This window comes from Hyalangium gracile (assembly GCF_020103725.1).
Taxonomy (GTDB): Bacteria; Myxococcota; Myxococcia; order Myxococcales; family Myxococcaceae; genus Hyalangium; species Hyalangium gracile.
Genome location: NZ_JAHXBG010000016.1, coordinates 1 through 57,671 on the forward strand (window position 1 = coordinate 1; position 57,671 = coordinate 57,671).

The window sequence follows — 57,671 nt, forward strand, 5'->3', positions numbered from 1 at the left end:
ATGTTCAGCCCAAGCGCCTGCGCAAGCACCCACGAGGGCCCAAGAAGAAGACGAAGAAGGGTTACGTCTCAGGACGGGCTGCACGCCAGCACGTCTCCACCGCTCGTGTTCTGGCCTCCGGACGCATCGATCCAACATCTTGAAAGGGGTGGCCCTCAAGGCGCACCGCCACCTTCGAGGCCCCTTCGTCTTCTGCGATGGTGGCGGGACGTACCTCAAGAACGATGCCTGCCGGAACGCCCTCCTCCGGGCCTGCAAGCGGGCGGGGCTGCGGCCCGTCGGCTGGCACACCCTGCGGCACACGTTCGCCAGTCACTTGGTGATGCGCGGGGTACCCCTCAAGGCCATCCAGGAGCTTTTGGGGCACGCCACCATCGAGATGACGATGCGGTACGCCCACCTGAGCCCGGACGTGAAGAAGGACGCCGTCCGAGCGCTCGAGGGGTAGAGTCGACGGGAGGCGCGGTGCCGCTCGGGTTCGTCGGCGCCTGCTGCGAGGGTCTGCTTTCGCTCGCCCTCTCGCCGAGTCTCACCCACGGTCCGTTTCCTCCACGCCGCTCATCGAACCGGACGTGCAGTTTTCCTGCATCCGGCTCTCGGACAGGTTTCACGCGACGCGTGTCGGCGCGGAGGTGCTCGCGGCTCCTTCTGCGTGCACCTCCTGGCTCCACCTTGGCCTTCGCGTACAGTTCCGCTCAGAGATCTTCGAGCTTTGTAAGGGTTGTAGGCTCACGCCAATCTCCCGCTGCGTTCTCTCCTTGCGAAGCATCCTGAACCAGGGCCCCTTCCCTCCACGGTCGTTACCCGCTTCCTCGGTACTGTAGGCCCCTCCGACTCCTGGCCCTCGCCACGCGCCAAGAGCGTGTTCGGGTCGCCATCCCGCTTGGACCAGGCCTCCCGTGTTGCGCACCTCACCGTGTTCATGCATGCCGCGCCCACTACCCCGGTGGAACGCCCAGCGATGCTCTGTCGACCTTCTCGCTGGGCCCATGGCCTTCCCTGTATGTGAGCCAGGTCGGCTTCCACGATTGCCCTTTCGAGGCCTGCTCGGGCTTCACTCATGTTGCGGCCTGCACGCTTGCTCGACCTCCTTTCGAGGCCTTCTGTCTCTGGGCTTCGAGTCCGAGGGTCGCCCCTCGTCCCCGCCAGATAGCTACCGAGGGGGTCGACTTCCTCCTCGGGCGGGACTTCCACCCGCTGGTCAGGTGCACCTTTCACGGCGCACTCACACTGGGGGCACACGGACCGGGCTGGGCGGAATTTCCCAATAAAGTCCGTGGGTTAAGAGTGCACGAGCCGGGGATCGAACCCGGACGGCCCTTTCGGGCCAGCGGATTTTAAGTCCGCTGCGTCTGCCAGTTTCGCCACTCGTGCCCGAGGGCTCCTCAGGAGTCGGGACCTTCTCTCAACTGCCGGACGGCCGCAATGCGCGCAACGGTCGATTCTGGCCCGCCCTTGTTATAAAGCGCCCGCCATGCTCGAGACCGTCACCAAGGGCTTCCGTGCCGCCAAGAACCGCCTCGCCGGCAAGAGCGAGCTCACGCAGGACGTCGTGGACGAGTCCCTCCGCGACATCCGCGTCTCGCTGCTCGAGGCCGACGTCGCCTTCGATGTGGTGAAGAAGTTCGTCGCCCGTGTTCGCGAGAAGACGGTGGGCGAGGTGGTCCAGACGACGATCACGGACAAGTCCGGCCAGAAGCGGAAGGTGAGCCCGGCCGACTACTTCGTGAAGATCTGCCATGACGAGCTCGAGGCCCTGATGGGGCCGGTGGACACCAGCCTGAAGCTCAAGCCCAAGGGGCAGCTGAGCGGCATCATGATGGTGGGTCTGCAGGGTTCAGGCAAGACGACGACCACGGGCAAGCTGGCCAGCAGGCTCCTCCAGGAGGGGCGCAAGCCGCTGCTCGTGGCGGCGGACATCTACCGTCCGGCCGCCGTGGATCAGCTGAAGGTGCTCGGCGAGCGGTTGAAGGTGCCGGTGTACTTCGAGCCCAACGTGCCGCCGCCGGAGCTGGCGACGCGAGGGTATGCCGCGGCGCGGGAGCAGAAGTGCGACGTGGTGCTCATCGACACGGCGGGTCGGCTCGCCATCGACGAGGCGCTGATGGCGGAGCTGGAGTCCATCAAGGGCCAGGTGCACCCGGACAACATCCTGCTGGTCTGCGACGCGATGATCGGCCAGGACGCGGTGCGCACGGCGGCCGAGTTCGATCGGCGGCTGACGCTGGACGGCTTCATCCTGACGAAGCTGGACGGTGACGCGCGTGGTGGCGCGGCGCTGTCCATCAAGGAAGTGACGGGCAAGCCCATCAAGTTCCTCGGCATGGGCGAGGGGATGGACAAGCTGGAGGAGTTCCGTCCGGACGGGCTCGCGGGCCGCATCCTGGGCTTCGGCGACATCGTCGGCCTGATGAAGGACTTCGAGAAGGTCGTCGACGAGAAGAAGGCCGAGGAGGACGCGCGCAAGCTCCTGTCGGGCAACTTCTCGATGAAGGACTTCGTCGAGCAGATCCGGATGGTGCGGCGGATGGGGCCGCTGAAGGATCTGCTGGAGAAGTTCCCGCTGTTTGGCGATCTGACGGATCAGCTGAACCCGGATGAGAAGGAGCTCACGAAGATCGAGGCGATGTACGACTCGATGACGGAGAAGGAGCGCCTGCGTCCGGACCTGATCAACCAGAGTCGGCTGGAGCGCATCGCGAAGGGCAGCGGGCGGAAGGTGGATGATGTCCGTGAGCTGCTGCAGAAGTTCGGGATGATGCAGCAGGTGATGGGGACGATTGGCCAGAATCCGGGCCTGCTGGGGAAGATCCCTGGGTTCAAGCAGCTGGGGCAGCTGTCGCAGCTGAAGAACATGGACCTGTCGAGCATCATGGGGAAGGACAAGATGATGCAGCAGGCGCTGGGAAGCATGGGTGGAGGGCTGCCCATGCAGATGCCGCAGATCGCCCCAGGCTACACGCCGCCCATGAGCCAGGCGGCGATGGCCAAGGCCCGGCTGATGGGCTACACGCCGCCTTCCGCGAGTGGAAAGTCCGAGGATCGGGACGCCATCAAGGAGCGCCGCAAGCGCGAGAAGGCCAACAAGAAGAAGAACCGGAAGAAGAAGTAGCCCTCCCCTCCCCTCACACCGTCTCGCCGCACGGACGGCCCAGTCCGCGCACGGAGACGGTGCGCGTGCGAGCCGTTGCCGCAAACCTCTGGCGCTCGAAGGCGGAACCGTCTTTTCTGCCTCTCTTGGAGCGTCATGACGAGCAGGGAGCATCCACGAAGGTCTGTGGAATGCATCTTGCTCTGGAGGAGCGGCATGCCCCTTTTCAATCGTGCAGTCCCCCTGGTTCTGGCAGCCCTGCTGTCGGCGTGCATCAATGTCCCCGAGATCGAGGCCCCCGAATCACCCGATGCCGGCCTGCCAGATGCCGGCCCCAAGCCCGACTCCGGCGTTCCGGCCGACACCACGTCCCCTACCATCACCGCGACGACGCCCTCTCACGGGTCCACCAACGTCGCCACGAGTACGCAGCTGGTCCTCACGTTCTCCGAGCCGATGAACGTGAGCACGGTGCAGGTCAGCATCGCCCCCACGGTGGAGTTCAGTGAGACCACCTGGGCGAACGGGAACACCCTGCTCACGCTGCAGCCGACAGTGCCTCTGGCCCAGAACACCGGCTACACCCTCGTGGTGGATGGCAAGGACGTGGCTGGAAACGCGCTGACGGACCGGAAGGCGTTCTCCTTCAGCACGACAGGGCCAGCCCCGGACACCACGCCGCCGACGGTCCTCGCCATCAGCCCCGCGCACGGGACCATCGGGGTGGCACGGGATGCGTCCATCACCGTGACGTTCTCCGAACCCATGGACAAGGTGTCTGCTCAGGCCGCCTTCAACATCACCTCGCCACCCGGCTTCAACTCGGGAGTCTTCGACTGGAATGAGGCGGGCACCGTGATGACCTTCAATCCGGACACCGACTTCCCCCATGGCACTGACGTCATCTGGCGCGTCTCCACGACCGCCAAGGATCCGTCCGCCAACACGCTGGAGAACAACGTCTCAGGCACGTTCCGTGTCATTCGCGTCAACACGGTCACAATCAACTACGACCCTCCAACGACTGGTGCCGCAGTTAGCCCTTCCTATGACAAGCAAACATACCTTTTCTTAGGTGCCCTCGTAGGAGACACAGGCAACGCAACTCAGGCTCGGCTCTTTCTAGGCTTCAAGTTGGACGCGCTTCCCGAAAATCTCTCCCGCCTCACCTCGGCCAAGCTAATCTGGTACACGACCAATCAGACCGGAGACCCGCTCGCAAGCCTGGGCAGCCTTCTACTAGAGAGAGTTTACATCGGAGAAGAAATTGCTCTTTCAAATGCTACATGGACAAACCCAGTCGCCAAAACCCAATACGAGTCTCCTGCGCTCAACACTCCCATCAGCGTGTCCGTCGGCCCTTTGATACCTGCTGTCCAGTTCAACACCACGTCATTCGTGGCATCGGACTGGCTGGATCGCACCAATCGAGGCACTAAACGGTCTCAGTTCAGGCTTCGCTTCGAGGTTCCCAGCGACAATGACGCCGAGAACGACTCCATCCACACACATGAAGACGTTTCGACGCCAGCGGAGCTTGAGGTGACTTATGAGTACCCGTAAATAGACACGCAGCAAGCGGGTCCAACTCAGGCGCGAAAAATGGGGGTGCTGCTTCGGCTCACCCCTTGCGTTTGGGAACAACGAGTCCCCGTGCCAGACGGCGCAGCACACGCCGTTTCTGCCGGCGCTTGTAAAGCTTATGGGCATTCTCTCCCTCCTCATTCGCGCGGGCCGTCGCTTCGTCCATGATCTGGAACTCCACGAGCGTGAAGACGATGCGGCTCTTGCGGGGACGCAGATCCTCTTCGGGAGGAGGGAGGTACGCATCCATCCGCAGAGGCATGTCGACGATGAAGTTGAGAGCTCGATAGGTGCTTCCAGAAAACTGATTGCTGCCGTGCTCCTCGCGGTCCTCGTAATCGCGATCCAGATGAAGCTGCGCGGCGAATTGTTCGAAGTGTGGATACTCAGCCAGCACCGACTTGAATTGAATCAACGAGTTTTCTGTCTGCCCTGGCACCACGAAGTTGAATGGGAACAGCCGCTGGCTGAGAAAGTAGAGCGTCGGAAGGATGTCCGCGCGGTTCTTCGTAATGATACGGAACCGCGTGCGATCATAGACCTGAGCGGCCACCGTCTCCTTCTTCGCTATCAGCTTGGTGATCAGGGAATCCCGCGTCTTGATCGAATGCGCAAACTCGACGATGGGCCCGCCCTTGGCCTCGAGCTCCTGGGCCACCGCCAGCACCTTGGCGGTGACCAGCTCGGCCAGATCCGCCTCTGAAACGGGAAGCCGGAAGAGCAAGTCCCGCCCTTCGATGTGCTGGATGACATGCATCACCTTCAGCACGATGCACGCGATACGGCGGTACTTGGGCAGGCCCTTGGCGCCAGAAGCGAAGAGGAAAAGGTCGTGAATCTCCGTTGGCGAAGCCACTGCATCCGCGACCCGGTAGTCGAACGTCTTCCGGAGATACTCCACCGCGTCCGCGAGAACCAAGCGCGCCCACGCCTCGTCGTAGGGCCGAGAGGTATCGAGCTGGCAGAGCCGTAGGAAGTGGTCGACCTCCTCACGGGACTGGAAGTGCATCCGCCGCCAGTCGATGACCGACCCACCTCGAAGGATGAGCCGGAGGCGCTCCAGCTCGCGGAGCCCCATCTCCGTCACCGTGCGGATGGGGAGGTCGGGCAGTTGTGGGATGAGGGAGACGGCCTTCACAGCGGCGCTTCTAGCTGAGCCTGCACATGAAGGGAACTCCCCGAAAAGTAGAAGGCCCTCCCCCACTTGGGGAAGGGCCTACATGCTCGTTGCCTGGGCAGACGAGTTACTTGTTGGCCACGGGCTTGCCGTTCTCGAAGCGCTGCTCCCTGACCAGGTTGCCACCACGGTACTCGGCCTCCGCGACCTTCTTCCCATCCTCAGAGTAGGTCGTGGAAGCCCCTTCACGATTGCCGTGGACCCAGCGCTCCTCGAGCTTCACCTTGCCCGACGGGAAGTACTGCACATGGCGTCCATTGTAGTGGTGGGCCGTGTACTCGATCTCCTCGATCTTGCGTCCATTCTCGTCAAAGTACGTCCAGAGGCCAGTCTGCATGCCGTCGGTGTTCTGGCCCTCGGCCCGCTTCTGACCGTTCGGATGGAAGCTCACGAAAGGACCGTGGGCGCTGCTATTGCGATCCTTGGCGTTGGTCTTCGCACACATCCAAGCCCCCTTCTCCGCCGCAGCCCGCTGCTGGGTCCCAGCCGGGCAGTTCAGCTTGACCTCGCCAGCCAGTGCGGCCGAGGCGCTGAAGGCGAGAGTGAGGGCAACGACGCGAGCAGAAGTCTTCTTGAACATGGCTCTTCCTTTTCTGGGAAACCTGTGGCGTCCCATACGCCGCTATAATTGACGCCCTGTGCGCAGGATAATTCATCCTCCGCAGGCACAGAGCCAGCGCTCTCTCAACCAGAGCAGGGCGCATGAAAAGGCCCTGCCCCCATGGGGGAGCAGGGCCCAGAGCAGACTCAGAAACCGCCTACGCTCTTAGCGAGAGAACGAGGCGCAGTAGCCGTTACCATTCGTGAAATAGAACCCCATGGTAACGTTCTGGACGTCCGGGATGCAGAGGAAGACGCTGACAGAAGCGCTCTTCTGGTCCGCAGCCTTGGTGTAGTTGAACAGGTTGCCAGAGCCGAGCGGAACCTCACCCTTGTCCGTGCGCACGTAGAAGAACCCCTGGAAGCTGCTCTGGTCCGCCGGAACCGTCCCGCTCTTCACGTAGAACGAAACGCGCGGAACCACCTTGATGGGGTTAGTAGCGCCCGGGCAGCCGGCAGGATCTGCGGCGAACGAGACCTTCTCCACGCTGTAGATGATGTTGCCGGTGCTGGTGGTCGCGCCCGGATCGAAGCTGGCGGCCGGCTTGCCCTCGAGGTTGCCGCAGGTGGGCTTCGGCGCGTCCGCGCACTTGCCCCCGCTGCAGAACTGACCGTAGGTGCAGGAGCTCTGAGCGTCGCCGGAGCAGGTCGCGGCGGCCTCGCACTTGTCCGTGGTCGCGTTGCAGACCTCACCCGCGGCGCAGGAGCCGTAGGTGCAGGTGGTGCCCGTGTTGCCGCCCGCCTTGCACTGACCCGTCGCCGTGTCGCAGGTCCGCCCCGTGCCGCAGGACGCGTCCGTGGTGCACTTCGGCGCGCAGACCTTGTCCAGATCCGAGCAGATGACGTCCGCGCCGTACTCGTTGCTGCACAGGGTCGACAGCGTGCACTTGCAGATCTTGCGCGAATCCGTCGCGCTCACCGCCGTGCACTCCGACTTCGCGGAGTCCGGACACTCGCCCGCCGCGTCGCACGTCTGAGCACAGACCTTCGCGGTCGGGTGGCAGATTTCACCGTCGAGGCAGTCCCCGTCGATCGAGCACGTGATGCTGCTCTCCTCGTCACCAGGACAACCCGTCATCACCACGCTCAGCGCGCTCAGCGCGGTGAGCATCATCATCGTCTTCCGAAGCTGCATGCTGGAACTCCTCCTATGGGTGCCTCGCATGGGGCTTCCGGCCTCACAAGCCCCCTCCATCCTTGCGAGCGGGGCTGGCTTTAGCCCTGCTCGTCCGGACGTGTCAACGAATGTCGACGCATCCTGGACGAACGACCCATTGCGGAATTCAGCACGTGCACAAACGGACAGCGTCGCAGCGCTTCTTCACTGTCCGTTTGGACCTCAGCGTCAGAACTTGAACGGAAAATCGATGGGATCTCCCTGCTTCCGGTGCTTCGGGAAAGACCAGCCCTTGATGAGCCCCGAGATGCAGCTCGCCATATAGGTCTTCTTGAACTCATCCGACTTCACCAGCACGCCCGACGTCTTGCCGGTGGTCTGGATCGTCCAGCGCATCACCAACGTGCCAGAGATGTCCGGATCGCGCTTCTTCTGCTCGTTCACGCACTTCAGGATGGCCGGCTTGTTGTTCAGCACCACCGCCATGATCTCCGACTGACCGAGCCGCTCGGGAACACTCCCGCCGCCAGGCTCGGGCGGAACGTAGACGGACGACGACCCCGACGCGCCGCCGCTCGGCTTCTTCTCCGGCTTCTTCGACCCGAAGAGATCATCGAAGTCATCACCCAGGCCGTCATCCTGCTTCCCGGATTTCGGAGCCGTGGACGCCGAGCTCACGGCCTCGGGCTGCCTCTCGGGCCGGGAGTTGTTCACCCGCGGCGTGCTCGTGCGATCAGGACGCGAGCCCGGATTGGTCTTCGTCGCGGCTTCGGCCGATGCAGGAGGCGCAGGCGGCGGCGTGGCGGGAGGCGTCGTCGGAGGTGCCGCCGTCGGCGCAGGCGTCCCAGCCGCAGCCACGGCCTGGCCCGGCGCAGGCGCGGCAGGCGTGCCCGGAGCGGGCGTAGCAGTCGTACCCGGCGCAGGCGTGGTGGGCGCGGCCGTATTCGCCGCCGCCACGGGCGGCGTCTTCACCTCAGGCGCAGGCGGAGTCGGCTCGGCCGGCTTCGTCGGCTGAGGCGTGGGCTGCGCCTCCGCCACGAGCACGGGCTGAGGAGGCTGAGGCTGCGGCGAGGAGCGTCCGAACGCGAGGTATCCCCCAACGCCCAGCAGCGCCACTGCCGCTACCGCGATGCTCGCGAACATGACCGTCTTGTTGCCGCCACCCTGCGACCCAGGAGCCGCCGGCGGCGGATAACCCGGGTACGCAGGCTGCGGGTAGCCTCCCGCGGAAGCGTAGGCCGGCTGCCCGTACGCGGGCGCCGGCTGCGCATACGCGGGCGCGGGCGCCACGGGTGCATACGGCATCGGCGCGGGCTGCGGTGCACGCATCGGCTCGACGGCGGACAGCATCGGCGCCGCACGCGCGGCCGGAGCCATCGCAGGCTCCGGAGGCGGCAGATCGAGCAGCCCCGGCGCCTGCTTCTCCTCGGCCGCGGGCTTCGGCGGCGGCTTGGACAGCGCCTCGTTCTCCTCCTTCACCAGCGAGGCGAGCACGCTCGCGGCCGACGGCTTCCAGCCCGACGACGTCGGCTCCGCGCTCAGCGCGGGCGCAGCGGGAATCTCGGGACGCGTGTTCTTCGCCGCGGCTCCCGCGCTGAAGGCGGACTCCACCGGCGCCGACACGGCCGGCGTGGAGGTCGACACCGGCGTGGGCGCGACGATGACCGGCTTGGCCGGACGCGGCGCGAGCACCGACGCCAGCTCCGTCACCTCGGAGAGCGGAATCCAGTCACCGAAGCCCTGGCGCCAGCACAGGCTGTCCGGCCCCACCTCGCCGCGCTCCCAGTGCTCCTTCACCTTCTCGACCGAGAGCGGCCCCACCTGCTTCTCGTCGATGGCGACGAACCAGTCGTTCGCGGGCGCCGCCGCCTTCGGCTCGTCCGGCTCCGACTCGGCCTCCGCCAGCTTGCGCACGGCGTCAGTCGAGGACTTGCTCTCCTTCGTCGGCTCCGCGGGGAGCTTCTGCGAGCCCGAGAGGACCTGATCGAACACCGCGCCGATCTCGTCCTCCTCGACGTCCGTGAAGAGGCCACCCTCGGGTGGAGTCCCCAGCGAGGCCAGCCCACTCGCGGCGTTGGCGCTCGCGGCTCCATTGCTCGCGGCCGCGGCAGTCGCCTCCGCTGCTGGAGCTCCCTCATCCTTCGGCGCCGCGGCACCGGATGGGCGAACCACAATGACGTGGCCGCACTTCTTGCAACGAATCTTGACGCCCTTGGCGCCAATCTTGTCGTCGCTAATCATGTACTGCGCGCGGCAGCTGTCGCAGACGAAGCGCATCGTTCCCCGCAAGTCTCAGAAAAGACGGAAGAAATCCTGCCAAAATCGTAGAGGTGCTACCCGGGGGGGTCAAGGATGCGTCCCATGACCGCCCGGTCACCCTTCAACGGCTGAACCCTTCATCAGGTTCTAACCGCTACTTCCTCACCTGTACCTCCACGTGCGTCCCTACAGCGACACGCAGGGCATGCAGGTCCTCGGACGTCGCGAACACCAATAGATCCCGTAGCTTGGTGGTAGGGGGGACCCGGAACGTCGAGCCTGTCTCCCCGCTCACCATGCGCTTGACGGGCTCCATCTCCCCCGCGGCGAACAAGCCAGCGCGCGCGGCGGTCAGCTCCACGCCCTCCAGCCAGGTGCGCACATCCATCGGGGTCGCCGTGGGCAGGTAGGCGCGGGCCACCTTCGCCAGGGCTCCCCGGGCCGGCTCGCTCAGGTTCTTCTCCAGGATCTGCCGCGCCTCGCCGAAGTGGCGCGGATCAGCCGTGGGACGGATCTGGCCCACCATCATGCTGAGCGCCGCCTGGAGGAGTGCCTCGAGGCGATCCGGCGCCAGCCGCTGACTGAACGCGAGCTCCGGCCGCGCCAGCGCGAGCGTGCGGCCCAGCAGGTAGTAGACCTCTTTCTGTCCCTGCTCCCCGAAGAACTTGCCGCCCACGCGCACGCAGGCCGGGTGAGTCTGCAGCAGATCCACGTTGACCATCGGCTCGGGCGCGGGCTCGTTGGAGCGCCGGCTCAACAGCTCGCGCTTCGCCACGAGGAACGGCGAGTACAGCTCCACTGCCTCCATGCCGAAGAGCCGCGCCACGTAGCGGTAGTGGTGCACGTGGTACTCCTGCGACATCCCCACGTCGATGCGGTGCTTCTTCGGGACGATCTGGTACTGCTGGAAGGGCAGCGCGTACAGGTGCCCCACCTGCTCGAACAGGATCCCCAGCAGCTCGGTGAGCGGCGTGCGCACCTTCTGATGGAACAGGTGCGACTGCCACAGCCGATCCGTCAGCACGCGCTGCGCCACTTCCTTGCGCTTGGCGTAGGGCCCCAGCTTCGTGAGGATCTCCTTCTCGTCATCCCCCGCGTCGCCCACGAGCCCCGCCACCGCCTGCGCGGCCAGCCACGCCCCGTCGTAGTCCTTGCGCAGCGCCAGCAGGCGCACGAGCTGGCCGCACACCTTGCGCGGATCGCTCGTGTTCGGCAGCGCCCGGCGGAGCGCCGCGATGGCCTCCTCCTCCTTGCCCTGCACCTGCCCGGCCACCTCGGCGTACGTCTCCTGCACCACCGCGTCGTCCGGCAGGCCCTTGGCCACCACGCCGTAGGCCGCCACCGCGCCCTCCGTGTTCTTCAGCACCTGGAGGTACAAGTCTCCCAGCGCACGCCACAGCGCCATGCGCGCCACGTGCGTGTCCGGCGTCTTCGGGATGCGTGACAGCATCCGCGCGTAGTTGTCCTCCAGCGCCTTCCACTGCTCCGCGGCGCCCAGCATGGACTCCAGCGCGCTGAAGGCCTCCACGAAGCGGTGATCCAGGTCCAGGGCCCGGTTGAACGCCTCGGCGGCTCCGTCGACGTCCTTCGCCTCGTCGCGGCGGATCTCCGCCAGCGCGAACCACACGCGCTTGGCTTTCTGCGGCTCGGCGGCCAGCGTCGGCAGCGAGAGCATCCGCTGCAACACGTCCGCCGCCTTGTGCCCCTGGCGCGTCTCGCGCAGCAGCACGTACAGCGAGTCCATCACGTCCAGCGCGTCCGGCTGCTCCTTGAGCGCCCCGCTGAACGCGTCGATCGCCATGTACGGATCCTTCAGCTTGTCCCGCGCGATCTGACCCAGTTCCAGGTAGACGCGGAACTTCGCCTCGCCGTCCAGCACGTTCACGAGCTGCTGGCGCAGGTCCGCCGACTTCTCGTACTGGCCCACCTTGTCCATCAGCGCCACCAACGCCCGCAGGGAAGGCTCGTGGCCCGGATCGATGGCGAGCGCCTTCTCGAAGTGGTTCTGCGCGCGATCCGCGTGGCCCAGCGCGGCCAGCACGTCGCCGAGCTGCCAGTAGACCTCCACCACCTCGAGGTCCGTCAGGCTCTCACGGTGGTGGATGAGGATGGCCTGGAACACCTTGAGCGCGTCCTCGTAGCGCTTCGCCTGCACCAGCAGGTTGCCGAAGCTCTCCAGGTTGGCCAGGTACCTCGAGTCCAGGCCGTACGACTTCTCGTACGCGTCCAGCGCCTTCTCGCGCTTGCCCAGCTTCTCCGCCACGTAGCCCAGCCGGTAGAGCTGCCGAGACAGCTCCACCGTCAGCGCGCCGTCCTTCTCCGCGATGGCCCTCTCCGCCATCTTCCGGGCGACGATGTCCAGCATCTTCTCGCCCAGCGGCCAGTCCTCACGCGCGATGTAGACGTCCGCCAGCGGGCGCGCCGCCTCGAGGCTGTCCGGCACGTGCTTGAGCACCTCCTCGAAGTAGTGCGTCGCCGTCTGCTGATCCTGCCGCGTCTCCACGTGGTACTTCGCCACGTCCAGCAGCGCGCGCGCCTTGGCCTGCGGATCCTCGGAGCTCTGGGCCTCCTGGAGCAGCGTCTGCTCGTAGCCGCCCCAGTCCTTCTCCTGCTCCTGGATGCCCTTCAGCGCCCGGATGCTGGGCAGGTAGCCCGGGTCGATCGCCAGCGCCTGCTGGTAGTTCGACTTCGCGCTCCCCGTGTCCATCAACATGTCTTCGTTGATCTTGCCCATGCGGTGGAACAGCTCCACCGCCTCCTGCGTCTGGCCCGCCACCTGCGCCTCGCGCTGCAGCATCTCCAGCGCGAAGGGCCAGTTGCCGCTGCGCTCGTAGAGGTTGCCCAGGGCGTGCATCGCCGGCCGGCAGTTCGGATCCACCTGCAGCGCGTAGCCGTAGCTGTCCACCGCGCGGTCCACCGCCTTCATCTGCTGGTGGTAGACGGTGCCCATGTCCACGTACAGCTGGGCCTGCTCCTGCGGCTCCGACGTCAGCGCGAGCTGCCGCTCGTAGGCGACGATCAGGTCCTCCCACCGCTCCTGCGTGCGGCGCAGGCGGATGAGCGTCTTGATCGCCTGCATGTTCGTCTGATCGATGGCCAGGATGGCCTCGACGCAGGCGTCCGCGTTCGCCGGGTTCTGGTACTTGTCCTCCCAGATGCCCGCGCTGCGGAAGAGCACGCGCACCCGCTCGCGGTAGTCCGTGCTCAGCTCCAGCATCCGCTCGTACACGGCCAGCAGCTCCGCCGGCTGGTCGAGCTTGGTGTGCAGCCGCTCCAGGGACTCCAGCGCCTCGCGGTTCTCCGGATCGAACTCCAGCGCCTGCCGGTAGGCCACCACCGCGGCCTCGTCGTCACCGATGTCCCGCTCGTAGACGCCCGCCACCTGCACCTGGATGCGCGCACGCTCCTCCGTCGTGCCCGCCAGGTCTCGCGTCCGCAGCAGCGTCGCGGCCACGTCCTGGTGCGCGTTCTGACGCCGATACAGCAGCGTGAGCACGCCCAGCGTCTCCATGTCCGGCTCGAGCTCCAGCGCTCGCAGCAGCGCCGTGGCCGCCTCCTGCGGATCCCCGATGGCCTCGTCGTAGACGCGGGCGATCTCCTTCAGGATGCCCTTGCGCGCCTCGATGGACGCGGCCGCCTCCAGCTTCTGCTCCAGGGCCACCACGTACTCGCGGTCCCGACCGCGACGGTGGAACATCGCGGACAGCCCGTCGAGCGCCGTGGCGTTCGTCGGATCGAACTCGAGGATCTTCCGGAACGCCGCCTCGGCCGCGGGCGCGTCGTCCAGCCGCTCGTCGTGGACGCGGGCCAGCGTGGCGTAGAGCCGCTCGGCCAGCGGGCCCTTCGGCAGCGAGTCCGCCACCTCCTCGTAGACCGCCGCCAGCTCCTCGTGGGAGCCCGTCTCGTTCGCCAGCCGCTCCACTTCCTCGCGCAGCGTGTCGTCCGCGGCGTCGATCTGGAGCGCACGGCAGAGCGCCAGGAACGCCACGTCCTTCTGCCCGAGCCGCTCCTCCTGCACCCGCGCCAGCTCGCGCAGCCAGGAGAGCTTCTCCTCGTCCGTGACGAGGTGAGGCATGTAGCGGTCCACCACGCCGGCGTAGGCACGCCAGTCGTTGTGGCCACGATACAGCGTGGACACCCGCTCGAAGGCCTTGCGGTTGGCCGGATCCAGCTCCAGCACCTTCTCCAGCGCTCCCGCGGACAGCTCGGGCTTGGCGCCCGGGCCTTCCCACATGTCCGCCACCGCGAAGTACGTCTCCACCGCCTGCTCTCGCTCCTCGGCGGCCAGGTGCACCTGCACCTTGAGCTCCAGGGCGCGGACGGCGTCGTTGTACGCGCGCAGCGACACGAACAGCGCGTGGACCCGATCCAGGTCCGCCACCGAGTGCGGCTCCACCTCGAGCGCCCGGCGAGCGGCGTCCAGCGCCTCCTCGCGGCGGCTCATCTCCGCCAGCACCTCGGCCAGGCGCAGGCGCAGCGCCTTCACGCCATCCGAGGCCTCCTGCAGCGGCACGAGCCGACGCAGCACGCTCACCAGCTCCTCGCGCTGCCCCGTCTCCTCGTACAGCTCGCGCAGCGTGTCCAGCACGCCGCGGTGACGCGCGTCACGGTCGAGCGCCGCCTTGAAGTACGGCACCGCCGCCTCGGGCTGCTTCAGCAGCCGGTACACCACCCGGCCCAGCCGCTCGTTGAGGCGCACCACCTCGCGCGGATCCAGCGTCTGCGCCAGGCGGTCCGCCAGCAGCGTGCGCAGCTCCTCCGGCCGGCCCGCGCGCTCCAGCAGCCCTTCCAGCGCGCTGAACGCCTGCTCGTTGCGCGGGTTCTTCGCCAGCAGCTCGCGGTACAGCTCGATGGAGCGGCCCAGGTCCTCCAGCCCCTCGGCCGACACCTGCGCCATCTTCCCGAGCACTCGCTCCTTCTCCTCTCCGGAGACGCGCTCGAGCTCGTGCTGCAGGATGGCGTACAGCTTGTCGGACGCTCCCGCCGTCTCGTACAGCCCCTCCAGGAGCCGCGCGGACGCCAGGTGCCCCGGATCGATCGTCAGGATCTGCTCGTAGGCGGACGCCGCGCGATCAGGGCTGTCCAGCCGCTCCTGGAAGATCTGTCCCACGCGGAAGAGGAAGCCCACCTTGTCCGCGGGCGCCGTGGCTCCGGCGGCCAGCTGCTCCAGCACGCCCGCCAGCTCCGGCCACGCCTCCAGCTCCACGTAGAGCCGATCCAGCGCCAGCAGCGCCTTCTCCTGCACCGAGGCGTGCATGCTGCGCGCGCGCTCGTAGTAGGTGATGGCGCGCTCCGGCTCGCGCAGGCGCGTCTCCAGCATCTGGCCCAGCTTGAGGCAGACCTCCGCCGCGTCCGCCGCCTCGGCCACGCGCGGCAGGGACTCCTCGTAGGCCGCCACCAGCTCGTCATACGTGTTGGAGGCGTCGGTCGCGTTCTCCAGCCGGTGACGCAGATCCGCGTCGTTCGGGTCCTCCTTGAAGGCCCGGAAGAGCGCCAGGAAGGCCAGCTCCGCCTCGCCCTGCGTCTCGCGCAGCGTGGCCAGCTCTCCGAGCAGCGCCTTCTTCTCGAAGGCATCCGTGGACACACCGACACGGACCTCGATGAACTGCGCCAGCTTCGTGATGTCGCCACTCGCCCGGAAGGCGCGCAGCAGCGTCTCCACCGCGAGCAGGTTCTGCGGCTCGCGCGTCACCCACGCCTCCATGCGCGCCACCGCGCCCGCATGGTTGGGCTGCAGCGAGAGCACCTCGCCGAACTGCGCCAGCGCTCCCGTCTTGTCGAGCAGCTTCGTCTCGCGCACCGTCGCCAGCCGGAACTTCAGCTCCAGCGACTGCTCCGGCGGCATCAGCGCGATGCGCCTGGCCAGCACGTCGGCCAGCTCCGGCCACCGCTCCTGCTTCTGGCAGAGGCTCTCCATCCGGGCCAGCGCCGCGGCGTCGTCCGGCTTGAGCTCCATCAGCCGCCGGAACGTCGCCAGCGCGCCCAGGTTGTCCTTGAGCTGATCCTCCTGCAGCACGCCGATCTGGAAGAGCACCGCCGCACGGCGCGTCGGCTCCTCCGCCATCGCCAGCTGCCGGCGCAGCACCTCGAGCAGCTCCGAGGGCTTGCCCTCGGACGTCAGCAGGCGCCCGATGCTCTCCAAGGCCTCCTCGTCCGTGGGCCGGACCTCCATCACCTTGCGCCACGCGGCGAGCGCCTCGTTGTCCTCGCCCATGCGCGCCTGCAGCCGCGCCAGCGCCCGGTACAGCTCCGCGCGCGCGGAGTCGCCGGCCTTCGGGGCGATCTGCGCGAGGACCTCGATGAACTCCTCGGCCGTGCCCGCCGGCTCCACCAGCGAGAGGCACAGCTCGAGCGAGCGCGGCTCGTCCGGCAGATCCTGCAGCGCGCGCACCGCGTACACGAACGCCAGCTCCGCGTTCTCCATGGGGCCCGCGTACGTCTCCGCGATGCGCCGCAGCAGCGCCGCGCGCTCCTGGGGCACCGGCTCCACGGAGGCTCGCGCCTCCAGCATCTGCACCTGCTTGAGGTGGTCTCCCACCCCGGCGAACACCGGCTCCAGGGCGCTGGCCGCCGCGCCGCGCAGCGGGCTCTCCGAGCGCGCCATCTCCTCCAGCGCACCCACCGCTCCCGCATGCCCGGCCCGACGCGCGAGCACCGCCTGGTACAGATCCAGCGCGCCGCGCGGATCATCCAGACGGGTGAACTTCAGGCGGCCCAGGCGCACGCGCAGCTCCGAGGCCTCCTCCACCGCGTTGCGCGCGTCCGCGAGCTGGATCTCCCGCTCGATGTGCTGCGCCAGCTCCGGCCAGCGCTCCATCTCCGTGAGCACCTTGGCCAGCAGCTTCAGCGCGTTGCCGTTCTCCGGCCGCCGATCCAGGACCTCCCGGTAGGCCTGCGCGGCGAGCGCCTTGTCCGACAGCGTCTCCTCCGCCAGGTGGCCCAGCTCGAAGAGCAGGTTGATCTGCGAGCTGGGGTTGGTGTCCGCCGCCACCTGCCGCCGCATCACCAGCGCCAGATCGCGGTGCGCCCCCGTGCGCCGGTGGATCCGGGCGATCGACTCCAGCACGTCCTTGTTGTACGGGTCGCGCCGGCTGACCTCCTCCAGCGCCCGGACGGCCAGGTCGTAGCGCTTCATGCGCCCGTCGTAGATGGCCGCCAGCCGCCGCCACAGCTCACCCGCCAGCGGCTCCTTGGTGCCGCGCTCGAGCTGATCCTCGTAGGCCGCCGCCACCTCCTCGAAGGAGCCCGAGTCGGCCGCCAGCCGCTCCAGCTCCTCCAGGACGCTCTGCGCCTGCGGGAACTCGTTGAACGCCCGCAGCCGCGCGGCGAACGCCAGCGACGTCTGCCCCAGCGCCTCGCGCAGGATGGCGATCTCCTGGATGCGCTCCAGGCGCTGCTCCGGCGGGGCGGAGGACAGCAGCACCTCCAGCACCTCCACCAGCTTCCGGGTGTCGTTGATGCTGCGGTAGACGGGCTCCAGCAGGCGGGCCGCGTCCAGCCGCTGCCCTTCCTGCGCGAACAGCCGCTCCAGGCCCGCGATGGCCTGCGGATCCCCAGGCACCAGCTCCAGCATGCCGCGGTAGCCGATGAGCGCCTCGGCCGTGCTCCCCGCCAGCTCCAGCAGCTGCGCCCGGCGCAGCATGAAGCCACGGCGGGACTCGGCGTCCGCCGCCAGCTCCGCCAGCTGGGCCAGCACGTCCGCCTGCTCCTGGACGCGGTGCCCCTTGGCGAACAGCTTGTCCAGCGCCAGCAGCCCCTCGGGCCCCTTCTTGATGGCCAGCGCCGAGCGGTAGGCCTCGATGGCCTTCGCGTCCTCGCCAGCGCTGGCGAAGGCATCACCCGCCTTCAGCAGCAGGCCCCGACGGGCCTCCGGATCGGTCGAGAGCTGCGCCTGCTGCGCGTACACCTCGGAGAGGTTCTTGGCGTTCTGTCCCTTCTCGTACAGCCGGGACAGCGCCTCGAGCGCCTGGCGATCCTGCGGCGCCTCCTGCAGCAGGTTCTTCCAGAGGCGCGTGGCCTCCTCGGGCTGGTTGAGCTGCTCGCGCAGCTCCGCCGTCCTGCGCAGCAGCGCCATCGCGGCCGCATCGCCCGAGGGCAGATCCGTGGCCGCGTCCTCGTAGATCTCCGCCAGCGTCTCGTGAGAGCCCGTCTCGCGCGCCAGCCGCTCCAGGTCCGGCTGCAGCGCCTCGCGGTCCAGCCCCGCCGCGAAGGCCTTCACCGCCGCCATGAACGCCAGCGACGGCTGCTGCATCTCCTGCTCGTAGATGAGGCGGATCTCCGCCGCGAGCTGCGCCTTCTCCACCGTGAGCGCGGCTTCCATGCGCGTCTCACGCAGCGCCACGCGGCGGGCATGGTCACCCAGCTGCTTGAGCACTGGATCGAGCGTCTCCAGCGCCGCCCGGCTCGTCGGCAGGGCCGCCTTCACCCACTCCTCCAGCGCGGCGCGCGCGCCGGGGTGGCCCGGATCCTCGGACAGGATGCGCTCGTAGAGCTTGAGCGCGGCGTTGGGGTTGTTCAGCTCGGTGCGCAGCAGCTCCGCCAGGCGGAAGGAGACCTCACGCCCCTGCGGGCTCTGGCCCTCCTGGCTGCGCCGCAGCGACAGCGCCCAGGCCAGCTCCTGGGAGCGCCCCAGCTCCGTGTAGAGGCGATCCAGCGAGGCGGCGGCCTCGCGCTGAAGCTGATCCTTCTCGGCGATCGCGCGCCACGCGGCGGCCGCGCGCTCCTTGTTCTCCAGCTTGCTCTCGTGCAGCAGCGCGGCCTCGCGCAGGTAGGCCACCTGCTCCGCCGTCTCCGTCGACACGGAGGCCAGCTTCTCGAGCACCTCGGCCACCTCGGCCCACTGCTCGCCCGCGCGGTGGAGCCGCTGCAGCGCCTTGAGGCAGTCGACGTTGGTGGGCTCCAGCGCCAGCAGCGCGTGCAGCGCCTTGATCGCGCCCGCCTTGTCGTCGAGCTTCTTCTCCTGCACGTCCGCCAGCTCGCGCAGGATCGCCGCGCGCGCCGGGCCGACATTCCCCTCCTCCGTCAGCTCCTGGAGGATCTCCGCGAAGCTGTCCAGCGAGTCCGCGTCCTCGGCCGCCTGGCGCGCCGTGGCCCGCAGCCCCGTGTCGCCCGGCGTCAGGCGCATGGCCCGTGCCAGCGAGGCGAAGGCCAGCTCCGGCTGCCGCAGGTGCGTCAGGTGCACGTGCGCGGCCTGGCGCAGCGCCTGCGCACGACCCGCGTCATCCTTCGCCACCTCGGCCAGCACGTCCAGCGCGGCCACCAGCTTGCGGTGGTCCTTGGTGAGCTCGTACGCCGGCAGCAGGGCCCGCGCCGCCTCCTCGCGCGCGGGTCCGGAGGCGAGCATCCCCTCCAGCGCGGTGAGCGCGTCCGGATCCGACGGGCGCTGACGCAGGATGTCCGCGTAGCTGCGCACCGCCTCGGCCTGGTCGCCTCCCGGCGCGCCCTGGAGCAGCTGCGCACGCTTGAGCTTCAGCCGCGCCACCTTCTCGGTGTCTCCGGCCGTCTCCGCCAGCTCCACCATGCGCGCCAGCGTCTCGTTCAGCTCGCGCGTGCGGCCCGCCTTCTCGTACAGCTCGGCGAGCCTCGGCAGGAACTTGCCCTCCTCGGCGCCGTTCGAGATCGCCGTCTGCAGGGCCTCCGCGGCCTCCGCCGGGCGCCCCGTCTGCGCGTTGAGCTCCACCAGCTGGAGCAGCAGCTTCAGCCGCTCCTGGCCCTTGGCCGTCTGGATGCGCTTGCGGAGCATGCTCTCCGCGTCCGCCACGCGCCCCGCCCGCCAGAGCATCCGCAGCAGCCGCTGGAGCAGCTCGGGCGACTCCGGAGCACGCCCCAGCGCCGCCTGCAGCGCGTCGATGGCGTCCGGCACCGCGCCCACCTCTTCGGCCAGCGCCGCCGAGTCCGACAGCAGCTGCACGGCGACCGCCAGCTCCTCCGTCTCCGTCGCCAGCCGGCGCAGCACTCGCACCAGCTCCGCCTGCGCGGACAGGTCGTGCGCCAGGCGCAGCGCCTCGGTGCGGCTCAGCTCGTCCTTGGGGTTCTCGCGCAGCGCGCGGACCCGGCAGTCGAAGGCCGCCCGGCTGTCGGCCAGCTGCTTCTCGTGGATCGTCGCCAGCAGCGTGAACAGGCGCTGCCGCGCCGCCAGGTCGGTCGTGGCGTCCAGCTGCTGCTGGAGCGCGGCCACCTGCCGCTGGTGATCGCCCGTGCGGCCGTAGTGGTTGGCGAGCGCCTCGGCGATCTCGCCCGTCCGGATGTTGGCCGACGCCAGTCGCTCCAGGCCACCCACCACCAGGCCCGTGGACACGTTCTCCGCCAGCAGCTTCAGGAAGATCTGCGCGGCATCCTGCGGCCGGTTCAGCCGCTCCGCGTAGAGCTTCGCCTGCCGCGCCGTCCAGTCGCTGCGCTCCACCTGCGTCTCGGCGAGCTTCGACAGCCGGCCCGCCAGCGTCGCGGCCTCCTCGAACTTCGACAGCGACACGCACAGCGCCTGCAGGCGCTGCAGCGGCCCGGGCTCATCCGGCGCCATCGAGACGAGCTGCCGCACCAGCGGCTCGATCTCCTCCGGCGGAGCGCTCGTGTTCTCCTTGCGGCTGATCTCGCCCTCCAGCTTCACCCGCGGATCATCCGCGAGCGCCGCCGCCGCCTTGAGCGACTTCACGGCCTCCTCGGCCACGGAGTCCCCCGGCGCGCGCGCCAGCACCTCGCGCCACGCCGCCTCGGCGCCCACGGGATCTCCCAGCGGGCCCTGGAGCAGCTGCGCCAGCTGCCGCCAGATGGCCAGCGCCACCTGCTCCGGCGCCACCAGCACCGCGCGCTTGAGCGCCATGGCCAGCTCGTGCTGCGCCTGCGCCTTCTCCGCGTGCTCCACCACCGTGCCCAGCAGCAGCGGCCGCGCCGGATCCAGCACCAGCGCCCGCGCCAGCACGCCGAAGGCCCGCTTCGCGTCCCCGCTCTCCTCGAACGTGAGCGCCAGGGCCTCGCAGAACGCGATGCGCTCGGCCTTCGAGCGCGGCGCCAGCATGGCCAGATCCAGCAGGGGCTCCAGCGCGTCGAACTGCTCGTCCTCCGCCAGCAGCCGCGCCAGGTGGAAGGCCGCCAGCGCGTTGGCCGGATCGCTCTTGAGCGCCGCCTCCAGGTGCACGCGCGCCGCCGACCCGTCCTTCAAGTGCTCCAGGCACAGCTCCGCCATCCGCATCCGCAGCGCGGCCTGCGCCTGGCGGTCCTTCACCGTGGCCACGTGCCGCTCGAGCACCGCGACGGCATCGGCCGCCCGCCCCTGCTCGATCAGCGTCTCCGCCGCCAGGTTCACCGCGTCCGCCCGAGAGGGGTCCGCCGCCGCCGCCTTCTCGATGGCCGCCAGCGCGCCCGCCGGATCGTTCAGCCGCGTCAGGCGCCCGGTGCCCACGCGCAGCCACAGGTCCACCTGCGCCGTGCGATCCTTGGCCTCGGTGGCCATGGCCTCGAACTGGGCGATCGCCGGGGCGAAGTCCCCGCTGCGCTCGGCCAGCCGCTCGATGAGGTTGAGCGCCTCGGGCATGCCCGGCCACAGCAGGAAGCACCGATCCAGCGCCTCCTTCACCTTGGCCGCCGCGGTCGGCTCGTACCAGGCGAACAGCTTCGCCACCAGCAGCGACAGCCGCGCCGCGCTCTTCCGGTCCCGCTCCTCCAGCGACATGCTGCGCAGCATCCGGACGCGGTCGCGCCACGTCTGCTCGAAGCGCTGCAGCGCCTTCTGCGCCTTCTCCACCCGCGCGTTCTGCGCATCCAGCGTGCGCGCCACATCGAGCACCTTCTGCGCCAGCGCGTGCTCGGTGGGATCCTCCACCAGCCGCTCGGCCACGGCCGCGTACTCCTCGGCCATGCCCTCGGGGCCCATCGCCTCGCGCTCGCGCTCCAGCGACTCGAAGACGGGCTGGAAGCGATCCTCGGCCAGCAGCAGCTGACGCAGCCTGCGGAACGTCGCCCGATCCGGCTGGGCGCGCGCGGCCTGCTGCAGGCAGAACACCGCTCGATCCCTGCGGAAGAGCTTGGTCTCGTAGAGGTCCGCCGCCTTCAGGAAGAAGGCCGCGCTCTCCTTGCTGGTGGTGGCGCCGGCCAGCTTCTCCAGCGTGTCGGCCAGCGCGGAGGCGTCCTGCTTGGCCTCGTAGAGCGCCTTCATCCCGCGCAGCACGGGGAGCGGCTCGGGCGCCAGCAGCAGCGCGCGCCGCAGCAGCTCCTCGGCGCGGTTGGGGTTGCGGAGTCGTTCGAGGGCGAGATCCGCGGCACGGCCGAGCAGCCGCGCGGCCTCGGGGGCAGGGACCTCACGTCCCCGGCTCTCGTAGAGCCGGATGAGGTCCTCGACACGACCTGCCTTCTCCAAAGTGGCCTCGGCTTCGAGGAAGGACCGGTCGTCGGTCACACGCACAGAGGGGCGCGGAGAGGAGGATTGTTCCATGGAGAGCGGGCCTCGCGGGAAAGGGAGCGCAACCGCACGGAGGCGCTAGAGGGGTGAGACTCTAGCGATCGTGAGCGTCCCCGGGCAATCGCGCAAAGCTCGCCAACCGGCGAGAACTATTGACTTTCCTGCTCCCCAGGCGAGGAGGCAGGAGGGGCGGAATCGGATGGGGACTCGGTACCGGACTCGGACTCGGACGCAGAGTCCTTGTGGGCCCCGCCAGCAGGAGCTGGAGGCGTCTCAGGGAGGGCCTTGGCCCGCTCCAAGCCCGCAGCATCATTGAGCCGCGTGTAGAGGTCCACGGCCTTGGCCCGCTGCTGGAGCTCCTCGGCGAGCTGAGCCGCGCGCGCCAGGTTGCCCAGCTGCTCGTGGAGCGGGAGGGCCTTCTCCTTGCGCCCGGCCTGCTCCCAGGCCTCCGCCGCCTCGGCGGTCTGCCCCAGCAGCTCGAGCCACCGGGCACGCCCGGCCGGCTTCTTCTCCTCCTCGGCGCGGGCCAGCTCGCGCTGAGCGAGCGCCTTGGCCTCCTCCTCGAGCTTGAGCCGCTGCATGAAGTGGAACGCCTTGGGCGGAGGCAGCGGGCTGAGCACCTCCACGGCCTCGCGATTCTGGCCCGCGGCCACCAGGAGCGTCGCCGCCCCCAGCCGATCGCCACGCTCCACCAGAGACTTCACCTCGAGGCCCCGGACGCGGTTGGCGCTGGCCATGTCCCGCGCGCGCTCGTAGGACTTGCGAGCCTGGGTCAGCTTGTTGGCCCGCTCGTACGCGAGCGCTGCCTGGTCGAACTGCCTGGCCCGCTCGTACAGCCGCGCCACGTTCTCGAAGTCACCCTTGCCGACGTAGTGCTCCATGAGGAGCTCGTACGCCCCGGCCTTCTCCAGCGTGGGGCCAATCTGGTCCGCGGGCAGGCCCGAGACGAGGCGCCGGGCCGCGTCCAGGTCCTTGCCCTCGACCGCGCAGCGCAGCGCGCTCTTCACGTCCCCGCCCGCCTCGAAGAGCCGGATGGCCTCGGTGAAGGAGTTGTTGCGCTCGTGCAGCCGCCCCGCGTCCCGGGTGCGGCCCATGGCCTCGAGCTGCTTCGCCTGCTCGGACCAGTCGCCGGTCAGCTCCGGCATCGGCTTGCGCTCGGGGCGCTCGCCACGCTCCGGACGCTCACGGCGCTCGCCACGCTCGGGGCGCTCACCCCGCTCCGGACGCTCACGGCGCTCGCCACGCTCCGGACGGTCGCCACGCTCGCGACGCTCCCCCCGCTCGCGGCGCTCACCGCGCTCAGGACGATCGCCACGCTCGGGGCGCTCACGGCGCTCGGCCTCCGCGCGCACGGGCTCCTCCTGCTCGGGGCCCGGCTGACGGCCGCTGGCGGCGAAGGCCACCTCGGCTCGCTCGCGGTCCCCCGCGGCGCGCCAGGCCTGGCCCACCAGGTACATCACATCCGTATAGGCGACGTACTTCTCGCGCACCGGGTCCGCGGCGGGAGCGGCCGGAGCCGCACCCTCGGCCGGAGCAGCGCTCTCGGCAGGGGCCGCACCCTCGGCCGGAGCAGCGCCCTCGGCGGGAGCAGCACCCTCCGCGGGGGCCGCAGCCTCGGCAGGCGCCGCCTCGGGCGCTGGAGCCGCCGCCTCACCCGCGGGCGCACCCTCGGCCGGAGCAGCGGGCGCCGCCTCGGGCGCGGGCGGCTTCGGCTGGCGCTGCACGCGCAGCAGCGTGGTGATGAGCCGGCCGCGCGTGTTGAGGTCCAGGTCCTCCAGCGACTTGAGCCGCATGGGACGCAGCGCGCGGACGATGGCCTCGAGAGGCCCCTTCTGCGACGCGAAGTCGTTCTTGGAGAGCGCCTTCTCGAGGACGCTCAGCTCGACGATGACGCGGTGCCCCGGCCCGCTGGCCCGCTCTTCATCCCGGCCACGGCCCCCCCGGCCACGGCCCGGACCATCCCCCCGGCCACGGCCGCCATCGCGGCCTCCGAAGCCACCCTCACGACCGCCAAAGCCACCCGGACCCTCGCGGCGGGGACCCTGGCCAGGTCCTCCGTCCCGGCCGCGCCCACCACCACCGCGCGGCCCACCGCTTCCATTCTCCTGAGGCACGTGTGTCTCCCGACTAGAACGCGTACTTGAGGTTCGGCATGAGCGCGAACCCGACTGTTCCCGAGGAGATCAGATAGCTGCCTGTCACCTCGAGGCCCACCGAGAAGTGGCGCAACCGCGTGTAGTACTCCACTCCCGGCCCGGCGAACACCAGAATGTCGGAGTCCGGCAACAGCAGCTTCGGAGAGAACATCGCGAAGCCGGCTCCCGCTCGCGCGTAGATGAAGGTCCGCTTGACCTCCTGATTGTCGGCGAAGCCCACCAGATGCGCGCGCATCGTCACGCCGGGCACGATGCTGGAGAAGTCACCGGAAGCCGCGCCGCCCGAGTTCCCCACGTAGTCCGAGCCCGCGCGGTTGGCGGTGCCCAGGACGAACACGCCCAGCGACAGGCGCTCGCCGATGTCGATGCCCACCTCCACGTGGGCCGCCTGTCCCGAGGAGAACGGTCGCGGCCCCGTGTCCGCCGGAGCGTTGACGAGGAACGAGGGACCGCCCTGCACCAGGAAGTACAGGCCACGTTCGATCTCGTTGAACGTCTCGGCCGGTCGGTCCTTCACCGGATTGTTGGCGGCGGGGGACTGCTGGGCACGCGCGAGCGTCGGCACGACGAGCACGCTGAACAGAGCAAGGGACGCAAGAGCTTTCATGCTGGTCATCACGTTATCGCGCCAGAAGCACCTGGCGCCTAAAAAGCGACGCGGGCGGACCCGATGCCGAGCCCGCCCGCTTCCCTACTACAATTTTTCAGCAGCCCCGGCTTACTCGCCCGAGGCCTTGAAGATGAACGGGTAGGTGACGATCACCACGCCGCCGCCCTTGGGCTTGGGGAACTGCCAGGTGCGCACGCGGCCAGCCACGCAGCTCTCCAGCTCGGCGTTGCTCGCGGTGGACTGGGCCACCTCGGAGGACACCACCCGGCCCTCGGCGTTGATGACGAACTTGACGGCCACCTTACCGGCCAGCTTCGGGTACTTGGTCAGCTGGCTCTCGTAGCAGAAGCGGATCTGGCTGCGGTTGCGCTGGATGACCTGGCGGATGAGCTCCTTGTCCAGCGAGCCCATGACCATGGGCTCCGACGAGGTGATGCCCACGTCCACGCTCTGCTTGCCGCCGAGCACGCCCACCCCCGAGCCGTAGCTGCTGGTGCCGCCGCCACGACCCTTGGTGCCGATGCCGCCGATGCCGATGGTGTCACCGGTGCCGCCGCCACCGCCGCCGCTGCCGCGGATGCCCAGGCCGCCGAAGCCGCCCGAGTCACCCGCCTTGGCGCCGAACATGTTGCCCATGGCGCTCTTGAGCTCGCCGCCCAGGCCCGCGTTGCCGAAGATGGTGGAGACGCCGCCCTTGCCGCCGCCGAAGATCTTCGCCGTCAGGGCGCGCGCCTCGTCCTTCTTGTCCTTCTGGCCCTGCGGCGCGGTGCGATTCTGGGTCTTGGGCGTGTTGTCCTTCTTGCCCATCTGCCCTTCCTCGTTGCGCTGCTTGGCGGCCATCTCGCCGGCCTTCTTCTTCTCGGCCTTCTGCTCCTTGAGCTTCTCGAGGAACTTGTTCTTCTGCGTCTCCGGCGGCTTGATGATGAGCTTGGCCAGGCGCGCGTCCTTGCCGTTGAGCTCGTCGGCGAACTCGTCGCCGTCACCGCTGCGGTTCATCGCGCTGATGACGAACATCGTGCCCGCGAAGAACATCAGCAGGAAGATGTTCAGCGCGCGGTAGTCCACCGAGTCCGCCAGCGGGACGTAGACCTTCTTGGGCACCGGCTGGAAGAGGACCTCCATCGTCACGCCGCCCAGGTCCACCCAGAAGAAGTCATCCGGGTCCAGCGTCAGCGCGTAGTTGCCGCCGTCGCTGTTGGCCTTGCCGGACTCGATGACGGCCTGGAGCTCCATCGTCTCACCCTTGCGGATGAGCTCGCCCTTCATCTTCCCGCTGAAGCAGACGCTGAAGGACTGGCCGTCGGTGCGCGCCACCTCCATGGTCGGGCTGCCCAGCTTGGCGTCGCCCATGACGAAGTCCACGCCCGCGGCGCTGCCCGCGGTCAGGCTCTTCTTCTTGCCCGGAGCCAGGAAGAACTCGCCCACGCGCTGGTCGCCCCACATGAAGCGGATGGAGGCGCCCAGCGGGCCGCTGGCCTTCGTGCGGCGCACGGTGCGCACGCGGGGCTCGGCCTCGACCGGAGCCTCGGCCACCGGCGCCACCACCGCGTTCTGCTCCGTGGCGGCGAAGGACGGATCCATCGCCGGAGCGGGCGCGACCACCGGAGCGGCCACGGGCGCGGCCACCACCGGAGCGGCCGTCACGGGCGCCGCGGCGGCCTGGGCCAGCTGCGCGGCCACCTGGGCGTCCTGCACCGGCAGCTCGATCTTCGTCGTCACGTCCGAGCTGGACACGGCGGCCGCCAGGTTCACCGCGGCCACGGCGGCCGGGTTCTCCAGGCGGATGGTGGTGCCACCCACGCGGATCTCGTCCCCGAAGGCGACCTTGCCCTTGTTGACGCGCTTGCCGTTGACGTAGGTGCCCTCGACGCTGCCCATGTCGATGATGGACAGCGAGCCGTCCGGAGACACCTCGATGACGGAGTGGATGCGGCTGACCTTCTCGTCATCCAGGCACAGGTGCGCCGACGACAGACGGCCAATCTTGATGATGTCGCGCTCGAAATCCTTCGAGCTGACCAGGCTCTCGCCCTTGAAGACCTTGAGTGTCAGAGGAACGGCCATTTACGGCTCCCGGTAGACTTTCCCGTGATGACAGACAGCGTGCGTGGCGGAAGGTTCCGCGATTTTTTCGCGGGCTACAGCTCGCCCACCGACTGCATCACCTTGTCCTGGAAGTCCTCACGGATACGGATGAGGTTGGAGTGGCGCACCTTCTTGCGCGCCTCCACGTACTCGCCATCCGGCTTGGTGAGGTCGCCCTCGATGGTGTCGTCCTCGAAGTCGATGGTCTGCGTCTTGTTGTAGCGCACGTTGCCCTCGCCCCCGCCTCCCTTCGCCTCGTCCTGGGCAAAGGCCGGGGCCATCGTCAGCATCACGCACAGCGCCAAGAGCTTCCGCATCACCGTCTCCTCGCGGGCTTGAGACGCCCGCTCGTCCACCACTTCCAGTAAATCAGGCTTCCTAGATTCGCATCATTCAGAGCGGCCCCGCTACTCCAGGGGCCGCACCTACATCCCGACTGCTGACTAGAACTCGTCCGTCGGCTCGTTCGGATCCACCTTGGCTGGATTCTTCTGCCCAGGGGAATTCTGCGGAGCAGGGGTGCCCTGCTCCTGGCCCGGGGACGGGAGATCGCCGGTGGGATCCTCGAGAGGCTCGCCGGCCCCCGCCGCGGGGTTGGCCGCCGCGCCGGCGGGCGGAGGGGCCTTGCCCTCGTTCTTCTTGAGCTCGTCCTGCTGCTGCTTCTGGAGCGCCTCCATCTGCCTGGCCTGGTCCTCGGCGCGCTTGGCGTCGGCCTTGGCCTGGATGACGGCCTCCGCCTCACGCATCAGCCCGAAGACGGGCGCCTCGGCGCTCAGCGCCACGTCGCCGCCGGCCATGCCGATGTACTTCTTGTAGAGCTCCACGGCGCGCTCCGGAGCGTCCTTGGCGCGGTGAAGGATGATGGCGCGGTTGAGGTAGATGGCGGCCAGGTTCGGGTCCAGCTTCTCCGCCTCGTCGTACTCCTGCATGGCCTTGTCGAACTGGCCCTGGCCCTTGTAGGCCACGCCCAGGTTGAGGTGGGCCGCGGCGTTCTTGCTGCCGGCCTGGAGGATCTTCCGCAGGTGCTCCTCGGCGCCGGGGTAGTCCTCGGCCTCGAGCGCCATCTGCGCCAGCAGGATGTGCGAGGGCAGGTAGTCGGCGCGAACCTCGAGCGCGCGCTTGAACTCGAGCATCGCGCCGTCCGCGTCACCCTCCTGCTGGAGCAGCAGGCCCACGGTGTGGTGCAGCTCGGGATCGTTGTTGTCGATCTTCATCGCGCGCAGGGCCACCAGCTTCGCCATGGCGAGCTGCTTGCGGTCCAGGTAGCTGCGCATCATGACCTTGAGCGCGGTGGTGGATTGTGGATCGCGCATCAGCGCCGCGCGGGCGAACTCCATCGCCTTGTCGTGGTCGGCGGTCTGCCGGTAGATCTCCGCCAGGCGGGCGCGGCTGGCCGCGTCGTCCGGGTAGCGCTTGAGCACGTCCTGGTACAGCGCCACCGCGCCGGAGATGTCCCCCGCGTTCTGCGCCATGACGGCCATGTTCTCGGAGGCCTGGCGCAGCGAGGGCTTCTTCTTCAGCGCGGACTGGTACCAGCCCTTGGCCTCGTCCTTCTTGCCCTGGCGCTCGGCGAGCACGCCCAGGTTGTAGTCGGCCTCGGCCAGGTTCGGGTCCGCCTCCAGGGCGGCCTTGAACTTGCGCTCCAGCGACGGGAAGTCCATCGCCTTGCTCTTCTTCTGGGCGTCCATCGCCTTCACCGCGTCCTCGAAGAGGAGCTTGGCGCGGTTGGAGATGGTCGGCGCCTCGGCCGGCTTGGAGGTGGCCGGCTTCGGGCCTGCGCTCGCCTTGGGGCCGGTGGGGCCGGCGGCCGTGGAGGAGGTGCAGCCGGAGGCCAGCAGCGCCGCGGCCACCAACCCCAGTGAGGTACGGAGGAATCGAGTCGAGGTCATCATTAGAGGAAGTCCTCCGGCTCCTGATCATCGGCGGACGCCTTCTTGGGCGCCGCGCCGTCCTGAGCCGTCGCCGGACGAGAGACGTCGGTGGCGGTCTGCTCACGCAGCTTCTTGGTGAGGTCGGTGAGATCCTCCTGGATCTCCTCGGCCTTGGCCTGGGCGGTGGGCTCGTCCTGCACCACCGGCTCGGGCACATCCTGGATGGCGGCGAGCAGATCCCCGCCGAGCGCCAGGTCCGCGCCCTTCTTCAGGGCCACGCGCTCCTCCTGCACCTGCGGGAACTGCTCCGGGGCGTAGGTGTCGCGCAGCATCGTCAGGCTCTCCTTCGTGCAGCTGCTGAAGAAGTCCAGCTCGCGGCTCTTGGTCACCGCGCTGGCGAAGGCCTCGGTGGCCTGGGCGCGCAGGGGCTCGGCCTGCTTGGAGAACTCGTCGCGGATGGCGGCCTCCGTCTCCGGATCGATGCCCGGAGGCATGGGGGCGTTGCTCACCCGGTCGGCGAACTCGTGGTAGGCCATGCCGATGCGGTGCAGCGCGCAGATGGCGGGCTGCGGCGCGCCGAAGGCCACCGTCTGGATGTACTTCTTCTGCACCACGTCCAGCGCGCGCTTCTTCTCGGCGATGGACTCCTTGAACTTCTTCGGGTCGGCCGGGCGGCCCCACGTCAGCTTGATGCGCAGGTACTCGCGCCAGTCGGGCTCCACGCTGAGGAACTGCGCCTGGGCCACCGGGGCCACGGCTGTCTTCTCCAGCTCCTTCTGCGTGCGCTTGGGCAGCTTCTCGTAGTACTCGAGGATGCGGTTGTAGAGGCGCGCGGTGTCGCGGGGCTTCTTCAGCTTGTTCTCGAAGATGTCGACGATGCGGCCCTCGGCGGTGAGCACCTTGCTGGGCGAGCGGATGTTGTCGCGCTCGTACTCCTCCAGCATCTTCATCGCCTTGCCGTAGGCGCCGGTCTTCTCGTAGAGCGAGACGATGGACAGGAAGATCTGCTCGGCGTCCTTCGTCTTCGGCCACAGCTCCAGGTAGTGCTCGCGGTTCTTGAGCGCCTGCTTGTACTGCCCGAGCCCCTCGCGGTAGGTGGCGGCGTTGAAGAGGGCGACCTGGGCCTTGGACTCCTCCCACTTCTGCTTCTCCTCCTTCTTCTCGTCGCCGTCGTCCTTCCTGGCCTGCTTCTTGGGCTTGGACCTGGGCGCGCCCTTCTCGTTCAGGCTGCGCTCGTAGCCCTTCACGTACAGCTCGAAGGTGCTGGCCGCCTGCTCGAAGTCACCGATGGCCTCCAGCGCCTCGGCGTTGGCGTAGATGGAGTCCGGCACGAAGCGCGAGCGCGGGTACTTGGAGATGAGCGCCTGGCGCACCTCGATGGCCTTGTCCAGCTGCTTGCCTTTGAAGTAGTCCACCGACGCGTTGTAGAGCGCCTGGTCCGCGATGCTCGTCTGCGGGAAGTCCTTGACGAAGTTCAGGTACGCCTCGGCCGCCTTGGAGAACTGCTTCTTCTCCTCGAGCTGCGCCACCAGCGCGAACGAGGACTGCTCGATGAGCTTGGAGAGGTCCTCGCGGAACTTGCCCACCGCCAGCTTGTCGTTGGCGTAGAACTTGCGGGCCCACTCGTTCACCTTCGCGTAGTCCTTCTGCAGGTTGTACGAGTCGAGCACCAGGTTGGCGGCCACCTCGCCGGCCTTCTCGCCGTTCTCGAACTTGTGCTCGGGGTAGTTGAGCGCGATCTCGCTGAAGCGCTTCACCGCCTCGTCGAAGTGGTTGTAGCGGTAGTAGATGTTGGCCGCCTTGAAGGCGATCTCCACCCGCTTGTCGGCCTTGGGCAGGTACTTCAGGTAGCGCTCGCACGCCTCGAGCAGGCCCTTCTTCGGCTCGGCGATCTGCTGCTTCTTCTTGATGTCCGAGGTGTCCGGCGGCTTGAGGGTGCCCTTCTCCTCGGCGGCCTTCACCACCTCGTCATAGGCGAGCACCGCGTTGTAGGCGGCGTTGGGCAGCCACTTGCCGGGCTTGCCGGGCTTGGGGTTGCCCTTGTCGTCCTTGGCGTCCATCACCTTGGCGTCCTGGAGGACGACCAGGGTGTAGTTGACGGCGGCCTTCTCGTAGTTGTTCAGGTTGTCGTTGAGGAGCTCCGCCCAGAAGAAGCGCATGTCGTACGCCTTGGGGTTCTCCGGGAAGAGCGTGAGGTAGTCGCCGTAGATGCTGTCGGCGTAGCGGAACGTCTCCTCGTCACGCGTCTTGCGCGCCTCGTTGTGCCAGGTGACGGCGAGGTTGGACAGGGTGCGCTCGGCCAGCTCGTTGGCCTCTTCCAGCAGCCGCTTGTCCTTGTCCTCCTTGATGACGCCGGAGGCCTCCACTTCCTTGGTGATCTTCACCAGGCGGCGCACCTGGGCGACGGTGCGCTCCTTGTTGCCCATGCGCAGCACGCAGTCGACGATCTTCGCCTGGAAGCCCGGAGACTCGGGCGACAGCGGCTTCTCCTTGATGAGGGCGTTGTAGGTGATGGCCGCCTCGCGGTCCTTGCCGTCGCCGTAATAGAGGTTGGCCAGCTGCCGCATCATCGCGAAGCGGTCCTCCGGCTTGGTGGCGACCTTGCTGAAGTCGTCGCGGGCCTGCATCACGTCGCCGTCGCGCGCGTAGGTGCGCACGTAGTCGGCGCGGGCCTCCTTGGCCAGGCCGCTCTTGCCCTTGGCCTTGCCGTCCTGCTCGATGGCGGCGCCGGCCAGCTCGCCGTAGAGCACCACCGTCTTGAACTTGTCCTTGGCGGCCGGGTAGTCGGCCATGTTGAAGTAGCACCAGCCCTGCTTGTAGAGGGCGTAGGCGTAGACCTGGCTGTCGGTGTACTCGGCGGCGCGCTTGTAGGCCTCGAGGGCGCGCTCCAGCTCCGGGCGCTTGCCCTTGGAGTTGTTGAAGTAGTACTCGCCGAAGGCCAGCCACGCGTCCGGCACGAACTTGGACTTCGGGTACTTCTTCACCAGGCGCTCGTAGACGACCAGCGCCTTCTTGTCCTGGCCGTCCTCCATGAGGAACTGGCCCAGGAAGAAGAGCACCTCGTCGCTGCGATCGAAGTTCGGGTACTCCTGGACGATCTTCGTGTACTGCGCCATCGCCGCCCGGCCGTACTCCTTGGACTTGGCGAGCAGCTCCGCCTTCTCCGCCTTGGCGCGCGTCTGGCCCGCGGCGTCGTTGCGGTTCATGGCCTTGATGAGCTCGTCGTCCTTCCGGTTCGCCTCGAACTCGTGGAACTTGGCCTCTTCCCAGTAGAGCTCGCCCAGGCGGAACAGCAGGCCCGGAGCCTCCGCCTGGTCGGGCGACAGCTCGATGATCTTCTTCAGCGACTCGATCTGCTCGCGCCGCTTGGAGGCCACCTGCACTTCCACGCCCAGTCGAAACTGGTCGTACTGCATGGCGGGGGCCTGCTGCTCCTTCTCCTTCTTGCGGGAGATGTCGCCGGCGAGTGACTTGTCAATGGTGGTGGCCGACTTCTTGCCTAGATTGGCCTCGCGAGGGGTCTTCTTCCCCTGCGCGGAGGCGACCGAGGCCAGCAGAAGCAGGCCGACGAGGAGCGAGCGACGCATGTCTCTCCTATCCCGGAACGTGCGGTCCTGGACGCTTGCCTGCCGGGCAAGTAGCCGGGACTCTTTAGGAATTTCCATTCGAGGGGCGCCACTATGCGCAGAGCCGGCAAGGGCGGTCAACTGAACCTGCTCGGCCGCCGGGGTGGGGGAAAGCTGGCCGGAAAACTTCCAGAACCGCTGTGTGGAATGCGTTGGGTTGGCTGCCATGTCGGCCTGGGAGGTTATGGGTGGGGTAGCGCTCGTCTGCCTGGCTGCTCTACCCTGCGATGCGAACCCGATCATGAGTCTCTTGCCCGAAGGCGCCAGTTTCGAGGAGCTGGTGCAGGACTACTTTCTCGCCGTGCGCGGAGCGGGGCTGATGCTCTCCGCATTGGATACGGAGCTTCTGACGTCCTGGGCGCGAGAGGGCGTTCCCTTCGAGGTGGTGGCGCGCGGCATCCAGCGCTCGGCGGAGAAGGCGCTGTGGGACGCGCGGCCCGGAGAGCCGGTGCTGCGCAGCCTGCGCGCGTGCCAGCGGCAGGTGGCCTCCGAGATCAAGAAGTACCGGGAGCGCAGCGCGGGTGAGACGGAGAGTCCTCGGCGACGCCGGGCGCTGACCTGGGAGGAGACCCGACATGCCCGGCTGCGGACGTCCCTGGAGCGGCTGGCCGAGCGTCGCCCGGAGCTGATGCCCCGGGTAGGGCGGCTGCTGGAGGAGGTGCTCGCCTCGCCGCCCGCTGACCCGGCGCAGCTGGATGCCCAGGAGGGGTTCGTCTTCCTGGCGCTCCTGCGCGCCCTGCCCCTCTCCGAGCGGAGCCAGCTGTGGCGCGAGGCCCGCGGCGCGACGGAGGGCCAGGGCATGTCCGCGCGATCACGCCGGGTGGGACGGCGCTTCCGGCTGCTGGCGCTCGTGCGCCGCTCGCTCGAGATGAAAGAGGCCTGACCCATGAAGACACCTGAACGCCTGCTCAGAAGTCCGGCTCAGGGGGGGACTGCTATGGATCGCTCCGACATGGGGACCAAGGGCAGTGGCGGTGCGTGTGGCGTGTGCGGGGGACGGACGTACCTCATCGAGCGGCAGGGAGACCGCGCGCATGCGCGCATCTGCGACTGTTCGGTGGAGTGCAAGGTGTGCGGCGGACGAGGGCACAACCTCATCCAGCAGGAGGCCACCTTCAGCAAGAAGGTGGGCCCGCGCAAGTACGACGTGCTGGCGCCCTGCGCGTGCACCCTGAGGGCGCGGCGGGTGGCCCGCTACAACGAGGTGGGGCTGCCCGGAGTGCTGGCCCACGCCACGTTCGACAACTACCGCCCCATCGACGACGCCCACAACCGGCCCAAGACGGTGGCGCAGCACTTCGCCCACCACTACGACAAGAAGGGCACCAACAAGGGCTTCATCCTCAGCGGGCCGGTGGGCACGGGCAAGACGCACCTGCTGGCGGCCACGCTGGCGCACCTGGTGCTGGAGCTGGGCGTGGAGACCCGCTACATCGAGATCTCCCTGCTCTACGCCACCATCCGGCGCGGCTTCCAGGAGGGCAAGAGCGGCGGGGAGATCATCGGCCCGCTGTCCGAGGTGGAGGTGCTGGCCATCGACGAGCTGGGCAAGGGGCGCGGCAGCCAGTTCGAGCTGGAGACGATGGATGAGCTCATCGCCCGGCGCTACAACGCCAACCGCACCACCCTGTTCGCGACGAACTACTCGCTGGAGCCCGAGCGCAAGGTGACGCGCGCGGTGAGCGGCTACCAGTCCACCGACGACGCGAAGAACGTGCTGCGAGAGGCGGAGCTGCTGCGCGAGCGGGTGGGCGAGCGCATCTACAGCCGGCTCTGCGAGATGTGCACCTTCGTGGAGCTGCCCAAGGACACGCCGGACCACCGGCGCGCCCGGCAGCAGGGCGAGATGCGCGGGCACCACGCCCCGGCGAAGATGCGCGCGCACCGCTGAGGCGCCTGACCCATGACTGACGCCATCGTCGTCCTCGTCACCACGCCCTCGGCCGACAAGGCCGCCGAGCTGGCGCGCACGCTCGTCGAGGAGAACCTGGCCGCCTGCGGCAACATCCTCCCCGCCCTGCGCTCCATCTACCGCTGGGAGGGCAAGGTGCACGACGAGCCCGAGGCGCTCCTCATCCTCAAGACGCGCGCCTCCCTCTTCGACGCGCTCCGCGAGCGCATCGTCGCCCTGCACCCGTACCAGGTGCCCGAGGTGCTGCGGCTCGACGTGGCCGGCGGGCACCTGCCCTACCTGGAGTGGATTCGGGACAACACCCGCCCTTCCCCCTGAAAAACCCAGGGCGCAGGGCGAGTCAGATGTGACTCACGGGGTTGGCCCCTGAAGCGGGTTCTCTGAGGGTGCGTGCTCGGGCTAGGCTGGGTGCGCGGCCCACCTCCCAGGTTTTACCTCCCCCTCCATGGCTCCCATCCGAATCCTCGTGGCGGACAGTTCCGCGGTCGCCCGGAGGGAGCTCTCCCAGATGCTCTCGTCCGAGCCGGGCCTGGAGGTGGTGGCGCTGTCGCCCACCGGGCGCGTGGCGCTGGAGCAGACGGCGAAGCTGCAGCCGGAGGTCATCGTGCTGGAGCTGTCGCTGCAGGACATGAGCGGGCTGGAGGTGCTCAAGGAGCTGCGCCGGCAGTTCCCGCGCCTGCCGGTGCTCATCTTCAGCGCGCTGGCGGCGAGCACCGGCAACCTCACGCTGGACGCGCTGGCCCACGGCGCGAGCGACTACATCACCAAGCCCACCACCGCGGGCGGCGTGCCCTTCCTGGAGCAGGCCCGGCAGCAGCTGGTGACGAAGATCCGCGAGCTGCACTCGCGCATCCAGCCCGAGCCGCCGAAGATCATCCCGCCGCGCAAGCGGCACGAGCTGGCCAGGCCCCCGCAGCGGCAGGCGCGCATCGGGGTGGTGGTGATCGGCGCTTCCACGGGCGGGCCCAACATGCTGAACGAGGTCATCGCGGCGCTGCCCGCGGACTTCCCGGTGCCGGTGCTCATCACCCAGCACATGCCGCCCGTCTTCACCAAGCTGTTCGCCGAGCGCCTGGACACGCTGACGCCGCTGCAGGTGCGCGAGGCCGTGGCGGGAGAGCAGGTGCGGGCCGGCCAGGTGTGGGTGGCCCCTGGGGACTACCACCTGGCGCTCGTGCGCGAGGGGCCGCTGGTGAAGCTGAGCACGAACCGGGGGCCGATGGAGAACTCCTGCCGCCCGGCGGTGGATGTGCTCTTCCGGTCCGCCGCCACGGTCTACGGAGCCGGCGTGCTGGCGGTGGTGATGACGGGGATGGGGAAGGACGGGATGAAGGGGTGCCAGGTGGTGAGCCAGGCCGGAGGCCGCATCATCGTCCAGGATCCCGCCACCTGCGTGGTGGGGAGCATGCCCCAGGCCGTGCTCGAGGCGGGACTGGCCCACCATGTGGTGCCGCTGAAGAACCTGGGCGCGGAGATCATCCGCCGCGTCAACCGGGCGCTCGCCGCGGAGCCGCTGGTGGGCTGAGGCGGCTGTCCGCCCTCCCGAGGACCGAGCGGGGGGACAGGCGAGCGCGCCCCCATGCATACCTTCCACCCAACGTCCCGGCACTCGGGACAGGACTGGTGGAAGATGGACGCGATTCAGGTTCCAGTCTCCGGATGGATCGCCTTCGCCGGGCTGGCCCTGGGCCTGCTCGTGGTCGATCTGCTGGCCCATCGCGGGCGGCACGGCGAGTCGAAGCGCAGCGCCATCGCCTGGAGCCTGGGGTGGATCGCGCTCGGGCTGGGCTTCAGCGTGTTCGTCTGGAGGGCCTACGGCTCGCGCGCGGCCCATGAGTACCTGGGCGCCTGGCTCATCGAGAAGAGCCTGAGCCTGGACAACCTCTTCATCTTCCTCGTCATCTTCCGCAGCCTCAGCATCCCCGAGGCCGAGCAGCGGCGGGTGCTCTTCTGGGGCATCTTCGGGGCGCTGGTGTTCCGAGGCCTCTTCATCCTGCTCGGCGTGGAGGCCATCGAGCGCTGGCACGCCGTGGTCTACGTGTTCGGCGCCATCCTGCTCATCACCGCCATCCGGGTGGCTCGCGAGGATCCGTCGCGAAAGCAGAAGAGCACGGTGGTGGAGTGGCTGGCCAAGCGGATTCCGCTGCACCCCGCGGTGGAGGGCTCGCACTTCCTCGTCCGGCGCGGAGGCCGGCTGCTGGCGACGCCCCTGCTGGTGGGGCTGCTCGCCATCGAGCTCACCGACATCGCCTTCGCCGTGGACTCGGTGCCCGCGGCGCTGGCGGTGAGCCATGAGCCGTTCATCGTCTACACCTCGAACGTCTTCGCCATCCTCGGCCTGCGGGCCCTCTACATCGCGCTGGCGCACGTCATCTCGGAATTGCGCTACCTGCACTACGGGCTCGCCGCGGTCCTCGCCTTCGCGGGCCTGAAGATGATCATCCCCGACAGCGTGCTGCATGTGCCGCCGCTCGCCTCGGTGGTGGTCATCCTCGTGAGCATCGGCGTGGCCGTCATCGCGAGCCTTCGCTCCCGGGCCCGGCAGCGTCGCCTGGAGCGGCAGCGGAAGGGGCCAGGGCCTGGACGTGAGGTCCCCGCCTGAGCGGCACAGAGCCCCGAGGCGCGCTATGAAGAGAGTCATGAGGCACGGGATGCTGAGCGCGGGGGTGCTGACCGCGAGCCTGCTGGTGGCGTGCGCCACGGGCTCCCGGGAGGTGCGTGATGAGGGCAGCGAGCGCATCGAGGCGGCCATGCGGCCCGAGGCCCACCCCGAGCTGATCCCCGAGGGCATCGTCCTGGGCGAGGACGCGCCCCCGCTCGCTCCCGTGGAGCCCGAGGTGGCGGGCTTCCCGGAGCGCGTGACGGCGTATGGCGGGCCCGAGCCCCTGGGCTGGGCGTACGGGGTGCCCGTCATCGGCTCGGGGCCGGCCTGTGGTCCCCCGCCGCCCGCGGTGCGCTACCACATCGAGGCCCGGCCCGGAGGCACCATCCCCGGCCTGCTGCCCTGAACGCAGCCGGCGTGCGACATCCTCCGCCGTGGATCGTTCTCCTATCAGGGAGGGGCGCTTCCGCTCCTTCCCTCGAGAGCCGGGGCAGACCGTGCGTGGCCCCCAGGAGAACGACGATGAAGCCCCCCCACGGCGGCGCCCTTCAGACGTGGCCTGAACCCCCATGTGTTGTGATGGGCCCTCTCCCGCCTGGAGGCCGGCGTCATGCCGCAGCATCTCGCTCAACCCTTCCTTGGTGCCCGCGAGGGCGCCGCCCCCTCCGAGTCCCTCCCGAGCCTGGAGGCACGGCTGGCCCGTGCGCTCGACACCGCCCGCGCCGCCTGGCCTGGCGTGGAGCTCGACGGCGCCCGCTTCGTCGCGCACCTCGCCCGGCACCTGCCCGCGGAGGGCTTCCCCGAGTCCCTCGAGCACTTCCACCTGGGTGACTTCTACCTCGCCTGTGCCTGCGCCCAGCGCGTGCCGGCCGCCCTGGCGGCCTTCGAGTCCCGCTTCCTCCCGGAGGTGGATGTGGCCGTCGCCCGCATGAAGCTGCCCGCCTCCGTGCTCGACGAGGTGCGCCAGCAGTTCCGCCAGAAGATGCTCGTGGCCACTCCGGACGCGCCCGCGAAGCTCGCCGCCTACCCGGGCACCGGGCCCCTCAACGGCTGGGTCCGCGCCGCCGCGCTGTGGCTCGCGCTGGACCTGCAGCGCCGCAACGCCAGCGAATCGCACGAGGATGACTCGGCCCTCCCCTTCCTCGTCGAGCCCGGAGATGACCCGGAGCTGGCCCACCTGAAGACGACCTACCGCGCCGAGTTCAGCGCCGCCTTCGCCCAGGCCCTCTCCGCGCTCGCGCCCCGGCAGCGCAACGTGCTGCGCCTCAAGTACCTGGACGGCCTGAGCATCGACGAGCTCGGGGCGCTGTACGGCGTGCACCGCGCCACCGCGGCCCGCTGGGCCGTGTCCGCCCAGGAGTCGCTCCTCGAGGAGACCCGTCGCGTGCTCACCGAGCGCCTGCGCCTCACCCACTCCCAGCTCGACAGCGTGCTGCGCCTGATCTCCAGCCAGCTCGACGTCAACCTCAGCCGGCTGCTGCGCTCCCGGCTCGACTGAACCCCCATGCGCTGCCTGGACGAAGCCACCTTCATGGCGTTGATGCTCGGAGGCCTGCCGCCGGACCGGGCCGCGGAGGTGGACGCGCACCTGGATGCCTGCCCGCCGTGCCGACGCATGATGGCCCAGGCGCTCCAGGCCCAGTCTCCCCCACCGGTGGAGGCAGGCAGCGCTCCGGACTCCGAGCGCGAGACACTCCCGGCCGCGGCGTCCGAGGGCGCGCTCCTCACCCGAGGCACGGCGGTGGGGCGCTACCTGGTGCTGGAGCGGCTCGGCTCCGGGGGCATGGGGGTGGTGTACGCGGCCTACGATCCCGAGCTGGACCGACGGGTGGCCCTCAAGCTGCTGCGCACCGGAGCGCTCGGGCTGCAGGCCACCGAGGGCCGTGCCCACCTGCAGCGAGAAGCCCAGGCCATGGCGCGCGTCTCCCATCCGCACGTGGTGCCCATCTACGACGTGGGCACCTTCGGCGAGCAGGTGTTTCTCGCCATGGAGCTGGTCGAGGCGCGGACGCTGCGACAGTGGCTGCGCGAGGCCCCCCGCTCCTGGCGCGAGGTGCGCGACGCCTTCGTGGAGGCCGCGCGCGGACTGGCCGCCGCCCACGCCGTGGGGCTCGTCCATGGAGACATCAAGCCGGAGAACCTGCTCGTGGGCCGGGACGGCCGGGTGCGGGTGACGGACTTCGGCCTCGCGCGCACCCTCGTGCCCGGAGAGTCCGGCGAGGAGCTGCCGAGCGTGGCGGGCGGCACTCCGGCCTACATGGCGCCCGAGCAGCTCTCGGGCAGAGGCGTCGCGGATGCTCGCAGTGATCAGTTCAGCCTCTGCGTATCCTTATATGAGGCCCTCTTCGGCGAGCGCCCTTTCGCGGGCTCCAGGGCGTCGGAGCTGGCCACCGAGGTGCGCGCGGGCCAGGTGCGCCCCGTCCCGCGAGGCACCTCCGTGCCGTCCTGGCTCCAGCGCGTGGTGCTGCAGGGCCTGGAGGCGGAGCCCGCGCGGCGCCACGCTTCCATCGAGGCGCTGCTGGCCGCACTCCACGCGGATCCCGCGGTGCGGCGCCACAAGTGGCTCCAGTGGAGCGGAGGATTGGTGCTCCTGCTGGGCGCGGTGGTGGCCACCCAGCTCTTGAACACCCACCAGGCCCGAGCCTGCGCGAGCTCCGCCGAGCGCGCGCTGTCCGGCGTCTGGGACGTGCCCCGGCAGCAGGCCGTGGAGAAGGCCTTCCTCGACACCGGACGTCCCTTCGCCGCTACCGCGTGGGCGCGAGTGCGGCGCTCGCTGGACGCGTACACCGCCGCGTGGGTGACGACGCGCACGAGCGCCTGCGAGGAGGCCCGAACGGGAGCGCCGCGCGCGGAGGAGCTCCGGGGCGAGCGGATGCGCTGCCTGGACGGACGGCTGGCGGAGGTGGCCGCGCTGACGCAGGTGCTGGCCCAGGCGGACACGGACGTGGTGGGCCGGGCCCTTCGGGCCGTGGAGTCCCTGCCCCCGCCCTCGGGCTGCTCGGAGGTGGCGGCGTCAGGCCGCGAGGCCGTGCCCTCCAACGCGCTGCGAGAGGCGGTGGTGCGAGCGCGGGCCCTGGAGGCCGCCGGCCGGTACACGGAAGCGCTGGCCATCGCCGCGCCCGCGGCGGAAGCGGCACGCAAGCAGGGAGATCGGGCGGGCACCGCGGAGGGGCTGCTGGCCGTGGCGGAGCTCCGCGAGGAGGCGGGGGACTATCGAGGCGCGGAGGAGGCCCTCTTCGACTGCCTCTGGGCCGCCGAGGCCGGACGACACGATCGGGTGGCCGCGCGCGCGTGGACACTGGCGGTCCGCCTCTCCGGTGCACGCTTCGAGCAGTTCGCGCTCGCACGTCGCTGGCACGAGCGCGCGGACGCCGCCCTCGTCCGCCTGGGCGGGGACGATGCGCTGCGCGCGCGGCTGCACGTCAACCAGGGGCGAGTCCTCTACGCCCAGGGCCGCTACAGCGAGGCGGAGGCGCAGCACCACCATGCCCTGGAGCTGCTGGAGCACACCCTGGGCCCGGAGAGCCTGGAGGTGGCGGATGTCCTCCTGGAGCTGAGCGGGGCCCAGGCGGTTCAGGGGCGCAAGGAGGCCATCGGCCTGGGACAGCGAGCCCAGGCGCTGCGCGAGCGCGCGCTGGGGCCGGAGCACCCCGAGGTGGGCATGGCCCTGGCGGAGCTTGCCGGGCTGCACTGGCTCCAGGGCGGGTTCGCCGAGTCCGAGCGGCTCGCCACCCAGTCCCTGGCGCTGCTGGAGCGCTCGCTCGGCCCGAAGCACCAGCGGCTCGTCACCCCGCTCAACACGCTGGCCATCGCCCGGCTCGCCCAGAACCGGGCACAGGACGAGGTGGTGCCCCTGATGGAGCGAGCCCTCCAGCTGCTCGAGGGGAGCGGAAGCGAGGAGAGCTCCGAGACCGCGGTGCTGCGCACCAACATCGCCTCCGCCCTGGGACACGCCGGCCGGCCCGCCGAGGCGGAGCGGCTCATCACCGACGCCATCTCGAGCCTGGAGCGGAAGCTGGGCCCCGAGCACCCAACCCTCGTCGTCATGCTGCTCGAGCTGGCCACCGTCCTACAGGCGCAGGGCCGTGTCGCGGAGGCCCTCCCGCGGCTCGATCGCGCCGCAGCCATCCAGGACGCCCTGCCGGAGGACGTGCGCGGCATGTGGATGCACACGCGGATGGATCTCGGACGGGCCTACATGGAGCTGCGTCGCCCCAAGGAGGCCGTGGCGCCGCTGTCCCAGCTCGTCGCCGACCGGAAGCACACGCCCATGCCGCCCGAGATGGGGGCACTGGCGCGCTTCCTCCTGGCCCAGGCGCTGTGGGACTCCGGTGGCGACCGTCACCAGGCCGTGAAGCTGGCCACCGAAGCGCAGGGCCTGATCCCCGACACGGCTCCGGCCGCGCCCAGGTTCCGGAAGACGCTGGAGGACTGGCTCGCGCGGCACGTGCCCTGATCAGGGCCTCCCGGTCTGGAAGCGCCCGGCCGCGAGGTCTCTCTGGAAGCCCTCGAGCAGCCCGAGCCTCGACGCACCGACAGTGATCAACCACCCCGCCTGATACTTCCGCGCATAGGAGGCAGGGACGAAGTCCATCCACCGGGGCCGCGTCGAAGGTCCTCCCGTGAGACTGTCGTCGAGGGTCCTGCCCCGCTCCCAGAAGATCCGGGCCGTGGAGGTGGCGCAGGACATCTCCGCGAGATCCTCCGCGTGCGCGACATAGGCCTCGCGGTAGGAGTCCTCCGCCAGGGGCCGCAGGTACTTCAGCGGGATGGAAGCCTCCGCCAGTCCGATGCAGCCACCCACCGCGGGAGCGCCACAGTGGCGAGCCCGCTTCGCCACCTGCGCGGGAGAGGCGATGCTCGAGAAGGCATCGCTGGTCCCGATGATGGCGGTCATCCGCGCCACCTGCTCGTGGCTCATGGGGCGCCACTCCGACGGAGGCTCCTTCAAGGAGTCGTAGGCCTCGCGCTCGAGGCGGAGCAGCTGTGCCGCCACCAGCCCTCCGAAGATCGTATCCGAGCGGTAGGCCATCCAGGCCAGGTGGCGCACGTCCTTGGCGGCCTCCACCGGCTGGCCCGTGCGCAGGCCATGCATCAGCCGGAACTGCGACCAGCGCCGCAGCCAGCCCAGGTTCGGCAAGGGCGTCGCCAGCCAGTCGACCCGCTCCGGCAGCACGAAGGGCGTGTTCCGCAAGATGTCCCACCGGTCATACGCCTGGAGCCTGCGCATCCACTCGAAGTCCAGGGAGGAGACATCGACCTGCGACGTGAGCCAGTCCTTGAACTCCGAGTCCAGCCGCGGCAGGTGCGAGGGAATGTCGAGAGGCGACCCACGGGGCAGCCCGGGCCTGGGGCCCCAGGGCAGCCACCTGCTCAACAGGGGGCTCGCATCGCCCTCGGTCCGAGGCTCGTGGAACCAGGGGTCCTTCGCGAGCAGCTCCTGCTGCTCACAGAAGAAGTCGATGGAGCGGGAGACGTCATGCCGGTGCTGGCCGAGCGCGGGCTCGTACTCCTGGCGAAGCCCCCAATCCAGCAGCACGAGCGTGGCTGTCCCCAGGAGCACGACGAGGCTCACCAGCCACAACACGACTCGCAGGATGCTTCCGCGACGCGAAGGAGGCTTCAGGGACATGGCTGGATCTGGCACAATACGGCTACAGATCGGAAGTGTCCGCCATTGAACACCCCCCCTCTGGCACCGCGCGCGGGCGGCACGACCCCTGGAGTCACTTTTCCAAGGAAGGCTCTAAATACGCCGCCATGCCGCGAACGAGGACGCCCTGCTCGGGTAAGGAGACGGGTCAAGCTGCGGTGGAGGCAGCACTCACGCTGCCGCTGACGGTCTTCCTCATCCTCGGGACGATCCAGCTCTTCGTGCTGCTCCAGGCCCGGGCGTTGACGCAGTACGCCGCCTTCCGCGCCGTGCGCACGGGCAGCGTCAAGCACGGCAGCTGCGAGGCCATGACGCACACGGCCATCGCGGCGCTGCTCCCCTCCTTCGCTCGCACCGACTCGCCGGAGGCGCTCGGCACCGCCTTCCGCGTCCACCGGGACAACGTCTTCAACCCGGCCTGGGATCAGGGCCACACCGGCAGCATCGTGTGGCTGGCCCGGGAGCGCCCGCGGCGGGAGGAGATCCCCCCGGACGAGGAGGAGACCTTCGACGACCCGGCGCGCTACACCTCGCTGGCGGACGTGGTGCGGTTGGAAGTGCGGCTGGTGTTCTGGTACCCGATGCGCATCCCCTTCGCCAACTGGGTCCTCAGCCGCATGTTCCTGGCCCACCTGGGACTGCTCGACTACGACGCCGTGGACCCGCTCCAGCCCGCGCACCAGGCGCACTGGAGCGGCAAGGTGACGCCCTCGCTCGACGCCGCCATCCAGAAGGAGCTGCTCGAGCGCACGAGCCGCAAGGAGTACGTCTTCCCGCTCCAGGCCACCTACACGATGCGGATGATGACTCCGGCCCGCATCTCGGAATTCGCCACCCAGAACTGCCCTCCCACGCCCCTCGGACTATGAGCCCCCCGCGCCCCCACGGACAATCGCTGGTGCTCTTCTGCCTGACGCTGCTGCTCGTCACGCTGATGGTCTGCCTCACGCTGTCGTTCTCCATGAAGCTGCGCGAGAAGATGGAGACGCAGAACGTGGCGGACCTGGCGGCCTACAGCGGCGCGGTGGCCACCGCGCGCACGTTCAACAGCGTGGCCCTCATGCGGCGCGCCCAGACCGGGCAGCTGGTGGCCATCTCCTCGGTGATGAGCCTCATCAGCTGGACGAGCATGCTGCGCGCGAACCTGAACGCCGCTCGCATGGCGGCCAACGGGTGCCCCGCCGCCGCCACCGCGCTGGAGGCCCTGGACGAGAAGAACGAACAGATCGAGAAGAAGTGGCACGAGCTGGACGCCGCGGCCGGCGTGCAGGCCTACAACATCCAGCTGCTGGGCGGCCACCTGGGGGGCATGCAGGGCCAGATGTTCGAGCGCCTCAAGGAGTCCGTCTCCGGCGAGCAGAAGTCCTTCACCGCGAAGATGGCGGCCATGGCGAGCAAGGACGGCCGCTTCCCGGACGAGCTGCACGCGGGGCCCACGCCCGTCTCGGTGAACGAGCTGGTGCAGGCCACCAGCGGAGGCGCCGGCTACGCCCTGGACATGGCCATGGCCACCCGGGGCTACCACTTCCTCACCGAGCGCCAGGGCATCCCCGCCATGACGGGCAGCGGGGGCATCCTGGGCGCGCTGGGGGCGGCCGGAGGCCGGCTGCGCGTCGTCGAGGGCGGTGGCAGCGCGTACTGGGGCAAGGAGCTGGGCCACGGCGGGCGGGCGGATGCGACCTGGTTCACCTGGGCGGAGGATCACGCGCTGGTGGAGGTGTCCTTCCCCGGCTGCCCCACCTTCACGGTGCAGGCCACCGCGGGCGTGAAGGCCACCGACAAGGAGGACGAGACGGACAACCACTGGTGGACCCCCGCCACTCCCCTGCTGGGTGACGCGGATCCCGGCATGGAGAAGCAGTACCGGCACACGCTCATCTCCTGCTGGCCGCGCGAGTACTGCCCCAACACGTTCATCGGCGGCATGACGTACAACACGAGCGACCACTCGGCCGACAACCTCTATGCCGAGCCGAAGCTCTTCGCGCTCGCCCGGCGCGACTACCGCAAGCGGGGCCTGCGCAGCGATCCGTGGGAGTTCTTCTTCCACTTCCGCTTCACCCCCGAGTCCAACGGCCGCTTCGACAACCACGGCTGGACGCTGGCGAATGGCACGGACATCAGCGTGCAGTCGGCGCTGGGCACCGGGCTGGCCTACTACCACCGGCCCGGGCACTGGAACGAGGCGCCCAACCTGTGGAACCCCTTCTGGCGCGCCACCCTGGTCTCCGCGGACATCGACAAGGCGGGAGACCTGAGGCGCGGCGGCACGGACGTGCCGGACACGGTGGGCGGGCCCGCGGCCGAGGCCTTCCGGCAGCTCATCTCCGCTGGCTACAAGGGGGTGCACTGATGCGCGCTTCCTGGCGAGCCGCTCGCGGCCAGTCCGTGGTGGAGCTGGCCATCGGCCTGATCGTCTTCGTCACCGTGGTGATGTTCGGCATCCACTTCGCCGAGGTGGGCTACCTGTCGCTCCAGGTGCCCCAGGCGGCCGTCTCTCCGCTCTGGGACAGCACGGCGCTCCGGGTGCACCGGATGAGGGACCAGCAGGACTCGATCGGCGACTTCACCGCCTTCCCCAACATCGCGCCCTCGGTGCAGGCGCACGCCGGCGTGCGCTTCCGGGACTTCGACGGCCGCAGCTCCACCTCCTCGAGCCAGACCAACCACATCACCCAGGTCTTCACCCGGATGGATGGCCTGCAGGTCCAGTGCACCGAGGATCCCGAGGTGTTCTTCGACTTGCCTCGGGGCGAGCGCCCGGACCTGCTCGAGCCACGGCCTGGAAACTTTCCAGACGCTCCGCCCGGGCAGGACGTGGGCGCCCCCACGGACAGCCCGCTCGATGGCATCTACGAGAACGTGGGCGGGATGAGCTGCGCGGCGCAGGCCCACCTCGAGGGGCTGTCCACGCTGCCCACCTCCTTCCTGGAGGGCACCGGAGGCCTCTTCCAGGTGCAGCACTCCGTGCCGCTGGAGATGACGATGTGCTCGGTGGGCCGGGCCCAGAATGGGGTCTGCAAGGGCCGCTACGGCATCCTGCTGGGAGACTTCGGCTTCACCGATGAAGACGTGGCCGGACACTGCCCCCTCCAGCCCGAGCAGCCGGATGTGCCCTGCCCCGAGAACCGGACCTTCTACTTCGCGGCGATGAAGGTGTTCTCCAACACCGGCCGCTCCGCGGGGCGCGCGGCCTCCGACTTCGCGAGGTTCTTCGCCGGCTACAGCCCCATCAACGAGAGCGGCTTCTTCATGAGCTATCGCGGCGAGGAGGACGACTACATCGAGCGCACCACGCCTCCGGGCGAGGAGGAGGACGAGATGGACCGGCCCCGCAACACGGGAGGCCCGGACCACGAGCCCTCGCCCTTCCGCCGTCCGTCCAACGCATGCTTCCTGGGGATACAGGGATGCTGAGCACGCTCCTCACCCTTCAGCTGCTGCTGGCCGCGGCGCCCGGGCAGCCCCCTCAGCCCTTCCGCTGGCAGGTGCCGGAGATGGTGTCCCGGCTGGAGGTGCCCGGCAGGATGAACGTGGCCGGCATGCCCATCCGCCTGGAGGTCTACAGCTCGAGGCTGAGCGTGCAGCAGCTGCTCCAGCACTTCGCCACGGCCTTCGACCGGGCGGGCTTCTACCTCCAGCGCGAGCAGCGGCAGTTCTCCGCCCAGCCGCACCTCACCGCGCTGGATACGCGGACCTTCATCGCCTACACGGTCATCCTCGAGCCCGAGCCCGGAGGACTGACGACGGTGGTGCTGGGCGAGGCGAAGCTCAACGAGCCGCTGCCCCCCGCCGCGCCGGCCTCGCTCCCCATGTACCCCGGTGCCAGCAAGCCCCTGCACGGGGACTTCGAGGGCGCGCGGACCGTGGCCTACCAGGTGGTCGCGAAGCAGGCGCAGGTCGAGAGCTGGTACCGCGAGCAGCTCACCCGCGCCGGGTACCAGGAGGAGACTCCCCTCGTCTTCCGCCGGCAGGAGCAGGAGCTGCGCGTGTCGCTCTCCCAGAACGGGGGCTGGGTGCACGTGGTCCTCTTCCAGAGGACCTCCACGGAAGCCCTGCCCTCGGGCCCGCGCTGACGCGTCCCTCCTGGCGAGATACCGTCGGCCACGCCGTAGGCCCTAACCCAGCATCTCGTTCAGGAGCCGCGCGACGGCCTTCGCGTCCGCCTGGCCGTTCGTGGCGCGCATGACCTGACCGGTGAAGAAGCCGGTCAGGCCCTTCTTTCCGCCCCGGTACTCCGCGACCTTCCCTGGGTTGGCATCCAGCACGGTCTGGATGGCGGCGCGCAGCTGGCCCTCGTCGCTGACGACGCGCAGCCCCTTGCGCTCCACGATGGTCGCGGGCGCCTCGCCGGACGCCTGCGCCTCCGCGAGCACGTCCTTGGCGATGCGGGCGCTGATGCCGCCCTCCGCGATCAGCGCCACGAGCGCCGCGAGCTCCTTCACGCCCACGCGGTTGGTGCCCTCGCGGATGGCCGCGGACAGATCGTTCACGACCCACGGCACGAGGTCCGCGAGCTGCTTGCCCTGCACACCCTCGAGGTAAGCGGCGAGCTGCGGCTCACGGGCCAGCAGGTGCGCATCGTTCTCGGTGACGCCCTGCTTGCGCAGGCGCTCGGACGTGGCCTCCTGCGCGGCATCGAGCGCCGGGCGGACGGGCGCCGCGGCCTCCGGCTTCTTCTCGGCCTTGGGCCTGGGCGGCGCCTGGGTCTCCGGCTTGGACTCGGGGGCCTCCGCCTTCCGGGTCCAGGTGTCCTTGAGCGTCATGGTGCGGTTGAGCACCAGCGCGTCGTCGCGGCTGTCCACGGGGTCGCGCCAGAAGTACCCGACGCGCTCGAACTGGTAGCGGGCGCTGGCCGGATCGCGCGTGAGGCTCGGCTCCACCAGCCCTTGCGTCACCACCATGCTCTGGGGGTTCACGAAGTCCAGGAAGTCCGTGTCGAGCGGCTGCGTCTCGTCCTCGTGGCCGGGCTCCTCCGGGTCGAACTGCTGCGCCTTCTTGTCGGGATGCGGCACCGAGAACAGCCGGTCGAACAGCCGGAACTCGGCCTTCACGCCCCGCGTGGCGCTCACCCAGTGGATGACGCCGCTGGCCTTCGCGTCCTCGCCCAGCAACGTGACGCGCAGCTCGGCCGGCTCGCCGTCGGGCCCCGCGACGACTTCATCGCAGCGGATGATGCCCGCGCCGCGCAGGCGCACCGTCCCGCCAGGCGTGAGCCGCTTGAAGCCCTTGGGCGGGTTCGCGCTGAAGTCCTCGCGCTCGATGACGAGCTCGCGCGTGAGCGGGACATCGCGCACGGCCTTCTCGACCGGCACGCGCTCGCCGCTGGGGAGCGGCACCTTCCCGTCCGTGCTCTCGCCGATCGCGTCCTGCGGCCAGTACGGCAGGCTCAGCACCCGCTCCTCGCCCAGGTTCTGGACGACGACCTTCAGAGGCTGCGTCACGGCCATCACGCGGGGCGCCCGGACGCTCAGGTCCTCACGGACGGCGTTCTCGAAGATGGCCAGGTCCACGGTGCGGTTGGTGCGGCTCACGCTGATCTTCGACGCGAACGCACGCACCGACTCGGGAGTGATGCCACGCCGGCGCATCGCGCTGAGGGTGGGCATGCGCGGATCATCCCAGCCCCGGACGATGCCCTCGCTCACCAGCAGCCGCAGCTTGCGCTTGCTGACGACCGTGTACTCCATGCTGCGCCGGCCGAACTCGTACTGGCGCGGCGGCGTCTTGCCCGTCTCCTGCTCCGAGAAGAGGTTGTCCATCAGCCAGTCATAGATGGCCCGGTTGTCGATGAACTCCAGGCTGCACATGCTGTGCGTGATGCCCTCGATGGCGTCGCTGATCGGATGGGCGAAGTCGTACATCGGGTAGATGCACCACTTGTTCCCGGTCCGGTAGTGCGACGCGTGGAGGATGCGGTAGAGCACCGGGTCGCGCAGCTTGAAGTTCGGGTGGCCCAGGTCGATCTTCGCGCGCAGCGCGTGCTCGCCGTTCTTGAACTCCCCGGCGCGCATGCGGCGGAACATGTCGAGGTTCTCCTCGACGCCGCGGTTGCGGTACGGGCTGGGGGTGCCCGGCTGAAGCTTGGTGCCGCGCAGGCGCGCCATCTCCTCGGCGCTGACGCTCTCCACGTACGCCAGGCCCTTGCGGATGAGCTGCTCGGCGTACCCGTACAGCTGCTCGTAGTAGTCCGAGGCGTAGAACAGGCGCGAGGTGTCCCACCCCACCCACTGCATGTCGCGAATGATGCTGTCCGCGTACTCCTGCGTCTCCCCTTCCGGGTTGGTGTCGTCCATGCGCAGGTGGCAGACGCCGCCGTAGTCCAGCGCGGTCATGAAATCCAGGTAGCTGGCGAACGAGTGCCCCAGGTGGGCATATCCGTTCGGCTCTGGAGGAAAGCGGGTGACGACGTGGGAGTGACGCCCGGCTTGCAGGTCCGCGTCGATGATCTCCGTGATGAAGTTCGGAGCGACCCGACGGGCCTCGGGCTTCGGAATCAGGTGGGCAGACGGCTTGGCCATGCCTCATTTATGCCCGATTCCGGGGGGGGAGGAATCTGGAATCTGACATCTGATTGGAGGACGAAAGATCAAGGCTCCGGGGGGCGTAGCACCTCGGCCTTCGCGATGCGGTCCAACCGGAAGTGGCGGCGCTCGCCCCTGGCCAGGTCGACGGCGTCGAGCCGGGTCTCATGCCGGTCCATGACCACCGACTCGATGCGGACATCGCGAGTGGTCTCGAGGAAATTCCCGTCCACGTAGGTGATGCGCAGCGGCTGCTGCTCGAACCACGCTCGCTCGAGGGCCTCGCGGACCTCCTTCTTGCTCGGCAGCGACGGCACGCCGAGGAACGTCAGCTCCTTCAGGCGAGAGAGCAGCTCGCGCTGGGCGGACGTGGAGAGCGCGGCCCGCACCTTGTCGAGCGCCGACTCCAGGGTGTCGGTGAACGGCAACAGCCTCATCTGGATCGCGAAGCGCCCAAGCGCGACCAGGAGCGCCGCCTCACGCGCGGTGAAGTTCACCGGGGGCAGGCTGTAGCTGCGGTCCAGGGCATAGCCGCCACCGGGCCCTCGCTCGGCGCCCACCGGCAGGGCCGCGGCCCGCAGGGCATCCAGGTCGCGGTAGATGGTCCGGACGGTCACCCCGAAGCGCTCGGCGAGCACCTCCGCAGTGACACCGGTGCGGCGACCTCGCAGGTACTCCGCGAGGGCAAAGAGGCGCTCGGTCCGTTGCATGGTTCCGATTGCTGACATACCGCTGACACAGCGGGTCATCAAGATGGGCCTCATCGAAGTCGGAGACAGGTGATACGCATTCATCTGGGAACCGCGATGACGCTCACGCTGCAGGACGAGTGGCTCTGGGGGTGGGATCCCACGCCGGGCATCGTCTCGGTGTGGGCGGAGCCCGACGGCCGCGCGTTCGTCTGGCGTCGCATCCCGAAGACGGGCGAGCTGGTCCGGGACGACGTGCGCTTCCGCCCCTGGCTGCTCCTCTCCTCGCTCGACAATCTGGCGCACCTGGGTGACAGGCTCCGCCCCGAGAGCGACGGCCCGGCCCCACAGCGGGTGACGTACCAGGAGCTGGAGGGCCCCGGCGCGCTTCGCTACCTGGTCCGGGCGGACGACGGGCGAGCGCTGGCCTCGGCCGTGCTCCAGGGTGCGTCGCGGCGCCTCGGCCGGACGGTCGGGCATCTGAAGGACCTGGGCGCGGACGCGGTGCTCACGCTGCCACCGGAGGAGCAGTACCTCATCGCGACAGGGCGCACGTACTTCCGCGAGCTCGGCTTCGACGAGCTGCACCGCATGCAGTTCGATCTGGAGACCACGGGGCTCGATCCCTCCCATGAGCGCATCTTCCTCGTGGCCCTGCGGGCTCCCGACGGCAGGACGGAGATCCTCGAGGCCCATGGCGAGGACGATGCCGCCGAGGCCGACCTCCTCCGCCGCCTGGTCGAGCGGGTGCGCGCCTTCGATCCCGACGTGATCGAGAACCACAACCTGCACGGCTTCGACCTGCCATTCCTGGCGCGCCGGGCGAAGGAGCTCAGTGTCCCGCTCGCGCTGGGACGCGCCGGAGCACCAGGCCTGCGGGAGCGTCCCGCCGCGCGAGGTGCGGCGCTCGATCGGGGAACGCCTGGGCGCAGGCCCGAGCGCCGCGCGCGGTACACGCTGCCCGGGCGCGAGCTGATCGACACGCTGGACGCGGTGCTGCGGCACGACTTCTCGTCCCGCGATCTGCCAGGCCACGGGCTCAAGGTCGTCGCGAAGCACTTCGGGCTCGCGGGTCCGGAGCGCGAGCACATCCCGGGCGCCCGCGTCCATGAAGTCTTCCGCCGCGATCCGGAGCGGGTGCGTCGCTACGCCCGTGACGACGTGACGGAGGCCGGCGGCGTGGCGCACCTGCTCGGAGGAGCCGCCTTCGCGCTGGCCCGCATGGCGCCGCGCCGCTACGAGCGCCTGGCGGACGCCGGGCCCGCCACCGGAGTGCTCGATCCGCTCCTGGTGCGCGCCTACCTCCGCTCTGGGGCCGCGCTGCCCGCCCACGAGCCCGGAGACGGCACGTCACACAGCGGCGCGGCGCTCCACCTGTTCGCCACGGGCGTGGCGCGGCACGTGGTGAAGGCAGACGTCGCGAGCCTGTACCCCTCGCTGATGCGCCAGTACCGGATAGGCCCGAAGCGCGACCGGCTGGGCGCGATGCTGGCGCTGGTGGATCGGCTCGTGGAGCAGCGGCTGGAGGCCAAGGGGCGAGCACGGGCCGCCCCCCCCGGCTCACCGGAGCGTCACACCCACGAGGCGCTCTCGGCGGCGATGAAGATCGTGGTCAACGCGGCCTATGGCTACCTGGGCGCGGTGGGGCTCACGCGCTTCGCGGACGTGCATGCGGCCAACGAGGTGACGCGGCGCGGACGGGAGGTGCTGGGGCTGCTCTGCCGCGAGCTGGCGGCGCGGGGCGTCACGCTGCTGGAGGCCGACACGGACGGCGTGTACTTCTCAGTACCGGAGGACTGGCGAGAGGCCGACGAGCGCCGGGTGGTCTCCGAGGTCGCGGCGCTGCTGCCCCCCCGGGTCCGCCTCGAGTTCGACGGGCGCTACGCCGCCATGCTCTCGCACGAGTCGAAGAACTACGCGCTGCAGCCCTACGAGGGGCCGCTGGTGCTCAAGGGCGTGGCGTTCCGCTCCAGCCGGGCGGAGCCCTTCGGGGAGGACTTCCTGCGCCGGGCGCTGCGCTGCCTGCTGGCGGGAGACATCCCCGGCGTCCGGGAGGCCTATGTCACCACCGTGATGTCGCTGCGGCGACGGACACTGCCCACGCACCAGGTGACGTCCCAGGTCCGACTGACGAAGCCCCCCGAGCAGTACCTCGCCGCGCGCGAGCGTCGGCGCGAGCTTCCGTACGAGGCCGTGCTGGCGAGCGGGCGGACCTGGTGGGCCGTCGGCGAGTACGTCCGCGTCTACCGGGCGGTGGGAGGACGCGCGGGCCTGCTGCCCGATCCGGACGCCGAGGACACCGGCAGCGTCCGCCCAACCCTGCGAGCGAACGATGGAGCCGCGGGCGATCGGCGCGACTACGACGTCGAGTACTACGTCCGTCTGCTGCGCGAGACGTTCGCGGCCCGGCTGGTGCGCGCGCTGACGCCCGAGGACTTCGCGACGGTGTTCGAGGATCCCGGGCAGCCCTCCCTCTTCCCACCCTCGCTGGAGCAGGCGCGACCGGTCCTCACCGTGCTCCGCGACCCGCGGAGCGAGCCCCCTCTGGACGCAACAGGCTGAGACAACCCACGGACCCCAGATCGCTTATGGAGAGCTCTCGAATGCGTCGCATCATCCCCTCGTGCCTGCTCCTCGCGCTCTGGCTCGGGTGCGCTACTGGCGCTCCGGCGCCCGCCGTGAGTCCTGGCCCCGCCGCAGCTCCCACGCCCGTCACCGCTCCGAGCGAGGCAAAGCCCCGGCATGTCCTCTCCGGCAAGGTGCTGGGGCCCGGGGGCGAGCCCATCGCGGGAGCTCGCGTCGGCCTCACGCCCCGAGCGCCTGCGTGGGACCTCCGGCAGGACGCGCCACGGACCATCGTGGAGACGGGCGCGGATGGCTCCTTCCAGGCGGGCCCGCTCGAGAGCCTCGCGTACAGCGTGGGAGTGTATGCCCCGAGCGGTGCCGTCGCCTTCGGACCGGCCGTCACGCGTGAGCGCGAGGAGCAGGTGCCGCCCGTCGAGCTGCGCCTGTCCTCCAGCCCCGCTACCCTCGAAGGCGCGGTGTGGGACGAGGCGGGAACGCCGGTGCCCGGTGCCGAGGTGCGCATCGCGCGGCTGGCCATTCCGTACGACGACGTCGCCTACCTCCCGCCCAGCCCTGATGGCCGCTACCGGGTGACGTTGACGCCGGGCCAGTACGCCGTCATCGCCCGGGTGAAGGGCTACCTGCCGTCCTCGAAGGTCGTCACGGTGGAGGCAACCGGGCTGACCCTGAACCTGCGCCTGGAGCAGAGCCCGGACGCGGCCCAGCGGCAGGCGGCCATCGCGTGGGTGAAGCAGAAGGCCCTGCCGCTGCGAGCGGTGGAGGCGGGCAACGGCTTCGAGGACCTGCAGCCGCTGAAGAAGGTGCTCCAGGACGTGCAGGTGGTGGCGCTCGGAGAGGCCACGCACGGCACCCGCGAGTTCTTCCAGCTCAAGCACCGCATGCTGGAGTTCCTGGCCACGGAGCTGGGCTACACCCTCTTCGCCATCGAGTCGGATGTCGCCGACGCGCACGCCGTCAACACGTACGTGCTCACGGGCCAGGGAGACGCGGCGCAGGTGCTCGCGGGCCTGGGCTTCTGGAACAACGAGGAGGTGCTCGAGCTCATCCGGTGGATGCGCCGCTACAACGAGGATCCGAGCCACACGCGGAAGCTGACGTTCCACGGCGTGGACATGCAGGGGTCGGTGAAGGCGGTGGAGACGGTGGCCGAGTATCTGTTGAAGGTGGACGCTCCCTTCGCCTCGCGGGTGAAGGAGCGCCTGGCGCCGCTGGCGGACAAGAAGCAGTGGTTCCGCACGCTGCAGACGCTGTCCGCCGAGGACAAGAAGTCGCTGGCCGGCTTCGTGGACGAGGTGCTCGCCCGCTTCGATGCGCGGAAGCAGGAGTACGTGCGTGGCTCGGACGCGCGGCAGTGGGCGCGGATGCGGCACACCGCCAGCGTGCTGCGCCAGCTCATGGAGCGCCATGTGTCCGGCAACCGCGAGGTGCGAGATCGCTCCATGGCGGAGAACCTGCGCTGGGCGATGGAGTACGAGGGCCCGGAAACGAAGGCCGTGGTGTGGGCCCACAACGGGCACGTGACGCGCACCCAGGATGACGGGATGGAGTGGCCCATGGGGCGCCACCTGGCGCGGGAGCTGGGACGCAAGCTCTACGTCTTCGGCTTCGCGTTCCACCAGGGGGGCTTCCAGGCGTGGAACATCTCCAGGTCCCCCGCCGAGGGGCGGCGCGGGATGGTGGACTTCTTCGTGCCGCCGGCGCCCGAGGACACGCTGGACGCCATGCTGGGCGCGTCGGGCCTGTCGCTGGCGGCGCTGGATCTCCGGACGGTGCCGCGAGGCCCCGTGTACGAGTGGTGGCGGCACACGCACCGGACGCGCAGCCTCGGCTTCGTCTACTCGGACGAGGGCTATCCGCTGAACCTCGTGCGGCCGCTCGAGGCGTATGACGGGCTGCTCTTCGTGGAGCGCACCACCCCCGCCCGGCCGCTCCCCCAGCCGTAGCAGCGAAGCGGAGGCGGTGGGTCAGGCGTTGTCGAAGTCCCTCACCAGCATCTCGCCAGAGCGCTGGAGGATGCCGTACTCCAGCTGCCGGTCAGGCCCTCCCGATGCCGCGCGTCGCGGCGACGGGGCACTTCCGTGCTCCGCCAATCACACACTGGAGAGCTGAGCCATGGGTCATCGCGTCGAGAGACCAGGGGATATGTTCGACTCCGTCCGCTACAACACCAAGACGACTCCCGAGCTTCGAGAGGCCATGCAGAAGAAGGTCAAGGAGATCGTGGCGCGAATCGCGGATCGCGAAGGGCGGATGAAGCGAATCCGGGATGAGTACCAGATCGACGCAGAGCGGCTGGCGGCCCTGGTCATCCAGTACCAGAACCAGGACTCGGACTTCGTCTCCTACCAGAGCCAGGGCGACTCGACTCGCGGCGTCGTGCCTGCCGGCGTCATCGCCAACATCATCAGCGAGCGGGAGATGATCGACTCGGAGCGAGGGCAGATCCGCAAGATGGAGCTGGTCCTGCGCAACCTCCCCGAGACGGAGCTCTACAACGACCCGAGGACGGGCGCGGTCAAGAGCCGCCAGCCCCTGCACAAGCTCACGGATGACGAGCTCGAGTTCCTCGGGTTCTGACGTGCGGAGGCTCGGCCAGATACTTCGAGCGAGCGGTGCCGTCGCGCCCAATGGATGGTCGGAGCGCGCGACGGCGCTCGGATTCTGGGTGAGAGCGCTATTCGCAACTGCTCACGCCATCTCTCGTCCGATGCGCCAGGCAGCCGGCGCTCTGAGAAGACCCCCACGTGGAAGCGACCCGGCGGCCAGCCCGGACGTAGACCGTGTGGGCTGCGGGATAGTGAAGAGCTCCATCAAGGAGTTGTCGCGGAGCTGGGCCAGCGTGCAGAGGTCGTCCTCCAGCGCGAGCGTCAGGACCGTGCCCGGTTTCTTGGGGATTCGTTTCAGCAAGGTGCGCTCACGGACTCTTCAGGGGCCCGAGGTGGGGGGATTCTTACGCTTGGGAAGGATGACGGGCACGTAGCAGGTGTCCTTGACCACCTGCCCCCCAAGCTCCAGGCATTTCTCAGCATCCCCGATGCCTATCCACCAGCACACTCCGTTGAGGATCACCTGCCCCTTGATCGGACAGAGCCCTCTCTGATCGGGCCGCAACTGTCCAGGCTCTGGCTTGGGCAAGGGGGCCGCGCCCAACACCTCCTCCGACGAGTCCGTGGGAGCCTTCTCCTGAGGCAGCTCGGCTGCGGCCTCTCCGAGCCCAGTAGTACCCACCTCCCCGGATTCGGCTCCCGAGGACTCAGCCCGTGCGACGGATGGCGCCTGTGGCGGCTTGCCAGGCAGAGCCCTCCACACCCCGAGGGACAGGGCCAGGACCGCAGCTGCGGCCAGAGCCCGCTTGCGCCAGACGTGTCGAGGGACGGAGAGAGCAGGCTCGAGGGTGGATTCCAGTTCCTGCGCCAATTGCGCCGCGGTCCCTCCCTGCGCGGGGTCCACCGAGAGCAGGCGCAGTGCGCAGGCGCGCAGGACGGGATCCACAGTGGAGCTCTTCAGAAGCGCGGGAGGCAGCAGCACTCCCTCCAGGTGCACGGTTCCATCAGCACCGCGAGAAGGCGCTGCGGGCTCCGGATACTCTCCGATGAGCAGGTAGCAAACGGTAACGCCCAGGGCGTAGAGGTCATCGGCCGCGGTGGCACGGTAGCGAGCGGCGGCGTCTCGATAGAACCGCACCTCGAAGAGCCAGGACTCCGGGGAGCGATAGATCGGAGTGCCTGGGAACGCCATGGCCGGCGTGAGGGTGCCCGCTCCCGGGTAGAGGCCGGTACCGAAGTCCACGAGCATGGCTCGGCCATCGGAGCGGCGCACCAGGATGTTGCCCCCCTTCAGGTCCCGATGGACGGCCCCCTGCGCATGCAGGACCGCCAGTGCCTGCACCAGTTGCAGCATCCAGCGTCGCGCCTGGGATGGCTTGGGCGGCTGAAGTCGGGCCTGGTCGTACAAGGGCACGCCGTCCACCCACTGCATGACCAGGAACGGATGGGAGGTGCCGGAGGAGGAGTGCCAGCACCCCTGATCGAGCAGACGAGGGATGCTGGGGTGCTGACATCGAGCCAGCAGCTCCGCCTCCCGGGCAAAGCGAGGGTCCGCCGGATGCAGTGCCAGCTTGAGCGCCACGGGGGCGCCGTGCGCGTCGTGCGCGGGAACGGCACGGTAGACGGCGCCGTAGACGCCGCAGCCGGCCCTGGCCACTACGCGCCAAGCCCCCACCACCGTGTCGAGAGGCAGCAGCGCGGGATGCGAGGGTGAGAGGAGCTCCATACGGTTCTGGAGCCACTCTGCCAGACCCGGGCCGCTCCCGGACATGAGGTCTTGAGGCGACCACGAGTGACGGCCAGGCGCCTCTGCCAGGCTCAGGCGGCTCACTTGCCTCTTCCGGCTTCGGCTCTGCCCCCGCTCGAGGAAACTACCAGCAGGACTGGCCGGCGGCGCGCGGCGTGCGACTCACAGTGTACCCACAGACAGGCCACAGGTACGAGCTTCTGACCCATTCAGCTTCGAATATGGCGAGGCACGGACGAAGAATGGCGGAGGAGCTGTTCCGGATGATTGGCTTCTGAAAGGCGATCCGATGTGGCTCACCAACGTCATCCTGGAAGGCAAGGTCATCGAGAATGAGCGCCTGGAGCTCAAGGACAAGGACGCCCTCTATCATCTCGGCCCCAACCTGACCCTCAATGGCTGTACCCTCGTCCTCCAGGTACCGGCCAAGCGGCTCCTTCTCCCCGGACCGCGCCTCGTCAACTGTACAGTCGAGACGAAGCGGGAGTTGACCCGCAGTGGCCGTGCTTCACGCTGCTCAACCCGTATCAGCGGCGGCAAGAGCTTGCCGCCTTCGCGTGGCCAGGGGATGTCCGCATCGCAATGGACTTCTCGCGAGGCCCGGAGTCCACGGTGGCCGTGACCTACCTGGCCACAAGCCTCGCCAGGCAGTTCGACACGACCACGGATGCCATCAAGTCTGCCCTCGAGAAGCTCGGCGACGTGATCTCCTGAGCTCGAAAGCATCGACGCACACCCGGGCCAGCCGTGGCTGGAATCCCAGGTGTGCGTCGGTCAACCGCTCAGCCCGTCTTCTGGTGCGCCTGCTGCCCCCGGCCTGGCGAGCGGCAGGCTCCGTCATG

The 57,671-nt window shown here is 69.3% G+C and carries 33 protein-coding genes, 1 tRNA gene and 1 pseudogene; 19 read left to right on the forward strand and 16 right to left on the reverse strand.

Annotation, left to right across the window (positions count from 1 at the left end; genetic code table 11):
• Positions 1–151: 151 nt before the first annotated feature.
• Positions 152–448: pseudogene (locus KY572_RS28895) on the forward strand (tyrosine-type recombinase/integrase); the annotation flags it as partial.
• An 840-nt stretch (positions 449–1,288) separates the two neighbouring features.
• Here the strand turns inward: KY572_RS28895 and KY572_RS28900 are convergent.
• Positions 1,289–1,374, reverse strand: a tRNA-Leu gene (locus KY572_RS28900).
• Positions 1,375–1,474: 100 nt separating this feature from the next.
• Here KY572_RS28900 and ffh point away from each other — a divergent pair.
• Entirely contained in the window at positions 1,475–3,112 is a 1,638-nt protein-coding gene (gene ffh / locus KY572_RS28905) for a signal recognition particle protein (protein WP_224246220.1), read from the forward strand.
• Between the two features lie 195 nt (positions 3,113–3,307).
• Positions 3,308–4,654: an Ig-like domain-containing protein gene (locus tag KY572_RS28910; protein WP_224246221.1), complete on the forward strand. Its 1,347-nt coding sequence runs from the start codon at positions 3,308–3,310 to the stop codon at positions 4,652–4,654.
• A gap of 58 nt (positions 4,655–4,712) precedes the next feature.
• Here the strand turns inward: KY572_RS28910 and KY572_RS28915 are convergent, their stop codons facing one another.
• The 11 genes from KY572_RS28915 to KY572_RS28965 all read right to left on the reverse strand — a co-directional run bounded on the left by KY572_RS28915 (position 4,713) and on the right by KY572_RS28965 (position 32,531).
• Entirely contained in the window at positions 4,713–5,813 is a 1,101-nt protein-coding gene (locus KY572_RS28915; RefSeq protein ID WP_224246222.1) for a TIGR04552 family protein, read from the reverse strand.
• 106 nt (positions 5,814–5,919) lie between these two features.
• Positions 5,920–6,432: a toxin-antitoxin system YwqK family antitoxin gene (locus KY572_RS28920; RefSeq protein ID WP_224246223.1), complete on the reverse strand. Its 513-nt coding sequence runs from the start codon at positions 6,430–6,432 to the stop codon at positions 5,920–5,922.
• 186 nt (positions 6,433–6,618) lie between these two features.
• Positions 6,619–7,587, reverse strand: a complete 969-nt coding sequence (locus KY572_RS28925; protein WP_224246224.1) for a hypothetical protein — start codon at positions 7,585–7,587, stop codon at positions 6,619–6,621.
• Positions 7,588–7,797: 210 nt separating this feature from the next.
• Positions 7,798–9,846, reverse strand: coding sequence for an adventurous gliding motility protein GltJ (gene gltJ / locus KY572_RS28930; RefSeq protein ID WP_224246225.1), 2,049 nt, complete (start codon positions 9,844–9,846; stop codon positions 7,798–7,800).
• 136 nt (positions 9,847–9,982) lie between these two features.
• Positions 9,983–22,255 (reverse strand): tetratricopeptide repeat protein, encoded by a 12,273-nt coding sequence (locus KY572_RS28935; RefSeq protein ID WP_224246226.1) that lies wholly within the window; start codon positions 22,253–22,255, stop codon positions 9,983–9,985.
• Between the two features lie 116 nt (positions 22,256–22,371).
• Complete coding sequence (locus KY572_RS28940) at positions 22,372–24,336, reverse strand: DEAD/DEAH box helicase (protein ID WP_224246227.1); 1,965 nt, start codon at positions 24,334–24,336, stop codon at positions 22,372–22,374.
• 13 nt (positions 24,337–24,349) lie between these two features.
• Positions 24,350–24,985 (reverse strand): adventurous gliding motility protein CglE, encoded by a 636-nt coding sequence (cglE, locus tag KY572_RS28945; protein WP_224246228.1) that lies wholly within the window; start codon positions 24,983–24,985, stop codon positions 24,350–24,352.
• 111 nt (positions 24,986–25,096) lie between these two features.
• Positions 25,097–27,052, reverse strand: coding sequence for an adventurous gliding motility protein GltG (gene gltG, locus KY572_RS28950; protein ID WP_224246229.1), 1,956 nt, complete (start codon positions 27,050–27,052; stop codon positions 25,097–25,099).
• A gap of 74 nt (positions 27,053–27,126) precedes the next feature.
• Positions 27,127–27,390 (reverse strand): adventurous gliding motility protein CglF, encoded by a 264-nt coding sequence (gene cglF, locus KY572_RS28955; protein WP_224246230.1) that lies wholly within the window; start codon positions 27,388–27,390, stop codon positions 27,127–27,129.
• A 126-nt stretch (positions 27,391–27,516) separates the two neighbouring features.
• A complete protein-coding gene (gltE, locus tag KY572_RS28960; protein WP_224246231.1) occupies positions 27,517–28,965 on the reverse strand; it encodes an adventurous gliding motility TPR repeat lipoprotein GltE in 1,449 nt (482 codons plus the stop codon).
• Positions 28,965–32,531, reverse strand: a complete 3,567-nt coding sequence (locus KY572_RS28965) for a tetratricopeptide repeat protein (protein ID WP_224246232.1) — start codon at positions 32,529–32,531, stop codon at positions 28,965–28,967. Before KY572_RS28965 ends, gltE begins: the two co-directional genes overlap by 1 nt.
• Positions 32,532–32,811: 280 nt before the next feature.
• On the opposite strand from KY572_RS28965, the gene KY572_RS28970 reads away from it, so the two are divergent.
• The 8 genes from KY572_RS28970 to KY572_RS29005 all read left to right on the forward strand — a co-directional run bounded on the left by KY572_RS28970 (position 32,812) and on the right by KY572_RS29005 (position 41,540).
• Positions 32,812–33,453 carry a hypothetical protein gene (locus KY572_RS28970; protein ID WP_224246233.1) on the forward strand — a complete coding sequence of 214 codons (642 nt, stop codon included), beginning with the start codon at positions 32,812–32,814 and terminating at the stop codon, positions 33,451–33,453.
• Positions 33,454–33,507: 54 nt separating this feature from the next.
• The gene (locus KY572_RS28975) at positions 33,508–34,461 is read left to right on the forward strand and encodes an ATP-binding protein (protein ID WP_224246234.1); all 954 of its coding nucleotides are present in this window, start codon (positions 33,508–33,510) and stop codon (positions 34,459–34,461) included.
• A 12-nt stretch (positions 34,462–34,473) separates the two neighbouring features.
• Positions 34,474–34,800: a divalent-cation tolerance protein CutA gene (gene cutA, locus KY572_RS28980; RefSeq protein WP_224246235.1), complete on the forward strand. Its 327-nt coding sequence runs from the start codon at positions 34,474–34,476 to the stop codon at positions 34,798–34,800.
• A gap of 127 nt (positions 34,801–34,927) precedes the next feature.
• On the forward strand, positions 34,928–36,007 hold the full coding sequence (cheB, locus tag KY572_RS28985) for a chemotaxis-specific protein-glutamate methyltransferase CheB (protein ID WP_224246236.1): 1,080 nt from the start codon (positions 34,928–34,930) through the stop codon (positions 36,005–36,007).
• Positions 36,008–36,112: 105 nt separating this feature from the next.
• Complete coding sequence (locus tag KY572_RS28990; RefSeq protein WP_224246237.1) at positions 36,113–37,084, forward strand: TerC/Alx family metal homeostasis membrane protein; 972 nt, start codon at positions 36,113–36,115, stop codon at positions 37,082–37,084.
• A gap of 37 nt (positions 37,085–37,121) precedes the next feature.
• Complete coding sequence (locus KY572_RS28995; protein WP_224246238.1) at positions 37,122–37,490, forward strand: hypothetical protein; 369 nt, start codon at positions 37,122–37,124, stop codon at positions 37,488–37,490.
• Positions 37,491–37,694: 204 nt separating this feature from the next.
• Complete coding sequence (locus KY572_RS29000) at positions 37,695–38,582, forward strand: sigma-70 family RNA polymerase sigma factor (RefSeq protein WP_224246239.1); 888 nt, start codon at positions 37,695–37,697, stop codon at positions 38,580–38,582.
• Positions 38,583–38,588: 6 nt separating this feature from the next.
• Complete coding sequence (locus KY572_RS29005) at positions 38,589–41,540, forward strand: protein kinase domain-containing protein (protein ID WP_224246240.1); 2,952 nt, start codon at positions 38,589–38,591, stop codon at positions 41,538–41,540.
• Here KY572_RS29005 and KY572_RS29010 read toward each other — a convergent pair whose 3' ends face one another.
• A complete protein-coding gene (locus tag KY572_RS29010) occupies positions 41,541–42,716 on the reverse strand; it encodes a hypothetical protein (protein WP_224246241.1) in 1,176 nt (391 codons plus the stop codon).
• A gap of 179 nt (positions 42,717–42,895) precedes the next feature.
• Between KY572_RS29010 and KY572_RS29015 the strand changes: the two genes are divergently transcribed.
• The 4 genes from KY572_RS29015 to KY572_RS29030 are packed head-to-tail and all read left to right on the forward strand — an operon-like array spanning position 42,896 to position 46,813.
• A complete protein-coding gene (locus tag KY572_RS29015; protein ID WP_317987914.1) occupies positions 42,896–43,606 on the forward strand; it encodes a TadE/TadG family type IV pilus assembly protein in 711 nt (236 codons plus the stop codon).
• A gap of 29 nt (positions 43,607–43,635) precedes the next feature.
• Positions 43,636–45,090 (forward strand): pilus assembly protein TadG-related protein, encoded by a 1,455-nt coding sequence (locus KY572_RS29020; protein ID WP_317987915.1) that lies wholly within the window; start codon positions 43,636–43,638, stop codon positions 45,088–45,090.
• Positions 45,090–46,154, forward strand: coding sequence for a TadE/TadG family type IV pilus assembly protein (locus KY572_RS29025; protein WP_224246244.1), 1,065 nt, complete (start codon positions 45,090–45,092; stop codon positions 46,152–46,154). The genes KY572_RS29020 and KY572_RS29025 overlap by 1 nt, the downstream gene beginning before the upstream one ends.
• Entirely contained in the window at positions 46,148–46,813 is a 666-nt protein-coding gene (locus KY572_RS29030; RefSeq protein ID WP_224246245.1) for a hypothetical protein, read from the forward strand. Before KY572_RS29025 ends, KY572_RS29030 begins: the two co-directional genes overlap by 7 nt.
• Positions 46,814–46,855: 42 nt before the next feature.
• Here KY572_RS29030 and KY572_RS29035 read toward each other — a convergent pair whose 3' ends face one another.
• Together KY572_RS29035 and KY572_RS29040 are read right to left on the reverse strand one after the other, a co-directional pair.
• Positions 46,856–49,258, reverse strand: coding sequence for a glutamine--tRNA ligase/YqeY domain fusion protein (locus KY572_RS29035; protein WP_224246246.1), 2,403 nt, complete (start codon positions 49,256–49,258; stop codon positions 46,856–46,858).
• A gap of 68 nt (positions 49,259–49,326) precedes the next feature.
• Complete coding sequence (locus KY572_RS29040) at positions 49,327–49,971, reverse strand: helix-turn-helix transcriptional regulator (RefSeq protein ID WP_224246247.1); 645 nt, start codon at positions 49,969–49,971, stop codon at positions 49,327–49,329.
• 96 nt (positions 49,972–50,067) lie between these two features.
• Between KY572_RS29040 and KY572_RS29045 the strand changes: the two genes are divergently transcribed.
• The 3 genes from KY572_RS29045 (at position 50,068) to KY572_RS29055 (ending at position 55,113) form a co-directional block, all read left to right on the forward strand.
• Positions 50,068–52,512 carry a ribonuclease H-like domain-containing protein gene (locus KY572_RS29045; protein ID WP_224246248.1) on the forward strand — a complete coding sequence of 815 codons (2,445 nt, stop codon included), beginning with the start codon at positions 50,068–50,070 and terminating at the stop codon, positions 52,510–52,512.
• A 41-nt stretch (positions 52,513–52,553) separates the two neighbouring features.
• On the forward strand, positions 52,554–54,479 hold the full coding sequence (locus KY572_RS29050; protein WP_224246249.1) for an erythromycin esterase family protein: 1,926 nt from the start codon (positions 52,554–52,556) through the stop codon (positions 54,477–54,479).
• A gap of 199 nt (positions 54,480–54,678) precedes the next feature.
• Positions 54,679–55,113 carry a hypothetical protein gene (locus KY572_RS29055; protein ID WP_224246250.1) on the forward strand — a complete coding sequence of 145 codons (435 nt, stop codon included), beginning with the start codon at positions 54,679–54,681 and terminating at the stop codon, positions 55,111–55,113.
• Positions 55,114–55,461: 348 nt separating this feature from the next.
• On the opposite strand, the gene KY572_RS29060 is transcribed toward KY572_RS29055, so the two are convergent.
• Complete coding sequence (locus tag KY572_RS29060) at positions 55,462–56,808, reverse strand: serine/threonine-protein kinase (RefSeq protein WP_224246251.1); 1,347 nt, start codon at positions 56,806–56,808, stop codon at positions 55,462–55,464.
• Between the two features lie 603 nt (positions 56,809–57,411).
• On the opposite strand from KY572_RS29060, the gene KY572_RS47425 reads away from it, so the two are divergent.
• Positions 57,412–57,543 (forward strand): hypothetical protein, encoded by a 132-nt coding sequence (locus KY572_RS47425; RefSeq protein WP_263452089.1) that lies wholly within the window; start codon positions 57,412–57,414, stop codon positions 57,541–57,543.
• The last annotated feature ends 128 nt before the right edge of the window (positions 57,544–57,671 follow it).

Coding starts and splice junctions, on each gene's coding strand:
- ffh (WP_224246220.1), top strand. CDS start 1,475: ATGCTCGAGACCGTCACCAAGGGCTTCCGTGCCGCCAAGAACCGCCTC.
- KY572_RS28910 (WP_224246221.1), top strand. CDS start 3,308: ATGCCCCTTTTCAATCGTGCAGTCCCCCTGGTTCTGGCAGCCCTGCTG.
- KY572_RS28920 (WP_224246223.1), bottom strand. CDS start 6,432: ATGTTCAAGAAGACTTCTGCTCGCGTCGTTGCCCTCACTCTCGCCTTC.
- KY572_RS28925 (WP_224246224.1), bottom strand. CDS start 7,587: ATGCAGCTTCGGAAGACGATGATGATGCTCACCGCGCTGAGCGCGCTG.
- gltJ (WP_224246225.1), bottom strand. CDS start 9,846: ATGCGCTTCGTCTGCGACAGCTGCCGCGCGCAGTACATGATTAGCGAC.
- KY572_RS28935 (WP_224246226.1), bottom strand. CDS start 22,255: ATGGAACAATCCTCCTCTCCGCGCCCCTCTGTGCGTGTGACCGACGAC.
- cglE (WP_224246228.1), bottom strand. CDS start 24,985: ATGAAAGCTCTTGCGTCCCTTGCTCTGTTCAGCGTGCTCGTCGTGCCG.
- gltG (WP_224246229.1), bottom strand. CDS start 27,052: ATGGCCGTTCCTCTGACACTCAAGGTCTTCAAGGGCGAGAGCCTGGTC.
- cglF (WP_224246230.1), bottom strand. CDS start 27,390: ATGCGGAAGCTCTTGGCGCTGTGCGTGATGCTGACGATGGCCCCGGCC.
- gltE (WP_224246231.1), bottom strand. CDS start 28,965: ATGATGACCTCGACTCGATTCCTCCGTACCTCACTGGGGTTGGTGGCC.
- KY572_RS28965 (WP_224246232.1), bottom strand. CDS start 32,531: ATGCGTCGCTCGCTCCTCGTCGGCCTGCTTCTGCTGGCCTCGGTCGCC.
- KY572_RS28970 (WP_224246233.1), top strand. CDS start 32,812: ATGAGTCTCTTGCCCGAAGGCGCCAGTTTCGAGGAGCTGGTGCAGGAC.
- KY572_RS28975 (WP_224246234.1), top strand. CDS start 33,508: ATGGATCGCTCCGACATGGGGACCAAGGGCAGTGGCGGTGCGTGTGGC.
- cutA (WP_224246235.1), top strand. CDS start 34,474: ATGACTGACGCCATCGTCGTCCTCGTCACCACGCCCTCGGCCGACAAG.
- cheB (WP_224246236.1), top strand. CDS start 34,928: ATGGCTCCCATCCGAATCCTCGTGGCGGACAGTTCCGCGGTCGCCCGG.
- KY572_RS28990 (WP_224246237.1), top strand. CDS start 36,113: ATGGACGCGATTCAGGTTCCAGTCTCCGGATGGATCGCCTTCGCCGGG.
- KY572_RS28995 (WP_224246238.1), top strand. CDS start 37,122: ATGAGGCACGGGATGCTGAGCGCGGGGGTGCTGACCGCGAGCCTGCTG.
- KY572_RS29000 (WP_224246239.1), top strand. CDS start 37,695: ATGCCGCAGCATCTCGCTCAACCCTTCCTTGGTGCCCGCGAGGGCGCC.
- KY572_RS29005 (WP_224246240.1), top strand. CDS start 38,589: ATGCGCTGCCTGGACGAAGCCACCTTCATGGCGTTGATGCTCGGAGGC.
- KY572_RS29010 (WP_224246241.1), bottom strand. CDS start 42,716: ATGTCCCTGAAGCCTCCTTCGCGTCGCGGAAGCATCCTGCGAGTCGTG.
- KY572_RS29025 (WP_224246244.1), top strand. CDS start 45,090: ATGCGCGCTTCCTGGCGAGCCGCTCGCGGCCAGTCCGTGGTGGAGCTG.
- KY572_RS29030 (WP_224246245.1), top strand. CDS start 46,148: ATGCTGAGCACGCTCCTCACCCTTCAGCTGCTGCTGGCCGCGGCGCCC.
- KY572_RS29035 (WP_224246246.1), bottom strand. CDS start 49,258: ATGGCCAAGCCGTCTGCCCACCTGATTCCGAAGCCCGAGGCCCGTCGG.
- KY572_RS29040 (WP_224246247.1), bottom strand. CDS start 49,971: ATGCAACGGACCGAGCGCCTCTTTGCCCTCGCGGAGTACCTGCGAGGT.
- KY572_RS29045 (WP_224246248.1), top strand. CDS start 50,068: ATGACGCTCACGCTGCAGGACGAGTGGCTCTGGGGGTGGGATCCCACG.
- KY572_RS29050 (WP_224246249.1), top strand. CDS start 52,554: ATGCGTCGCATCATCCCCTCGTGCCTGCTCCTCGCGCTCTGGCTCGGG.
- KY572_RS29055 (WP_224246250.1), top strand. CDS start 54,679: ATGTTCGACTCCGTCCGCTACAACACCAAGACGACTCCCGAGCTTCGA.
- KY572_RS29060 (WP_224246251.1), bottom strand. CDS start 56,808: ATGGAGCTCCTCTCACCCTCGCATCCCGCGCTGCTGCCTCTCGACACG.
- KY572_RS47425 (WP_263452089.1), top strand. CDS start 57,412: ATGGACTTCTCGCGAGGCCCGGAGTCCACGGTGGCCGTGACCTACCTG.